The 57671-nt window shown below is 42.7% G+C and carries 42 protein-coding genes and 1 tRNA gene (1 of these 43 running past the window's edge); 26 read left to right on the top strand and 17 right to left on the bottom strand.

The window, feature by feature from the left end; genetic code table 11:
* The 7 genes in view from EAG18_RS09825 to EAG18_RS09795 are tightly spaced (at most 14 nt apart) and all read right to left on the bottom strand, a layout consistent with a single transcriptional unit that may run on beyond the window.
* Positions 1-2278: the 5' portion of a poly-gamma-glutamate synthase PgsB gene (locus tag EAG18_RS09825; RefSeq protein WP_125252209.1), read on the bottom strand. The gene continues 1787 nt to the left of window position 1, outside the view; 2278 of the gene's 4065 nt are visible here — the first part of the coding sequence; the start codon lies at positions 2276-2278; its stop codon lies off the left edge, out of view.
* Positions 2268-6491: a hypothetical protein gene (locus tag EAG18_RS09820; RefSeq protein ID WP_125252208.1), complete on the bottom strand. Its 4224-nt coding sequence runs from the start codon at positions 6489-6491 to the stop codon at positions 2268-2270. The genes EAG18_RS09825 and EAG18_RS09820 overlap by 11 nt, the downstream gene beginning before the upstream one ends.
* Positions 6470-7219 (bottom strand): hypothetical protein, encoded by a 750-nt coding sequence (locus EAG18_RS09815; protein ID WP_125252207.1) that lies wholly within the window; start codon positions 7217-7219, stop codon positions 6470-6472. Before EAG18_RS09815 ends, EAG18_RS09820 begins: the two co-directional genes overlap by 22 nt.
* Entirely contained in the window at positions 7206-9461 is a 2256-nt protein-coding gene (locus EAG18_RS09810) for a hypothetical protein (protein WP_125252206.1), read from the bottom strand. The genes EAG18_RS09815 and EAG18_RS09810 overlap by 14 nt, the downstream gene beginning before the upstream one ends.
* The gene (locus tag EAG18_RS09805) at positions 9448-12552 is read right to left on the bottom strand and encodes a poly-gamma-glutamate biosynthesis protein PgsC/CapC (RefSeq protein ID WP_125252205.1); all 3105 of its coding nucleotides are present in this window, start codon (positions 12550-12552) and stop codon (positions 9448-9450) included. The genes EAG18_RS09810 and EAG18_RS09805 overlap by 14 nt, the downstream gene beginning before the upstream one ends.
* Positions 12552-14531, bottom strand: coding sequence for a hypothetical protein (locus tag EAG18_RS09800; protein ID WP_125252204.1), 1980 nt, complete (start codon positions 14529-14531; stop codon positions 12552-12554). The genes EAG18_RS09805 and EAG18_RS09800 overlap by 1 nt, the downstream gene beginning before the upstream one ends.
* 14 nt (positions 14532-14545) lie before the next feature.
* Positions 14546-16750: a CapA family protein gene (locus tag EAG18_RS09795; RefSeq protein ID WP_125252203.1), complete on the bottom strand. Its 2205-nt coding sequence runs from the start codon at positions 16748-16750 to the stop codon at positions 14546-14548.
* 288 nt (positions 16751-17038) lie between these two features.
* On the opposite strand from EAG18_RS09795, the gene tyrR reads away from it, so the two are divergent.
* Complete coding sequence (gene tyrR, locus EAG18_RS09790) at positions 17039-18595, top strand: transcriptional regulator TyrR (RefSeq protein WP_125252202.1); 1557 nt, start codon at positions 17039-17041, stop codon at positions 18593-18595.
* A gap of 51 nt (positions 18596-18646) precedes the next feature.
* Here tyrR and EAG18_RS09785 read toward each other — a convergent pair whose 3' ends face one another.
* The gene (locus tag EAG18_RS09785; RefSeq protein ID WP_176032960.1) at positions 18647-19138 is read right to left on the bottom strand and encodes a hypothetical protein; all 492 of its coding nucleotides are present in this window, start codon (positions 19136-19138) and stop codon (positions 18647-18649) included.
* A 247-nt stretch (positions 19139-19385) separates the two neighbouring features.
* On the opposite strand from EAG18_RS09785, the gene EAG18_RS09780 reads away from it, so the two are divergent.
* Complete coding sequence (locus EAG18_RS09780; RefSeq protein WP_125252200.1) at positions 19386-19919, top strand: acyl-CoA thioesterase; 534 nt, start codon at positions 19386-19388, stop codon at positions 19917-19919.
* A gap of 84 nt (positions 19920-20003) precedes the next feature.
* Here EAG18_RS09780 and EAG18_RS09775 read toward each other — a convergent pair whose 3' ends face one another.
* Positions 20004-20654, bottom strand: coding sequence for an OmpW family outer membrane protein (locus EAG18_RS09775; RefSeq protein ID WP_125252199.1), 651 nt, complete (start codon positions 20652-20654; stop codon positions 20004-20006).
* A 260-nt stretch (positions 20655-20914) separates the two neighbouring features.
* On the opposite strand from EAG18_RS09775, the gene dapE reads away from it, so the two are divergent.
* The 3 genes from dapE (at position 20915) to EAG18_RS09760 (ending at position 23606) form a co-directional block, all read left to right on the top strand.
* Positions 20915-22096 (top strand): succinyl-diaminopimelate desuccinylase, encoded by a 1182-nt coding sequence (dapE, locus tag EAG18_RS09770; RefSeq protein WP_125252198.1) that lies wholly within the window; start codon positions 20915-20917, stop codon positions 22094-22096.
* Between the two features lie 152 nt (positions 22097-22248).
* Positions 22249-22695, top strand: a complete 447-nt coding sequence (locus EAG18_RS09765; RefSeq protein WP_125252197.1) for an Hsp20 family protein — start codon at positions 22249-22251, stop codon at positions 22693-22695.
* 242 nt (positions 22696-22937) lie between these two features.
* Positions 22938-23606 carry a hypothetical protein gene (locus tag EAG18_RS09760; protein ID WP_125252196.1) on the top strand — a complete coding sequence of 223 codons (669 nt, stop codon included), beginning with the start codon at positions 22938-22940 and terminating at the stop codon, positions 23604-23606.
* A 52-nt stretch (positions 23607-23658) separates the two neighbouring features.
* Here EAG18_RS09760 and EAG18_RS09755 read toward each other — a convergent pair whose 3' ends face one another.
* From EAG18_RS09755 to EAG18_RS09745, 3 genes are all read right to left on the bottom strand, one after another.
* Positions 23659-24174 (bottom strand): hypothetical protein, encoded by a 516-nt coding sequence (locus EAG18_RS09755; RefSeq protein WP_125252195.1) that lies wholly within the window; start codon positions 24172-24174, stop codon positions 23659-23661.
* Positions 24171-25223 (bottom strand): peptidyl-prolyl cis-trans isomerase, encoded by a 1053-nt coding sequence (locus EAG18_RS09750; RefSeq protein ID WP_275557256.1) that lies wholly within the window; start codon positions 25221-25223, stop codon positions 24171-24173. The genes EAG18_RS09755 and EAG18_RS09750 overlap by 4 nt, the downstream gene beginning before the upstream one ends.
* Before the next feature lie 125 nt (positions 25224-25348).
* Positions 25349-26359, bottom strand: coding sequence for a phospholipase (locus tag EAG18_RS09745; protein WP_125252193.1), 1011 nt, complete (start codon positions 26357-26359; stop codon positions 25349-25351).
* A gap of 206 nt (positions 26360-26565) precedes the next feature.
* Here EAG18_RS09745 and EAG18_RS09740 point away from each other — a divergent pair, with 206 nt between their 5' ends.
* Both EAG18_RS09740 and EAG18_RS09735 read left to right on the top strand, forming a co-directional pair.
* Entirely contained in the window at positions 26566-27381 is an 816-nt protein-coding gene (locus EAG18_RS09740) for a MipA/OmpV family protein (protein ID WP_125252192.1), read from the top strand.
* On the top strand, positions 27371-27769 hold the full coding sequence (locus tag EAG18_RS09735) for a DUF3019 domain-containing protein (protein WP_125252191.1): 399 nt from the start codon (positions 27371-27373) through the stop codon (positions 27767-27769). Before EAG18_RS09740 ends, EAG18_RS09735 begins: the two co-directional genes overlap by 11 nt.
* Positions 27770-27894: 125 nt before the next feature.
* Here EAG18_RS09735 and EAG18_RS09730 read toward each other — a convergent pair whose 3' ends face one another.
* The 5 genes from EAG18_RS09730 to EAG18_RS09710 form a co-directional block, all read right to left on the bottom strand.
* Positions 27895-29457, bottom strand: coding sequence for a cryptochrome/photolyase family protein (locus tag EAG18_RS09730; protein ID WP_125252190.1), 1563 nt, complete (start codon positions 29455-29457; stop codon positions 27895-27897).
* Between the two features lie 2 nt (positions 29458-29459).
* On the bottom strand, positions 29460-30761 hold the full coding sequence (locus tag EAG18_RS09725) for a DASH family cryptochrome (RefSeq protein WP_125252189.1): 1302 nt from the start codon (positions 30759-30761) through the stop codon (positions 29460-29462).
* Between the two features lie 237 nt (positions 30762-30998).
* The gene (locus EAG18_RS09720; RefSeq protein ID WP_125252188.1) at positions 30999-31508 is read right to left on the bottom strand and encodes a hypothetical protein; all 510 of its coding nucleotides are present in this window, start codon (positions 31506-31508) and stop codon (positions 30999-31001) included.
* 125 nt (positions 31509-31633) lie between these two features.
* Positions 31634-32104: a hypothetical protein gene (locus EAG18_RS09715; RefSeq protein ID WP_125252187.1), complete on the bottom strand. Its 471-nt coding sequence runs from the start codon at positions 32102-32104 to the stop codon at positions 31634-31636.
* Positions 32105-32558: 454 nt separating this feature from the next.
* A complete protein-coding gene (locus EAG18_RS09710) occupies positions 32559-33338 on the bottom strand; it encodes a delta-class carbonic anhydrase (RefSeq protein ID WP_125252186.1) in 780 nt (259 codons plus the stop codon).
* Positions 33339-33696: 358 nt separating this feature from the next.
* Between EAG18_RS09710 and EAG18_RS09705 the strand changes: the two genes are divergently transcribed.
* From EAG18_RS09705 to EAG18_RS09615, 19 genes are all read left to right on the top strand, one after another.
* Positions 33697-33773 (top strand) — tRNA-Met (locus EAG18_RS09705).
* Between the two features lie 268 nt (positions 33774-34041).
* Positions 34042-34497, top strand: a complete 456-nt coding sequence (rimP, locus tag EAG18_RS09700; protein WP_099642059.1) for a ribosome maturation factor RimP — start codon at positions 34042-34044, stop codon at positions 34495-34497.
* Positions 34498-34536: 39 nt separating this feature from the next.
* Positions 34537-36036: a transcription termination factor NusA gene (gene nusA / locus EAG18_RS09695; RefSeq protein WP_125252185.1), complete on the top strand. Its 1500-nt coding sequence runs from the start codon at positions 34537-34539 to the stop codon at positions 36034-36036.
* A gap of 25 nt (positions 36037-36061) precedes the next feature.
* Entirely contained in the window at positions 36062-38746 is a 2685-nt protein-coding gene (gene infB, locus EAG18_RS09690; protein ID WP_125252184.1) for a translation initiation factor IF-2, read from the top strand.
* Between the two features lie 82 nt (positions 38747-38828).
* The gene (rbfA, locus tag EAG18_RS09685) at positions 38829-39233 is read left to right on the top strand and encodes a 30S ribosome-binding factor RbfA (RefSeq protein WP_125252183.1); all 405 of its coding nucleotides are present in this window, start codon (positions 38829-38831) and stop codon (positions 39231-39233) included.
* A complete protein-coding gene (gene truB, locus EAG18_RS09680) occupies positions 39233-40177 on the top strand; it encodes a tRNA pseudouridine(55) synthase TruB (RefSeq protein ID WP_125252182.1) in 945 nt (314 codons plus the stop codon). Before rbfA ends, truB begins: the two co-directional genes overlap by 1 nt.
* A 108-nt stretch (positions 40178-40285) precedes the next feature.
* Positions 40286-40555 carry a 30S ribosomal protein S15 gene (rpsO, locus tag EAG18_RS09675; protein WP_125252181.1) on the top strand — a complete coding sequence of 90 codons (270 nt, stop codon included), beginning with the start codon at positions 40286-40288 and terminating at the stop codon, positions 40553-40555.
* Between the two features lie 225 nt (positions 40556-40780).
* Positions 40781-42907 carry a polyribonucleotide nucleotidyltransferase gene (gene pnp, locus EAG18_RS09670; RefSeq protein WP_125252180.1) on the top strand — a complete coding sequence of 709 codons (2127 nt, stop codon included), beginning with the start codon at positions 40781-40783 and terminating at the stop codon, positions 42905-42907.
* Between the two features lie 611 nt (positions 42908-43518).
* On the top strand, positions 43519-44406 hold the full coding sequence (nlpI, locus tag EAG18_RS09665; RefSeq protein ID WP_125252179.1) for a lipoprotein NlpI: 888 nt from the start codon (positions 43519-43521) through the stop codon (positions 44404-44406).
* On the top strand, positions 44384-45511 hold the full coding sequence (locus tag EAG18_RS09660) for a hypothetical protein (RefSeq protein WP_125252178.1): 1128 nt from the start codon (positions 44384-44386) through the stop codon (positions 45509-45511). The genes nlpI and EAG18_RS09660 overlap by 23 nt, the downstream gene beginning before the upstream one ends.
* A 203-nt stretch (positions 45512-45714) precedes the next feature.
* Positions 45715-48507, top strand: coding sequence for a monovalent cation/H+ antiporter subunit A (locus EAG18_RS09655; RefSeq protein WP_125252177.1), 2793 nt, complete (start codon positions 45715-45717; stop codon positions 48505-48507).
* Entirely contained in the window at positions 48507-48848 is a 342-nt protein-coding gene (locus tag EAG18_RS09650; protein WP_125252176.1) for a Na+/H+ antiporter subunit C, read from the top strand. Before EAG18_RS09655 ends, EAG18_RS09650 begins: the two co-directional genes overlap by 1 nt.
* A complete protein-coding gene (locus tag EAG18_RS09645; protein ID WP_125252175.1) occupies positions 48845-50359 on the top strand; it encodes a monovalent cation/H+ antiporter subunit D in 1515 nt (504 codons plus the stop codon). Before EAG18_RS09650 ends, EAG18_RS09645 begins: the two co-directional genes overlap by 4 nt.
* A complete protein-coding gene (locus tag EAG18_RS09640) occupies positions 50360-50896 on the top strand; it encodes a Na+/H+ antiporter subunit E (RefSeq protein WP_125252174.1) in 537 nt (178 codons plus the stop codon).
* The gene (locus EAG18_RS09635) at positions 50890-51159 is read left to right on the top strand and encodes a K+/H+ antiporter subunit F (protein WP_010370838.1); all 270 of its coding nucleotides are present in this window, start codon (positions 50890-50892) and stop codon (positions 51157-51159) included. The genes EAG18_RS09640 and EAG18_RS09635 overlap by 7 nt, the downstream gene beginning before the upstream one ends.
* 13 nt (positions 51160-51172) lie before the next feature.
* Complete coding sequence (locus tag EAG18_RS09630; protein WP_125252173.1) at positions 51173-51499, top strand: Na+/H+ antiporter subunit G; 327 nt, start codon at positions 51173-51175, stop codon at positions 51497-51499.
* A gap of 455 nt (positions 51500-51954) precedes the next feature.
* On the top strand, positions 51955-54069 hold the full coding sequence (locus EAG18_RS09625) for a methyl-accepting chemotaxis protein (protein WP_125252172.1): 2115 nt from the start codon (positions 51955-51957) through the stop codon (positions 54067-54069).
* A gap of 101 nt (positions 54070-54170) precedes the next feature.
* Entirely contained in the window at positions 54171-56093 is a 1923-nt protein-coding gene (locus tag EAG18_RS09620) for a DNA topoisomerase III (RefSeq protein WP_125252171.1), read from the top strand.
* Between the two features lie 77 nt (positions 56094-56170).
* Positions 56171-57028: a tetratricopeptide repeat protein gene (locus EAG18_RS09615; RefSeq protein ID WP_125252170.1), complete on the top strand. Its 858-nt coding sequence runs from the start codon at positions 56171-56173 to the stop codon at positions 57026-57028.
* Positions 57029-57671: the final 643 nt, after the last annotated feature.

The raw sequence follows: 57671 nt of genomic DNA, 5'->3' as shown, positions 1-57671 counted from the left end.
CAACTTTAAGCGCCATACTGCTAAAAAGTGCCGATTTAAGGCGTTCTGTACCTGATTTTCCTCGAGTACCCCAGCCACCGATTGATACCGGAATATGTCTTCTATTACGCTTGATTTTTTGGCTTGCGACAATGTGTCGCGTCCAAAAATAGCTGATAAATGCCAGCACAAAAAATACCAGTTGAGAGATGCTATTTTGGTAAATGGCATCCATGTATTCTTTGAAACTACTCCATATTGTCAGAAAAACAGAGGTGATATTGGTTCGATTGTAGAGACGGTGAATATCTTTAGGAACTGGAAACTGTGTCTCAGCTATATCTCCATAGCCAGTAAATTGCATGGTAAATCCCAATTGCTCGAGTGTTTCGAGGTACTTCTGCTGTTCAAGCTCATTGCCTTTACGCAGTTGATCAAATTCAGAAAACTGCCATGAAATGACCCAATAAGCTTTGAGACGTTGCCATAGTGTTGGCGGCGGTAACACCGATAGAATGCCATCTGGCGTGTAAGTTTTAGCGGCCTGTTTGTGATGATCGTTAATCAGTACGCTGAGCATAAAGTCTAACAGTGGTAAGTGAGGGCGACTCGATTGCTCTGTGATATTAAACAAAAGCTCTCCAGGCACTTTGGTTTCACTGATTTCAGCAGTGGTACAACTGGGTACATGAACATAGACACTGGGGTTTTTGGCCTTGGTATGTGAGTGGCTTTGCCTTTTATCTGTGCTTGGGTGTCTGATCTCATGAAGAATACGCCACAATCGACGCACCTGCTTATAACCCTGTTGGATCCGCCATCCGGTTTTTGTGCGGTTGGCGTTGAGACTCTGGCCATGCTGAGCGAGATAAGAAAGCGCCCGACCTAATTCATCCTGGGAGCAGGTAATTAATGTATCGCTTTGCTCATTCGCTTCAAGAGAAGCGTTGAGCTGAGCAACTAGCGCCTGATGGTAAAAGCTACTCAATTGCTCCCTAGCTCTTGTGATATACCGACACACTGCGATATTTTCTTCAGAGGCTAAACAAGCGTTGAGCGTGTCTATAAAGCGCTTAAAGCAAGCTTGTGGTTCTGACTCACCAAGCTGCATATTCAGCATGATCCTCGCACTTTGCTCAAGAGCCAAACGCTTTAAGGGTAATGGTTGCTTACTCATTAACGTTCGCTGCCACCAGTCAAATGAAAAATCATCCTGACAGAACCTATCAGCAGACAGCTGCTTGATTAGTGTAAATCGCACTGCGTTTTCAGTTTCTTGCTCGAACCGCTCCTTCAATAGTGACTTTGCAAACGTGTGAGGGTAAAACTCCACATACTCAATAGTGACCTGACGCACTCGAGGTAATACGTGTTTGCTCAGTGCTGTGAGAATCTTAAGGTCTTGCTCAGTGAGGGTGCTCTGGCTCACAAGTATTTTTGCAAAGGTACTTACTATGTAGAGTAATTCAGCATCGATTTTTGACGGAGAGTCGACTTCGTTGGCTTCGGCTAACATTGACCACATATATGCACGGCTAAATGTTGGGCGCTGATGAATGAGTAGTTCAAGAATGTCAACGACGGCTTGATATGGCATGTTGTCAGCTTCAAGAAACTCAATGAGCTTGGCTATCAGCTCACCATCTAGTTCAGGGTCGCCCTCTAGTTTGTTGAGCGTCGCGACCATATTTACCAACGCTCGGATTAAGCCGTGGCGAATATGCTGACTTTGGCTGTTGGCTAATAAGGTTAAACAAAATGGTTGCAAATCTAATCGCTGCCAAGCGCTTTCTAGGTTTGTCTGGTGCGTTTGTAGATAACGGTTTGTCAGCGTTCCAAGCTTGGCGATTAGAAACTTAATTTGTTGCCCCATTGTCGCTACTTGATGCTCATAACGAGCCACGACAGCACCTTCATCAAACCAACGTGAAAATGCTTTTTTATCTTGTGCTAGCATTGACTTAGTGGCACCTAGCTCTTTGGCATACGCTAAAATGTGGAGGGCTTTTTCCGCTGCAAATTCGGATTTAGCGATCCTTTGTACAAAGCTGGTATGGGAGACATCTAGCTGCAATATTTGCTCGTGTAGTGTCTCAATCTTATGCCTCAAAAAGGCAATGGATTGCAGGACGAGCCAATCGGTTTCATCTTCGCTTTCGGGACGATTATAGAGTAGCTCCCATGCACATAACTCATCAATTAAAGCATTATACTTATGTTGGTACAAATTAAGCCAAAACTGTTCAGTTTCGGCAAAAAATAAGGACTCTAATTGATTTTTTAACACATTACTGGTCATGTAAATCTTGCTCTAATAAATGGCCTAGCTGCAACGACTCAAAGACGATTTCATCATGCGCGTATGGCGCGAACCCTGTTTGTTGTAGATTGCCCAAATGGACTTGAAAACCAATTTGGTGAGTGTTGTTAAACCAATCTTGTGTCCATGTAAGGCTGAGCCAGCCTGCGGTATGTGTGCTAAAGTCAAAACCCGTTTGCCAACCTACCTGGGTCAAGTACTGCCAAGTCGGGTTTGGACGGTGTTGATCCGCAAATACGTATCTTGATGTCAGACCTAAACGGAAAATATGGCCTTCATGATATTGATTCCAATTAATTGAAAGTAACATATTATCAAAGGTTTGCCAGTCTTGATTAGATGTCAAAGTCGCACTGGAGTCAATATAACTATCGACCCAAGGTTGATAGCGTAGCCCTGCATGTGCTTGCCAACCGTGCCGGTGGTTGTTGCGGTAGAAGGTATACATATCAGGGCTAATTTGCGCATCGGCTATAAACTCATCTTTGTTGATACTGGTGTAAGTATAGAAAGGCTGCCACCACCAAATGCTTCTAAATCCCGAGTTATAGCGATGTATTTGTCCCAGTTTGCTAGATAAACGAGATGTGAGGTGACTGTCGCTTAACGCTGTGGAGTTTTGCCAGCGATTACGTAATTGAACCTCAGCAAACCAATTAGTGTACTGCGATAGCCAGTCATATTTGCCATTGATTGAAAATGTATCTTGATGATGATTATCTAAGGTATAAAACGTGTCTAGTCGATACCAATTATTTTCCTCTTTAAGCCTCAGCGAAAGGCCGAGATCTAAGGTGATGCGGTTGGGGGTTGGCTCTGTTGTTTGGACGATGTCATCACTATCAAATACTAAAAATCCGGCGATACCCATTTGGCTTTCATCCATTTCGAGGCGAGGATTTTGGTATGGCGTAAGCATCGCGTTAAGATCAGGGCGCACTTGTGTATTGAGATGTACCTCCGGTGTTGGAGTTAAGTTTACGCGTGATAGTGTGGGACTTAAAGACCAAACTGACATCCGCACGAGTGCAGCGGCACCTGTCGCGGTGAGGCTTACTTGCCCCGCAGGGTGGAAGTAATTGGCCTCTTTTCTCGTTCCATTTTCCATGCTTTCGATTTTTATTAAGCTATCTTGCGAAAGCGTTGCAGTGACAGGTGTCTGTTTATCTGAGCGATAAAAAATTTGGCGAGTATCTAATTCAATATCATGCCAGCGGCCTTCACTGTAATACTGGGGAGTGATCCCGACCATCTGCCCAGAGATTGGGTTTAGCCAGCGTAATTGTATGTGACTCGCTCTGGCTTCATCCGGTTTAATACCATGAGTAAAAGTCTCACCGGCCTGTAACGTTAAAACCGTGCCAGAGCCATGGCCAATAAGTTCAACTTGGGCGGGCGGTGTACTGACTTGCATCGCATCGGAAAAGCGCAATGTGATGCGAGTTTGCAAGTGTTGATACTGTGTAAAGTCAATGGTCAGTAGCTCATTTGCACGAAGCTGTAACCCTGAAAGCGGGGTTTGTGTGAGATGGGCTGTGATTTGATCTGCATAACTTTTTGCTAAGTCGGCTTCAGTGCTAACTTTTTGAGTCCCAAGGTAACTTGTATATTGCTGGACTGGACGCCACTGCCCATAGCGCAGCAGGCGAGCATATAATGCTTGATGCGTGATATTGTCAGTTAAGCTTGTGTGTAAGCGCTGTAGCGCTGAGTGATATTGCTCATTGTTCAGCGTTTGTTGGCTTAAATGGTATAGGGCGTTTACCGCGACTTCTATTACTGAAAATTCAGCACTGACAATGGATTGAGCATCACTGATAAGTTTCACGGCTTGGTTATCGACAGGGGGTGCTGCCGCCAATGGTGGTGTTATCTGAATATCAAGGAAAAGTTCACTATTGCTAAATAAGTGGATACTTTCTCCCGCCGCTAAGTTTATCTGCTGTCGTGTGGCAATAGACAAGCGAGTATTGTCAGACTGTAACTGCATATTAGCAGGAATATCGGCATAGACAGGCAGTAGATTTATTGCTTTATCCTGCTGGTAATATAGCCATTGCGTATTTTTATATTGTTGCCCCTGAAATGCTGTGCGTGCGCTTACTTTCAAAGTAAGGGGGGTATTTGCTGTTAACTGTACCGCTTCACCTCGATCTACACGATATAATTGCGTTGGTTTGTCTATGGTATGGGCAAGGTGCTGACCATGATGGCTTAAACTATATTGCGGTGAACTAATCTGATTAGATTGAAGTGTAGCGAGTAGCTGAACTTGATGTTGTGCCAATGACATTGTCTGACTCATCCACAGCGCTTCTTGATGCGCGCCAGATTGTATCAAGTAATCTAATTCAATGTTGTCACATTGATACTCAGTGATATAGGGGCTATACCCCGCACATAGCCCAGCTGCTTGTATATAATCTGTTGCTTCCACGTAGTGTGTCAGTAATGTATTGGCAGCATATTTCTTTAGCATGTCTGAATTGCTCAGTAGCAGTGACTTTAATAGTAACTCAGCATTTCCAGTGCGCGCCAATTGGCTCAACACATCAATATTAAGCTGCCATGCGAGCAGGGTAACTTGTTCGTTATAGCCATTAAGAAAGGGTTTAACTTTAGCCAATGTCTGTATCGGTAATGTGCTCGCCTGCATGCGCAGCTCAATAAGTGATTTGGTCGCATGAAACTGTGCAGCGCTAGTTAGCCCTAGATTTAGCGTTGGTGGTCTCAGAGTTGTCAAAGAGAGATTGTAACTGTTAGCTCTATTGTTCCTGTTATGCGTCAATAATCGACTGATAAACTCACTACTACGTAAGCCTTCTTGAGTCATCGCGTTAAACTTAGGAAATGGTTGTAGTCTATTTACCGCAAGTGCAACGTCACGCTTTAGTATGCTTCCTTGAACGGTTATGAATGTTGAAGCCGGATGGATAGGGAGCGTTAAGCGTTGAAAATGCGCACTTGGTGAAAGGTGTAGTCTGTACTGGTCATGCTCTGTGTGTAATAGCAACTGCTGCTGCTGCGTTGCACGAACAAAGACGGTGACGGCATTGTCGATGATAGGGATGTCATCAAGATGATAAGTGAGCGTACTTGAGGATTGCGTATAGGCAATATGTTGACTTCCAGTGACCAATTTAACATCATCGGTTACGCTACGACTACCCAACGTGACGGCGACGTTCGCTGCTTGGGTGATGAGTTTGTTTGGACTACTTGGGGAGACAAAGCTGAGTGAAGAGGTAATACCCCTCATGGCTTGCTTTCTCGCAATTGTTAGCACTGAGTCAGTAGCTGCTGTCTCAACATCGGTTCGGTCATTGCTAAAATACAAGCGCTGAAGTTGACTATCTAATTGTTGGCTCCAGTACGGATTAAAAAGAGTCTCTAGTTGTTTTTGCCCAGCATTGTCATCAAATATCCCACGGTGCATTTGCACTACATTGAGGTAGACAGGTACAGAGCTTGTTATAGTTAAGTAGCTGCCTTGTGGTACTGCGATATAGTCTTGGTTAACTAGTCCTGCTTTTGGTTGTAAGTACTCAGCTGCATGTAGATCTGAAACAGAAATACGACTAATCACTTTACCATTTACCTTCACAGTCACGATACCGTTTTGGATTACTTCATGGAGATCCTTTCGCACTGTTATTTTTAACTTTTTAGCTTGCGTAAAAAAGACTGTGGTCTTGTCGGTTGGTGCAAGGTGATACCACCTCTGCGTACTCTGAGCGATTTTCAATACCTTAGTATCTAGACCTGGCAATGCTAAGGCGCGCCTAAAGGGATCGCGATGACGATGTACATTACCTTGCCAAAGAGCCAATGATTGTGCTTGCTGGCCATGATAAGTCACCTCAATTAAACGATGTTGCCGAGCACTGCCAAGTTGACATCGCTGTTCCACACACAACCACTGTGTTTTATCAATTTGACGCAGAAGCTTTGGTGTTTCGCCTATCCTAAATTGAAAGTTGTCAAGCGCCGCAGGCTTGATCACGAGCCAAGCATGGGCGGGCAGGGCTAGCCATTGACTTTGCTGTGGCTCAAAATGACGCTGAGCACTTGCTTGAAGGTGTGCCATACGTTGCAAGTCTATCCACTGTACACCAGTTTGCACAGCAACTTCTTCTGCGAAGGTGAGCTTGGCAAAGAGCAGTAAAGTGATTAGATAAGTGATCGCACGCATGAATTAAATTGCTCTAGCTGTTGATTATTTTTAGTTAATTGCTTTCTTACTTGATAGCTTAGTTCAATATGGATAAAGCTATATTTGGGCAGATCTAGTTGATGTAAAATATTTTTTGTACCACCGAGCTCTTTAACCTCTTGCGGATATACCATCACGCGATAACCTTCTTTGGCTAAACAGGTCTTTAAGTTCCACAGCGCGGCATTATTTTGTTTTCCTTGGCTGAGTATAATGTCACTGCTTCGACCGGCATCAGTTTTACGTTTCTTTTTACTAAATCCATGAATTTGAAATATCTTTGCGTCTTTGGAGGCTAACATGAAAGCAACAATAGCGGCACTGTGTAAGTTATTGTGCTGTTTTGCATAATCCATTGATTGTTGAGTGTCATCACGGTCGTATCTATGTTTGGTATTCGCCAGTAGCAATTGGCACGTGCTTTCAAATAGAGACTGCCCGATGACTAGAGTATGTTTATCATGAAAACGGTGTGGTACAGATACAACACATGGCAGACGTTGTGGTGCGTAATAGAGTTCACCGTGCTGCTCACCGCTTTGCTTTGGCATTAAGTGAAACTGTTCACGTGACTGCACCAGCTGCCACCCATTGAGCGCTTTAGGTTGAATAAGCCACTGCTGCATCGTTGTACTATTTGGTACGGCCGCGCTTGCAGGTAAAATATATAAAAAACAGATCAAAAAATAAATGTTAATGTGTTTCATGCTGCCACCAATTTAGTGTTGAGTTTGGATGGAGGTGCGCCTCTATTACACTTATCCAGACATCATCAGAGAAGGAGAGTGCCAGTGTGTGCGGCTCCTTTATATCATTGAACAAAGGTAAAGTTATACTTGGGTACTCTACTAATTCACTATATTCGGGATTAAAAAACAATCTGCTTGCATCATTACCTGAATGTAAAACATAGTGTTTATTGGTAATAGTGTACTCAGTGCTAGGTATAGAAAGTTTGGTGCTATCTAGTGTGGTTTTCACTCTAATTTCTTCTCTAAAACCAGTACTAAAGACTTTGATGATAAAAGCCGAAGGTCGAGTATCAACATCACCAATAGCAAGCCTTAGCGGGTCTGACTTATCGACCTTATACACTCTTACCTTGCGTAGTGTGCGAGGAGATCCTTTATTGATGTAGAGTGCTTGTATTGAGCTTTCTTGCCGTTCAAGCTTTAGCGTTTGTAAAGGCGCTTCAAATAGCTTAGGTTTACTTGTTTGTTTCACAATGACGCTGGTGGGGTAGCCGGTTGTATCCGCCAGAGTATAGAGCTCTGAGTGTGTTACTGCTCGATATTCAAATTCTTTATTAGGTACATCGGTGTCAAAGTACGCTTGCTGTATTGGCACCAAGACAATATCCGAAACCGGCAAAATATGGTCTAGATTTTTTGTCGCGTATTGTGGCAAGGGGCTTGGGATCTCGGGAGGTGCTTCAAATAAACGCACCGCGGTGATCTGCTCGTGAGAATGAAAGAGGTAATGATTGTCTGCTTTTTGACTAAACCACGCATCAACCCCTTGATAAGCCGTGTCGGTCGGATTGCAAATGGTTTCGCAGCGATGTCTTACATAATTGAAGCTAGGGCTACGAGTTTGTAATTTCACCATGGCATTGTCTGCTTCTACCCTAATTTTATTCACTTTGTTAGGAAGAGTTAAATAGCGCTTCTCTTCTTGTGTGATAGGTAAGCGCTCTGTTGACTGCGTGATCAGTCGGTCGTATAAAGACAGGGCTGCCGCTGCGTTAAATGCGTATTTTCCCACCTCTTTGTCATTATGTAACAGGTAAAGAGTGATCTGTGTCCCCGCTGGGGCACGCCAGTCAAGAGCAATCTCACTGTTTGGGGTGACATAATAGTACACTGGTAAATCAGCTCGCAGGTCATAATAATAGCTGTGTAGCAAAGGTGTTGGGTCGACGTCATTACTAAATACACGTACATTAGTTGGCGCATTGGCACTGATTGTTACCAGCCCTGTGGGCAAATTGCTGAGCTTTAATTTACCTGATGTGGTGAGTGTTGGGTGGAGCTGGCTGGGCGCGCTTATTTGTCTTAAGTCATGCCACTCTAATTCAAGTTTTGCGTCTTCAAAGTTGTCTACTGTGTATGCTTCCCCTTCAAAAACCCGAAAGCTCAATTTCATCTTTTCGGATACGTGTAAGTTATCTAGATTCTGCTGTGCAGAGAAATCATGGTTGAGTACGTTGTAGGGGAGCGACTCATAGAGCAAGTCTGCACGAAAGTCGATATTCGGCACCCCTTGTGGAGCTAGCTTTTGCCAATCCAGCATAACGGAATTATACCTTTCTTCATTGGTTAGCGCATTTTCACCAATGGTATGGTAATTAGTCATGCGTTCTCGCCACTCTGTTGGCCTTTTCAACCATGCCTTTGCAGGATCAGTTATGCTATTGCTAGTTTGGGCATGGACGCGAACCACCACGCCCTTTAGTTGTGGATCCTCTGGAATTAATTTGAGCGTAACGCGACTGGCTTGCTGTAACTCTTCCTTATTGAGGTAAAAAGATTGCCCTGATGATACCGCCAAGGCTTCTCTATTTTCTATGAGCTGTTTAATTTGTTGCTCTGCATCATTTGCAGCGACCTTAGCTGCATGATGGTAAACCCCATGATAAACCAAGGAATTTCGGGCATCCAACAAGCGATATTCGATAGCATAATTTACCGGTGTATCATCACTTGGGGAGGACTCAAATATACCATTTGATAGCACTCTTACCGACATAGTACGAGAAGGTGAAAAGGAAAATGTCAGTGGTGCATCAGTATTTAGCCAGTGCACATTAGAGCGGATATTAAATAGCGTTGAGGTGTTTGTTGGCTCCGCGGATTTTAGCCACACATAAACATTAAACCCTTGCCACATGGCTGCAAACAGAAGCGCGATTAAAATCAAAAGACGTAAGGCAAGGTTAATCCAATACATAACGTCCCTCTTGTACTGCTGCGCTATAACGGATGATATCTATGACTTTGTTTCGCCTTGGAAAGTAGAGCGCCAATATCAATCCATCTCGTGTAAACATAATGCCAAGCTCAGTGTTTCGCTGCGCAATAAAAGCATGTAGTTGGCAGGTATTTTGTCGAGCACATAATGCACTGAGAGCCGGTAAGTGCTGCGAATGCGTGTATTGTTTTGTGGCACTTTGCAAGGCGTCGATAAATAAGGCGTCTGGGTCATGCCAATCTGTCGGAGAAAGTGTCAGCAAATCAACCTTTTTGAGAGTTGGAGAATGTGATATTGCCAACAAGCGCTGTGCTAACGCATCGTCAGAGACGGCAAAATTTGACTTAAAGTCTGATGCTAACCACAGTGCAGCAAGTTCGCTGTTGGGGGCAAACAGTTGATAGCCAGATTGAGGAGTGGTTCCCAGCTCTAGCCCTCTTGTGGCGCGTTGACCCATGACAGTTTGTGTGTTCACGCCCAGCTTTTTGAGTGCGCGTTTTAACTGGCTGAGTGTTTCATTGTGAATGGGATTAGGTGTTGTAAATTGAAAAGCCAATGCTGAGGGTCTAATGCTTGATGGCGCGCTATGACTACGGATCTGTAAATTTAACAATGGTTTTTCATAGAAGTAGCGTTGGGCACTTTGGTAAACTACGTTGAATAACGAACGGATATTATCAGCGGCCATCACATTTGCCTCTACACTGGTATATGGATGAGCGCCCGCGATAGCAAGTAGCTTTGCCTGCGTGGAAATAAATAGTTGAGTAGAAAAGCCAAGCGTATTGCTCTCGAATAAGGGTCTTGGCACTGCAATTGTCAGAGCGGGTTTTGCGAGCACAGCAATAAAATAAATTCCTTGTCCTAATTCATAAGCTTGGTTATTTTCAAGTGGTGAAATAACGACAAATTGCCCTTGTGCACTGTCAATCAGCGCCAGTTGGTATTGGAGTAAATTTGCAATGCGGTTAATTTGGCTAAGCCTAACTTTAAAAGTGTTAGGTGTGGCTACGATATCTGGATTTTGTGTGATGGCAAACAATGGCCTCAACACTTCGTATTCCCAAAGTGCAGCACTGGTATCACTAAGAGGACTGAACGCTCCACTGCCTTTGGCGCTAATATGAGGTGAGAATTCATCGATGAGTGTATGGATGGGAGTATCTATAGTCTTAATCTCATCCTCCGTTATACCAGCATTTTGCATTCCATAAGCGCTAAGCAATGTTGAATAGCTATCCGAGCTAAGATAGGCCTCAATCATTGCGCCTTGGAACTGCTTATGTGGCAGAACCGTGGTCGCAGCAGTACCAAAATAGCTTTGCTGGATCCCCAATAGCGAGGCCAATTCTGATTGTTGAACCGAGGCTGGTACGGTATTGAAAATCCACATTTGTTTACTATCTTTTAACTTGTGGCTGTGCATCATCTGACTAACCTGACGGTTAATTTCTCTCAGTTGAATGACTTCAGACGATGACATGGCAATAAAAAAGTCGTGGAAAAATTCACTTTGTTTGCTTTGGTTATCACTGTTTTGTATAGACTTGGCATTACCAAATGCCATGCCGCTACTTTGCCAATAAGAAAACAAAAGATGTGCAGCTTCGCTTGCTAAGCGTTCAGTTGTGGGGTAAGGAACGCTGATTATATGATTTTTCTTAGCTGCTAGGTTAATGATAAACAAACCTCTTTTATAATTCTCCTGGGTGTCTTTTATTACCAATAACGCTGCGGTTTGTTGTAGTGAAAAACCCGCCTGTTGTAACAAAGCCGCCGCTTTTACAAAAGATGACTCGCTATTTTCTTTGAGTAGTATAATGGCCTGTTTAAATTGATTTCTCTGTTGCTCAGTGACGTACTGACTGACATTGATGTCGGTGGCACTTTGAGTATAAAGCTGACTCTTGTAGTCACTGACTACTTGATTCAAAGAAATATCTTCTATCTGTGAGACCACCGCGGAGCGTTCACTTTTTACAAATAAGCTTGGGATCACCATAATGGCAAAGCCGATACAAATCGCAATTAAACCGCCGACAATGGATGTTTGAAATGTTGCCCGCAACACCAAACCTAAGGCATTTTTTTGGTAGATTTTCAGCGCAAGCAAGGTCGATAACATATAACCAAAAGCAAAAGTATCTGTTACTTTGATGCTAGGAAAGTAAGCGACAACGGCATAATTTAAAAAAAGTTTGTAGAAAAAACCAAGGTTGAAAAAGAGTAGCATCAACCTTGCGCCCTCAATATTAGCATGCTTTAAGCGCGTGAAATTTAAAATGAAATAACCAAGCGTCAGTATAATCGCTGTTTCGGCAAAAGAAGTGAGTAGTTTTGTTGGTTGCATGAGCTGTAGAGCCAATAAAGCTGGCAGCATAATGCCATTAAATTCCCAGCCATACTTTAGGTTAGCACGCGAAGCGATAAAGGCTGTGATCACCAATATAATATAGGCTTTAGGCGCGGCGATAATAGAAGCAGCAACAGCTTCATACATTACTGCTAGGTTTGCGATACTAAAGTTAGTGAAGGTCATAAGACCAAAGCGGATGACTACATAAGTGACTACAAGCTGGATTGCGGTTACTTTGATGCCATATCTAAACCCGCCATTCCACATAACGTTTGCTGTCAATGCGATAATGATAAGGCCTAGGCTGTATAGCTGAGCTGCATAGTCAAAGGTAATATCCCACTGCAAAAAGTAGCTTGCGACTTGAGGCCAAAAAAGCACATCCATACTGACACGTACGAGAATGCTAAGGAGTACAATGGCAAAAAACCTATCTCTGCCAAACATTTCTGCGTAGCCAAAGCGCTCAACTAGGGTTTTGGCAAAAAACCGCATTAACCCATATACTACAATGGCTTCAATAATAATTACCCAAGCAGAAGTAGGGCTGACGATAAATAACGGCACCAAATAGCCCGGCACTACGAGTCCCGTTAATGGAAAGCCAAACCTAAGATTAAAAAAGGCAACCACTGCTATGCCTATCCACACACAGGTGATAACCGATTGACCGAGTCCACCAGCGCTTGGAAATAGAGCGAGTGACCAGTCCACTACTGTTCACCCCACTTAAGAAACTGTACTTGGTCGTCTGATGAAAATTGTCGCGATAGTTGGGTTACAAACTCAGTACGATCATCGACTTGCTGAAGCAACTCCCCTAAGTCAATAAATTCAAATAAAACCCCACTGGTTTCGAAGGGAGCGCTTGTATTAAGCCCTGTAGAGCCTTTAACAAGGGTACGGATACAGAGTAGGTATGTATGATTATCGAGATAAATGGGCAGCACCACCTTGCCGCGCTGCAAAGTTAAATAGCGTAATTTCCCTTTTGCCACTTCGTTATCCATTGAGGTACAAAAGCACAATAGATCAAGTGCAGACATATCAAAAACTGATAGTCCATGACGCCTAGCAAATTGCTCTAAAGACTCGTTTACCTGCACTATCTGACCAAACAAATTATATAAAATGCTGGCGCTTTGTAGCTGGTTAAAGACATGCTCAAGCGAAGTCAATTTTTGATCCATCTCGCTCACTGCATCTTTGATTTTATGACTCAATGGTGCTTTAAGTGAAAACGTTAAGGCGCGAGCCAGCATACCTTTTTGATTTTTACGTTCGGTCGTAAATACTTTATAGTGAAAAAGCAGCTCACCAATTTGATGAGCAAACAGGTTCACATTTTTAATAAAGGCTTGTTCGTCAAAGTGTTTTTGAGGTATTACCGTTAACGCCCAAAACCCTCTAATATCTCCTGCATACATTAAAGGGGCGATATATTGTTGTTCATTTTCAGCCAGATCTTTAAAGAATACCCGGGTAATTTTAATCGTACCAGACGCCTTTATTGCATCGGAATAGGGAACTCGCTCGTAATCACGTCGCATCTCGACAATGTCACTTAGCTGACAATTAAGTGCACGTACCTCCGAAACACGGTGATCTCCTTCAAGGCGGGTAAGAAAGATACTTTTATCTAAATTTAGTTGCTGGTTTACAAGCTGAATGATGCCATCCCAAGGTTCTGGGTGTTCAAGAAAGTGACGCGGCAGGTAGCGCCCTAACATCCGCTGCTGGATCAACGTGATAATTGATTGCAGGTTTTCTTCTTCCGACCATTTCAATGAAATGAAAACCCACAATAGAGTTGACCATATTAGCGTGATTAGTTCGCCTATTGGTAATAAGACTGCATACCAATAGTGGGCAGCGAACCCCAAGATCAGTAGCAGCCCACTCATACAGGCTGCGATTAGCACATTGATTAGCGTTGTATTTCTTTGATACCAAACTAGAAGTAGTAATGTGGCTATGAATACAAAAGTGATAACAATGCTTTTGTCTAACGGTTTTATAAAACTATTAGCAGCGAAGTTGTTGGCGATGAAAGCTTGCAGGTAAACTGGAGGAAGTGCCTTATCAGTAAAAGTGCGAGGAGCGTTAAGTAAAGCAAACGGAGAGTATTGCGCAATTAAGACAACTTTATCAGTAACTTGAGAAGCAAACACATCACCATTTAATACTCGTTCAGCGGTAAACTTTGGCAGGGAATAATAAGATAAAGAGTAATCTATGATTTTGTTTTGGTAGGTTCCATGCTCAGGAAAAAGCACGTCCCATAGTACATCACACGGCTGTGGTGGAGGGATAATACTGACCGCGCTGCCATACCAGTTTTGAGTCTCTGGTAAGCATAGGTTTGGGTTATTAAGAGGATAGTAAACAGCATCATGCTTACTGCCTGTGTCTTGTGCTAAAGCTACATCGGAGTACACCACAATACCTTTCGGGTCATATGCAGACAAAGTATTGATTAGTGACTCATGTTGCTGCTGTAAGTTTTTTGCCTCAATGACAACAATCTCTGTGGCTTGTGTTTTATTAAATTTGGAAAACCATTGTAATCCAAACAGATTGATCTGCTTGTAGACGCCAGTAAATGAAAGCAATGCTAAAAATGCAAATAAACCAAGAAATAGCCAAAACTCGCGCTGGCGTCTTACAAAGCTTATTTGGCTGAAAATAGACATGTATAATTACTCTTTTACTGCTGACTAAAAGTAAGCACCAATTCGGTTGGAGACGGGGTCGTTATTTTAATAAACTCTAATCCATGAATACCCCCGCTTTGCCATTGATTATTGGTAAGAGAAAGTGAGCGTTGCCAAGAGATCATCGCGACATCATCTAAAAAGAGTGCACTTTCGCCACTTGTAGGTGGCGTCATAGACAACCCAAATTGCACGCCTCTTGCCGGCAAGTTTTCATCGCCTAATGTAACTGAATCATCAGGAAGCGTTATGTCTTGTTGAAATACCTGCCAGTCGTAAGTGCCAGCAGGTAATAATTCAGGAGTGGACTCAGAAAATAGTAGGCTGTCCTCAGATGTCAAAATACGAATATCGGCATTAAATCTCCCTGCATTATTGCCCTTTGCATAGCCGTATAAAGTAAGTTCATGATAGGCCTGAGCTGTGCTTGGAGCAGGGGTAATGGGCATAGTACGAATAGTATGTTTGAAAGGAACTCGTGTTGCTGTCTCATCGAATTGTGTTCGCTGTAAACACAAGCCTTGAACACCACGATATTTTCCAACTAGACAAGGATAAGTATCGTCAGACTCGATAAGCCATCGTGATACTTCGCCTGTTTCAGCGTCGTTATCCCAATCTTCAAAGTCACCGAAAAAGAGTAAATCACGACCAAGAGTTAGCTGTGCCTGAGATTGATTTAGTGCGATGCGACTTACATATTCTGAGCTTTGCGCATATTGGCGCAAGTCAATAATGTGCTCACCTGCAGCTACAGAAATAACACGTTGCTGAGTGGTTTCTACTATTGATGGGGTATCAAAGTTCACTTCCGCAAAGCCTGAATGCAATGAGATACCAACGTCAGGAGAAGAAAACTCTGCAATACGCTTGAGTAGCGCATTTGCAAGATCGCCACTAACTAGCTTGGGAGTATAGTCTTCTAAATACACAGGATAGGCTTTTATTGCGTCTATTTTTGGTTCTCCTGCTGTTTCAAGTTCGACAATAGTGATTAGCCCTAAGAAGGTTTCAAGTCGGTTTTGCTCAAATACAAAGTTGCCTAACCCCAATATTGCAGGAACCCCGTTATATAAACCGAAGCCCTGAGCGACATGTGGATGGTGGGCTATCATTAAATTTGCACCACTGTTCGAGACTACATCGAAGCGATTTGCAATATAAGCGGTTGGGGCGTAGGAGTATTCATCTCCACCATGCAGCTGAGCAACAACAAAGCGACCGTCATTGCTTGCTTGGTTGACGCTTTCTCTTATGGCTGTGGTGTCGGTTAGATCAGCGGCTCCCCCTTTTTGATCTGAGGCTACGTAAGTGATGGTATGTTGATCGCCCGTGATAGAGGTGGCCGAGATAAAATCTATGGTCGTTTCCCCCAGCGTTAAGCTGTATGGCGCTAGGGCTGACTCGGTATCGTTTCCTGCGCCACTGTGGCTTAAGCCTGCTTGCTCAACATAGCGGATGGTATCGCTAAGTCCCTGTGCTTGATAGTCATACACGTGATTATTACCCAGTGCGACATAATCAATACCAAGATCGTTTAAAGCTACTAACGAGGCTGGTAAACTGAAAAATGCAAACTCTTTACTCGGGTGAACCGTTGTTGGATTTTGGAGAATGGGTGACTCAAGGTTTACCGAAGCAAAGTCGACACTGTTAAACAGCGCAGGCATATATTTCACTAGCGCTTGGGCATCAGCTCCGGCGCTTTGGGGTTGGATAAGTCCGTCGCTGGTGCTTGGCAACGAATTGCCCATCGTAATGAGTGAAGGGTTAAAGTAGCGACGGCCAAACATTGTGTCACCCGCGAATAAAAGCGTTTTTAAAGAATCTGAAGACGGCTTTAGCTGCAACTCTATGGTTTGTGGGTCACTATGTTGATTTGCAAAAGTAAATACCAAAGGTAAATAGTCTGGGTGCTGTATTGTCGCTACGTAGGCACCGAAAGGCAATGTGGCAAGATCAATTGTACCGTTTGCAGCAGAAGTAAATTGTAGGTTGTTAATGGTAAGCGTAGCGCCAGAGACAGCGTTACCGTCACGAGTTTGAATCTGAACACTTAGATTGGTCGCTTCATTGTCCCTGTCTTGTTGACTTTGGTCTTCGTTTTTATCTGTGTCAGAGGGACCCGTTTCATTGGGGTCTTCAACTGAACAAGCCGAAAGGGTGAGGAGTAACATCAGCGCAATTATCTTTTTCATTTTTATCGGCCTGCTTTCAAAAACGATACAATATCCAATTCTTTAGTATTGTATCTGTAACTGTTTAGCGGATGCAATCTTATGATGAAAATGTAAGCCACCAAATCAGGAGTTTAACAAATGTGGAAAAACACCTTATAAAACAAATTTTTCCTTACCGTACTAGTATAGGACAAGAATTTGATGCAGCCTCTAAAATTCTGTTCAATATTCTTTACGTTTTTCTAGTCGACTAGCTATTCTTAGAGTATGATCCCGTCAACCGTGTAAACCCGTTTTGAGGAACAAATGCGTCTAGAGATACATTGCGCTGACCGAATTGGTATCGCCCAAGAGATTCTCAACATCTTGGTAAGCTACCGTGTTGACTTAAAAGGTATAGAAGTCGATTCAGTAAATTGTCGGATGTATGTGAGTTTTCCACCGATAGAATTCGAACAGTTTCAAAAAATCATGCCAGAGATACGTTTGATTGATGGTGTAGAAGATGTTCGCACCACGGCATTTTTGCCTTCTGAGCGTGAACATAATGAATTAAATACACTGCTCAGTGCTTTGCCTGATGGTGTTATATCAATAGACGCAAAAGGTTGGGTTCGTCATTGTAATGATGCTGCTTGTCGCGACCTAAACATGGTTGAGACTGATGTTATCGGCGCAAATATTAACAATCTTTTGAAAGGTTTTAATTTTACCCGCTGGTTAGAAGGCAAAGAAGTGTTAGGACAAACGACCCGTGTAGAAGTAGGCGGCGAAGACTTTATTGCGGATATTTTGCCGATTTCTGTGCCTCAAGGGGGAGACGGTGACGTTTTAGCTGGAGCGGTGATCAATATTAAGTCACAGTCTAGACTTGGTCAGCAAGTGAGTGCATTTCGTCGTTATGGCCAAGAGAGTTTTGCCACTATCCACAATCACAGTACAGCAATGCGCAGAGTGGTGCGTGAAGCGAGAAAAATGGCTCAACTAGAGGCACCAATTCTCATTACTGGAGAAACAGGAACAGGTAAAGAGCTCTTGGCACGAGCATGCCACTATGCTTCAAATCGTTCATTAAAGCCTTTTATTGCACTATCTTGTGCTTCATTACCTGATGATGTAGCGGAGTCAGAGCTATTTGGTTACGCCGGTTATGAAGAAAATGCGGCACCAAAGCGTGGGGTACTAGAGCAAGCAGATGGTGGTACCGTATTTCTTGATGAAGTCGGTGAGATGTCTACACAATTGCAGACTAAGCTTTTGCGCTTTTTGCAAGACGGTACTTTCCGTAAGGTCGGCGACGAAAATGAAGTAAAAGTGAATGTGCGAATTATCGCTGCAACCCAAAAAGATTTACCAGCAATGGTGCAAGAAGGTGCATTCAGAGAAGATCTCTACTACCGAATTAATGTGCTAACGCTAGAGATTGCACCGCTTAGAGATCGCAAGGCTGATATTGCTCCGCTGGCTGAGCACTTTGTGCAAAAATACGCGCAGCAAAATGGTCATCCAGCGCCTACTTTTGCTAGAGAGTGTATCGAGTTTCTAGAGCAATACCCATGGCCTGGTAATGTTAGGCAATTAGAAAACGCAATCTATCGCGCGGTTTCGCTATTAGATGATAAAGAGCTGCGTACAGAACACTTGAATTTACCTACCTTTACTCATGACTTGGGCTATTTAGAATCAGACTTTGAAGGGACGCTTGATCAGGCCGTTAAGCGCTTTGAAGCGACATTATTACGCAAGCTATATCCAGCTTATCCGAGCTCAAGGCAGTTGGCGAAGCGATTGGGTTTGAGCCATACTGCTGTTGCGAATAAGCTGCGTGAATACGGGATCAATAGAAAAACGGTAAAAGTGTAATATTAGTAGCTGCACGCACACAGCGAGTATAAGGGCTACAGGGAGTAGCCTTTATGATTTTGTGCCCATGTCTTTGTTAACGCCATCAACTTTAATACCTTCTATCCCATCTTCATCAAAAGTGAGCGTGATACTTACGTTATCTCTGGCAAAAAAGTAATCAATGCCATTTACTGTGAGTATATAGTTGCCTTTTACGGTACCACTAAATTCCTTTTTCGTTAATGCAATATGATGGTCAGCAATTTGCCACGTAAATTCAGAGATAAACCCCTGATTAAACTCTTGGATCCACACTTTTGCGTCGTCTTTACTCAGCGTGATTGCAACTGAGTAAGACTCCGGAAGTTCCGACATATCATATTGGTTTGCACCAATACGAAACTTTTCGGCTTGTTTATTCCAAGCAAAACCAAACGTAAATGCTTTATCTGCACCGGTAGGGTAAGTTAATGTACCTTCGCCTTTAAAGTCGAAGTCGGCGTAGCAAAAGCTGGAAAAAGTAAAGATTACAGCGCTGACAATGAGGGAAAATATGTTCATGGGCTTCACACCTATTTTGTTTTTTACCTGAGGGCTGAAAAATAAATGGGCTAACTCATCGTATTGAAAGCATGCCTTACTTTTACAAAGCTCAGGTTAGTTAATCTAGTTTACTTGGATGGTTATCGCAAGATGGAGACAGTTCACATCGAGGACATTAATGCAGCGTATGGTAACAAAATAATCTCTTTAGAATATGAATTGCTATGCTAGAATCGAAAAATTATTTACTGGTAAGACCATTGTTATGAATTTATATTTTCGTTTACTGTTACTGTTTTGGAAAATAAGAAAAAACCAACAACACGCTAACTCTATTCTTGACCCGATAGACATTACATACCGCGCGCTACCTAGTGATTGTGATATTAATATGCACCTCACGAATTCAAGGTACTTAGCCTTTATGGATTTAGCTCGGACCTGGATGACTGAGCGAGTAGGTTTATTCGCTGCGGTGATGAAGCGTCGTTGGTTTCCAATCGTGAATGCTACCGCGATCACTTACATTCGTGATATTAAGCCGCTACAAAAGTTCACCATCACAACGAAAGTGGTTGGTTGGGATCATAAGTACTTTTATATCGAGCAAAGGTTCCACTCGTCCCGTGGTTTACATGCTATTGCTTATGTCCGTGGTGTATTCAAACGCAAAGGTGGAATAGTTACCATTGAAGAAATGCTAGAAATTGCAGGATTTAAAGGCGAAGCACCAATTTTATCGCCGGAGATTATGCACTGGAAAGCTATGCTAGAGGCGAAAAAGAGCAGTAATTTGTAACGGTGAACAAAAAGATAAAGGCCACAATAGTGGCCTTGGGGATTGAGAAAGTAACAGTAATTTATTGTCTATACCGCAAAGGTATTAGAATTTGTATTTGACACCAAACATTGCAACAACAGGGTCAATCTCTACATCTGAAGTCAGTGCTTTTGCACCATTTGCATATACAGTTGCGTCAGTATCAATGTCCATTTTAGATATCATACCGTGTAGACCCCACTTTTCATTCAAGTCGTAGTTAAAGCCAACTTGTAACGCAATACCGAACGAACTGTCTAGATCTACTTCTACATCATTTGTACCCAAAGTTGCTTTTAATGCTGCACTTGGCTCTTCGTCAAAAAATACGGTGTAGTTTAAACCTGCGCCGATAAATGGACGGAACTTAGCCGTTGCATCAAAAAAGTGATACTGAGCGATTAATGTTGGTGGTAAATGCTTTATATCAGCTATCTCTGCACCTGCTAGGCCGCCTGCACCATCTACTGTATGAGAGAACGGTGTAGCTGCGATTAATTCAAAAACGATGTTATCGTTATAATGGTAATCAAGTGTGATACCTAGCTGTGTATTTGAATCAGCAACTAAGCCAAGCGCATTGTTTTCGTTGATTGCAGAAGCTGTGTTGTCAGGGTTTACATTAATTGCACCAACGTTAACACTGAAATTTGCCTGTGCAAATGGAGCAGCAACTAGCAATGTAGATAAAAGTGCAGCAGTTAAAGTTTTCATATTCTTCTCCTAACCCTATGTGAGGACATTTTTCAAACTGTGAAACAGTGTGTGTTTTCAATGAGGTCATCATAAAAGGCTTCAAAAAATGAAAAACTGTTCTAGATCAATTTTTAAATTGGATACGTTCAGAAATTTTTGAAAGTTTGATTTAGATTAAGTTTTGATGATGTCATGGCTCTGCATTAAAACTGCAATACTATGGTCAAAGTTAACGCTTTTAATACGAGTACGATTTTACAGTGTAGTCGCTTCTATATATGTCACTAGCACCTCAGTATCTCAATACTCGCACATCTTATGCCATAGAGATCTTAACCCGTTTGATCCAAGCGCCTTCGGTAACACCTTGTGATGCAGGCACCATCGCATTTATGTCAGAACAGCTTGCAGGGCTGGGTTTTACCACTGAGCAGTTTGAAGTACAGGGAGTGAAAAATTTAATTGCGAGCTATCACTTTTCTGACGGCCCTATTTTGGCCTTTTCTGGTCATGTGGATGTTGTGCCTGCGGACAATCGAGGTTGGATTGTACCGCCGTTTAGTGCGCAAATTGTCGATGGTGTAATGTATGGTCGTGGCGCTGCGGATATGAAAGCGGGTATTGCCTCAATGCTTTCTGCCACACGTGAATTACTTAATTTTCGCCATAAACTCCATGGCACCTTTTACTGGTTACTTACCTCTGATGAAGAAGGGGAGGCTGAGTTTGGCTCAAAACTTATCGCCGATCGTCTAGTAGAAAAAGGTATCGAATTAGATGCGTGTTTAGTTGGTGAACCAACAGCTCATATGGCCGTTGGTGATACGATTAAAAATGGTCGTCGTGGTGCAATATCTGGACGAGTTCAGATTAAGGGCAAGGCGGGACATGTGGCATATCCAGAGCAAACTATCAACGCTGCACACATAGCAGGGCAGCTCGTAAGTCAGCTATCATTACTACCTTGGTGGAAAGATGAGGCAGGTTCACAAACGACACTGCAGGTCACAGGGATCACGGTACCAAACATCGTTGATAATTTAGTGCCCTCAGAGTGTGAAATTACATTTAATATTCGCTACAGTCACGCCTATAAAAGCCAAGAGGTTATGCGATATATAGAAGAGTCACTAGCAAAGTCAGGTGCATCGTTGGCGTTGACATGGGAGCGTCCCTGTGAGTCCTTTTACACTGGAGCTAAGCAAACACAATGTTTTTTGACGTTGGTTGAACAAGCGATAAAAGACATGACAGGACAATACCCAGCATTGAGTACGGCGGGTGGCACCTCAGATGGTCGCTTTTTTGCAACAGCTAAAACACAAGTGATTGAATGTGGCGTGAAGAATGATTCCATTCATCAAGTTAATGAGCATGTATCACTCATGGATATTGATACCATTGAAAAAATATACCTTTCTGTTTTAAAAAGGTTTTTTATTAAAGATGAAGTTTTTTGAAAAATTTTCTTGAAAATAAATTTGCTGACCATAAATACAGTTATGAGGACGCCGTAAGGGTCTGAAAAATTAAATAACTATTTGTTTTATTTGTACTTATTGGTTCATTTTGAAGAGTAAGTACTATGTATGGCTTTAAGAGGATACAAATTATGCGTACAGTAGATTTATCACCACTTTACCGTTCATTTATCGGTTTTGACCATTTAGCTTCTATGATGGATGCCGCTGCAAGAACAGATAAGCAACCAAGTTATCCGCCATACAATATTGAAGCTCTAGGCAAAGATAAGTATCAAATTACCATGGCTGTTGCTGGCTTTACCGAGCAAGAGCTAACTCTGGAATCAGAAAATAACACCTTGACCGTAAAAGGTAAAAAGCAAGATGCTGACGAGTCGAAAGAACGTAAGTTTATTCATCAAGGAATAGCGCAGCGCGGATTTGAACGTAAGTTTCAGCTGGGAGATCATGTTAACGTGTTAGGTGCAGACCTAAGTCATGGTTTGCTGGTTATAGACCTTGAGCGAGTGGTGCCTGAAGCGTTGAAACCAAGAAAAATAGAAATTGCTTCGGGCAAGTTGCTAGAAAATAAGTAACTTTCGTAAACTTTCAAGTTTTCCAACCCGCCGCCGTAAGGCGGCTTTTTCTTTATGCGCTATGCCTTACAATGGCCAACATAGTGTTCTTACTAAATACCGAGTATGGTGAGTTCAGTACGTCCTACTCCCTGCTTAATTTGAAGAAGTAAACCTGACGCAACCGGTGTTCGACAAGATTTTCTTGCCTCAAAGTAGGTCTGCAAATTAGTATCAAAGTAAACACGATAGCGAGTAGCGATATGGAATTAAAAGATAAGCTTATTCTATTGCTAAAATCTGGTGGCTTGTCGCTTGGTATAACAACGATTTTTTACACGCTATTATTTGGCATGTCTGCACAGTTCCATCACCAGATCCCATTTTCACCTTTCTCGGGAGAGTCGGGTATCGATATGATGTTGGTTTATAGTTTTTTGATTTTTTTGTCGAGTAGCATCTTTAGCTATTTTTTCTTGAAAATACATAATGCTCGCAACCATATGCACGTTGATGGATTGGTGATCACCATAAAATATATGCACCTAGTGTTGTGGCTTGGTGTTATTGGTATCGCTACCTATACGTTGCTGCACATGAAGCAGCATACTTCTGTGTTGCAGCAAGCAAAAGACATAAGCACCACGCCGACACAATTGGAAAAACTAGTCTCTTATTTACCAGAACATGGTGATGTGATTGATATTGCGGTGGCGAGCAACTCGAATACCTCTGCGGCGACGTTAACCTATTTAAGTTTGAGACGAGACTTCAGTACCCATTTAGCATTGGCATCTAACCCGAGTACACCTAAAAAGGTGCTTGAAGAAATCATCGGATATTATCAAGATGGACAACAGGATGTGGTCATAAATGCCGTGTTGCGTAATCCAAATGTAGCGAATGGCAGCACTAAATTACGCGTGCATTGACAACGCGGTGAAGGGTAATCTATCAAAGGTCAGTAGGTTCTAGCGTCTAGCCTCAGTTATCACTTAGCTCTTTTCGTAGTGTATTTTGCATATGCTGAAGTGCGGAGATTTTGTCTCTTGCTTCTTGTAGTTGTGCTTGAGGTAACCCTGCTTGAACACCTCGAGTGAGTAATGCGTCGAGTTGTTCTACTTTGCTATCTACAGCAGCAATATATGCCTGTTTTAACTGTACCTCTTTATCATCCAAGTATGCTTGGTACGCTTCGGGGTTAGTTAAATCACCTTGGTATTGAAGCTCATTTTTGGTGGCATTGTTGATGGGCGGTAAATACTGTGGCGGATGAATAGGGGCTATGGTAAACGTATCATCTTTTTTACTCGATGTCGGCTGTGAGGTGTCTTTCTTTGCGCGTAGCTCTGTGGGAAATTCAGCAGGCAGCAGATCTGCCTGTATTTCTCTTGATAGGCTGGGCTGGGGGGGCTGCCAACTGTTGTTGGCATACTTCAGCGTAAATAGCGCGATGATTAAACCAAGAAAAATAGCAACAGCTACCTGCCAATATTTCATAATATCGTTCCGTTATTTGTTCGCTTCCATTGTTGATAATCTTGTTCAAACTTACTTTTAGCAAAGCTTTGTGTAAGCGCGAGCATGGCTTGATAGCGTACTGTCTCACTATTTATATCATAATATCCATAGACGGGAGAGGTGCTGAATAATACTAGCCACTGTCCGGTAGGGGTTCGGATACTGTGGGTCATTTGACCATGTTTATTGCTAAATGCTAATTGGGTTTCCCATTTAGGTTCACTTTGTCGTGTTAGCGGTTTGGGCACCGACTTCCACACCAAAGAAGGGCTAAACTTGTCGATTGCTTTTTGCCACGAATTTGCCTTGGTATAAGCACTAAATTGCTCTGCATCTCGTTTGCTTTTGAACTTGGCAGCGATAGCATCGACCTGTTGTATATACCTAAAACGATCTTTATGCTTAGCGTAATAACTAGCGACTGCTTGCATCGGGATTTCAGCGCGTAATGCCTCAACATATTCACTCGTTGCCCCATGCATTTCTTCTTTGACGCCAAGGTAAGCTAACATGCTTGGTCTTAACAGCTCACCTGCCACAACTTGCCGTAATTGTGATAAGTTGAGATTGTGTTGTTTTAGATAAGTACGGGCCTGACTGAATAGAGCTTGTTGATAGAGGCGTTGCTCCACAATGGCACGAAGCAACTTAATATCTCCTTGATGTAATTTAAACCGATTCTGCATAGATTGGCTGAACATGACTTGCTCAAGGGAGAACGCAGATGAGTTTGTCAGCTTAATCTGTTTCCATTTGAGTAATTGCTCAGTTGTATACTGGCCATCTGCGGGATAGGTTCCAAGCAGTGCTTTAATTTGTGAACTATCAATCGGCAATGGATTGGATTGCTTTTTTATTTTCTTTAACTCAGTGAACCAATCAAGTAACGCAGCTGCGAGAAATTTATCGATATGATACTCAGTGCTAAAGCCAACACTTGATTGACGGTCAAGTATGCTTGGGTTAAATCGCTTGGCCTGCCAGAGAAGGAATTGGTTTTCCAGCAATTGAGTTTCAGTTTGCTGCAAGGTGAATTCTCTACCTTGCTCCAAGTACAACTTATGGATCAWGGGCAGTAGTGTTGGCGGTAAAGTAGGTGATGCAAAGCTTGGTAAGCAAAAATTGCTTACCAGGAAAAGTAATACAAACCGCATTATCTCACGTCCATGGCGTGATTTAACAGGTGGACAACCATAGCGATTGCATGAGGGATGACCTGTTTTGCTGTATTCACACGATCATAATGATCCTTAGAGTTGAGCACTATGCCACCTTGTGAGTATGAAAAAGCACCGCCTTGGGTTAGTAATGGCCGGATATCAGTCGAATGAGTATCAACGGCACTAAAGCTTGTCATTGCTTGTTTTACCAAGCTAAAGTCATTTAGCGACTCTTGATCATAATAATCTTTTACCCAAGACTCCCAACCAGAGTGATTGAGATCTGAGGTTGTCCATGTGTGATGTGGTTGAAGTAAGTCGGTGGTATGAAAAACAAAACCTAATACTTGCGGATTACCGCTTTCTACATAGCTTTGATACCAATATTGACCTAAATTATCGATAGGTTGAAATGGCATCTCTTCAAAGTCATCATACATGCTATATGTTGAGTGACTGTCGATACGGTAGTTTTTTTCAGTAACTCCGTAACTGTTATATTCGCTGTCATCGGCATTAAACCAACCCGTTTCACCACCGTGACCATCATCTAGATAATCACCTTTTAACCAAGTCGCAGCCATGTTATCTATGGCTCCCCATACGGTCAGTTTTTGGTAGTTATAGCCACCAAAGTCATTGCCATGAGTATCGGCTCCCTGTGTGTGGTTTTGAAAGTGCCAATAACTTGTATACTTTACGATACTTTCTGCAGCTCCCCACAGCGGTGCTTGCACACAATCTCCCGTGATAGCACCGCAAAAAAATGTGTCTTCAAAATCATCTACATCGAATGCCGCTTGACCTAAAACATTGGCAAGTTGCGAGACCGACATCCCATTAGCTTGGGCATACGCTTGTAACTTTGCGTACCGAGTAGTTGTAGGGTTTTTTGCCATGTAGTTAACGGCATCAATCACAATACGTTTGTGTGTTTCTTGACTGAAAGCTGCGCTGTGGCCAGCCGTAAAGAGCAGTGCAGCAGATAGTAGATAGTGTTTCATAGTTCGCCTTTCATTTATTTTAATTAGTTCTTCATTTGCTCGAATAAGCAAAGTGGGCTATTTGACACAATCTATGTGAAATAAATATTAAAATAAAGTTAAATGTAGATTCTGTTAAAAAGTATATTAAGATGCTTGTTGGTCACAAATGGGTCAGGTATGATCTCGGGTAGAATTTAGGCACATGTGCACTAAACAAAGAAACTATGAAAAAACTACTAATAATAATTAGTTTACTCTTGCCACTTTATGGCGTTTGCGAGGAACCAAGCGATGATCTTGAGGATGAGTTCGCATGGCAGCTGAGTGTGGGCGCGTTTTACGTTGATATGACAATGCCTGAATTGATCGGAACAGATTCGACGTTCAAGCATGGCACCTTTCTCGTTGATGCCAAAATAGAGTATAAAAACTTTTATCTAAATACTCACTCTGGAGATTTTTTTGGTGGCTCTGATGTGGGCTATCAAATTATTAATACCGGTGAGTGGGGGATCGATGCCATTTACGGTAGTTATATGCTGCCGTTTTCCGAGCGAGGCTACCATGATAGCGATGACGTGGTTCCAGAGCTTAGAGGAATAAAAAAACGCGATCAAGATAACTCAATTGGTTTTTCCTATTATCGCCATGTTGGTGAGTTTTTAGCCGTTGCTGAAGTCGTTTACGATGTTTTTGGAGATACTGATGGTTGGGTATTTCACGTTGAGGCAACACGCAATTTTGAGTTAAGAAATTGGGATCTTTGGCTCAACTTTGGCGCTAACTATTACTCCAGCAATTTTCACAATTACTTCTATGGGGTCTCTGAGACTGAGATCAACCAATACCTTACGCCATACACTCCGGGCTCATCGACATCGGCGTTTATTCAGATGCAGCTCAATTACCCTATTGCAGAAGACTGGGTGTTTAGCTCCGGTGCTTCATGGTTGATTGGTTCGCAAGATACGCTAAATAGTCCATTAGTTCGTTCTCGTCATGCCAGAGTCTTCTTTACTGGGGTGAAATATGTTTTCTAAATTGATCACATGGATTGTGCTGTCTCTGAGTATGCTCTTGAGTTATCAATTGCAAGCGCAAGAGATAGAAACTGTGGGAATACTGCATGCTGTACCGAGCAAATGTGTTGCCCTAAACCAGGGGAGGACGTGCTATGCTGATGTTAAAGTGACAGTTAATGCGCCTAGTGAAGGTGACTACTGCATTAGAGAAAGCTTATCTAAAAAAATACTGCAATGTTGGGCTAAAGCTGACACCTTCAAGTATGAACTTGATTTTAGCTCCGATGAGAGCTTGAGTTATGAGCTGATCTCAAAGAAAAGTCGAGATGTGCTAGCTGTGACCACTATTGAGGTAAATTGGGTGCATAAAGTGAAAACGAAAAAGCGTCGTTGGCGTCTGTTCTAATCTTGTTATACGAGACCAAACGCTTTATTTATCGATGCTCTTTCGTTGTTTCTGTGGGTAGTCGTCAACCGACACGCTGAAGCTTTACGTGTGTCACTCCATAGCTGATTGTCAGCAATAAACCATTATAATGACTCTATGTTGTTCAAGCACCAATCTGCTCTGCGAAGAGTCGCTTGTTGCGTTTGTTCATCTTGTTTATACCAATTGCGGTATATCATGCCTATGCGATGGTTTTTGCCAAACTTATCTTCGTGTCTAACCATAAAATGCCAGTAAAGGCTATTGAGTGGGCAGGCATTATCGGTTGACTTCTGTTTGACGTCATAATGACAGTCACGGCAATAATCACTCATTTTGTGTATGTAGTTACCACTTGCGGCGTAGGGCTTAGTTGCAACAATACCATGGTCGGCAAATTGGGTCATACCGCGGGTATTTGGCATTTCTACCCATTCGATGGCATCGATATAAACCCCCAGGTACCAATCGTCTACTTGATTTGGGTCTATTCCAGTTAATAGACAAAAGTTACCTGTTACCATTAATCTTTGAATATGATGGGCATACGCATATTCAAGACTTTGGTTAATAGCTTCACTCAAGCAGCGCATTTTGGTTTTACCATGCCAAAAATACTCAGGGAGCTTGCGCTGTGCAAGTAGGTAGTTCTTATGGCTGTAGTCTGGCATGTTAAGCCAATATACTGCACGAATGTATTCTCTCCAGCCAAGGATCTGTCTTACAAACCCCTCAACTTGTGCAATATCAATGTTAGAGTTTTCTTGGTAGGCAGCAATTGCTGCGTCAATAACTTGTTTGGGACTAAGCATTTTAGCATTAATGGCAAATGAGAGCCGAGAGTGATAAAGCGTCCATTTGTGCTCACTATGACATGTCATGGCATCTTGGAACTGACCAAATAAAGGCAGCAAATGGTCGCAAAAAAAACTTAATAGTTCCCGGGCTTGTGTGCGAGTTGTTGGCCAAATTAATAGTGGCTGTGCTTTGCCTATGGTGTTGATTTGATGTCGTTTTAAGCGGTCGATAATGTCACTGACATTGTTTGCAAAGCATAGTGGCTCCGGGATTGAATCAAGGTCTGCTTTCTTTAATTTGTTACGGTTTTGGCTATCAAAATTCCATTGGCCACCGACAGGTTCATCTTCATCCATCAATACGTTAAAGCGCCGTCTTAGTTTCCGATAGAAAAACTCCATGGTCGTGTGTTTGGCTGGCTTTAGATAGGTATCCAACTCTTCAAACGGTACTAAAAAGTGTTCAGTGTCTACGGTGCGTAACTGCAAATTATCGAGAGAAAGCCCGCCGAGTTGCTTTAAGAGTCGATATTCATCAGGCCTTTGATACTCAAAGCTTTCTACCTGAAACTTTTTGCATAGATGAGTAACGAGCGCCGGCAAATCATCATATTGTTTAGTGTCATCGAGGGTTAAATGGAGAACGTGATAACCTGCTTTAGTGAGTGCTTTGGCAAAATTTTCCATTGCTTTAAAAAAAGCACACACTTTTTGAATGTGGTGGTTAGTATAGTCTGTTTCCTGTTGCAGTTCTGCAATCACATAAAGGTATTCGTTCTTATTCTCTTGTGAAAACCAGCTATGTTTGGCGTTTAGCTGATCGCCAAAGATAAGTCTTAGTCCTTGGTATTTACTGTTCAGTCCAGACATTATTACTCCTCCAACGGCCAATCTACATAATCTCGGGTATCTAATAGCTTATGAGATGTACCGCGCCAGCGCATTATATATTCACCGTTGGGGTCAAACATTGACTGCTGCTTTGCTAGATTAAAATGGCGACCGCCACGGGGATCGGCGCCAACTCCCGCAATATATTGCCAATTCCCCCAGTTTGCGGCAACGTCATAGTCGATAAGATTTTGTTCAAAAAAGGCCGCACCGTAGCGCCAATCCAGTTGCAGCTCGTTGACAAAATAACTTGCTGTGATTTGGCGAGCACGATTTGAGATCCATCCTGTCTCTCTGAGTTCGGTCATGATGGCGTTGATAAATGCACTGGGTGTTTTACTTTGACACCATTTTTGAAAACGCTCTGGATAAAAACTGGTTGTCGGTTTTTTATTTTTCACACCTGTAAATGCAAATAGCCGGTGTTGGTGTTTGAGTGCATACCACTGGAAGTATTCACGCCACAACAATTCAAACCAGATCCAATAGGTTGACTCATTCGCACCATATTGATGTTCAAACTGGTTAAGGGCGTGCTTAACCTGGCGAGGGCTCACTGCACCCGTTGCTAGGATGGGACTAAATTGTGTCGAAAACCCGTCGCCGCACAACGCATTTCTCGTTTCTTTGTATTGCTTGGCTGCGTCAGTTTGGAAATACTGTTTAAGCTTATCTTGCGCTTGCTTCTCTCCTGCATAAAAGTCCCCGCTGTAGTCTCCCGTTGCTGTGAACTTGACTAAAGTTGAAGTATTAGGTGGTTTTGGGGGTAACTGCGGGGCAGGTAACGGCTCGTTAGGCACTAACGCTTCAACGCGTTTTCTAAAAGGTGTAAAACTCGGTGGCAACTCATTGAGAGAAAATGGCAACATATCAGGCGTGAACAGAGTATGAGCGTACTCTGAAATGAATTTTACCTCAGGGCAGTGTGTTTGCAATCGTAGCCAGTATTTGTGTTCATCTGCTCCTGAGTGTACCGAGCGGCCAATATGTGTGACAGCACAGTTGCGGATAATTGCTACCAACCCCTGCAATTTATTTGCCTCAGGCACAATATAGAGCGCTTGATGACGAGCGTCTAATTCCTGTTGTAACGCAGCCACAGTCGCTTCTTCATAAGCACTAGCTGGAACGGATTTTGAACACTGTGCTTTGCTACTGCTCCAGATGTTGTTGTTGGGTAAATAAACACAAATAAGACGCTCAACCTGCGATGCTAGGGTAACAAGTGAGGGGTTATCTTTTAAACGACAATCATTATCAAAAACATAGAGTCCTATTTTCACACTTATTCTCGGTCGATAGTAGAACAATAAGACTCTATACGGAAAAGGGGATAAAGTTGGTCAGTTATGCCAATTAATTTTACTACTTACTCAATTTGAAGGGGAAATCTGACGCTAACTGCGCTAGAAATTCTCGTTTTAACTTGAGGTTTGTGTAAAGAATGTTCTAGCTCATTGCTGCTAAAGCATAACTTTTTTCTCAACTCATTAYAGAAAGCTTAATCAAACAAATTGGTATTATTTCTTGCAAGACTCAATTAAATACCGTAAGTGAGCGCCTACATCCTGCGTTTTAGTCTGACCTTGCTCTAACAAAGCACTTGCTTGCTGCTTAAGCTCAGATAAGTCGTATTGTTCAAGCAAGGTTTTTAAATATCTGACTGTGTCAGCACCTTGCTGTAATAGCTCCGGAAACTGTTCAATCGAGATTTCTTGATCACTTAAACGCGCAATTGAATTAAGTAAATCGCTCAGGTTGGCACTGTCTTGTAGCGCACCTTCGACTGAAATAAGTGCTCCCATTGGGTCAGCGTCGAGATTATTAGCCACACAAGCCGCAATACTGCCTGCTGCGGCTGATGCTTGCACTGATTCTAAGCCTTTGTCTCTTATTTGTTCAACCACTTCCTGTAATTCTTGGTGTTGAGATAAATAGTTCGCCTCAACTTTGGCTTTTGAGTCTTCAAACACATCGCATGCTGTCAGTGACAAGACCAAAGTAGATGCAAATATAGCCGCTCTTAGCATATCATTTTCCTATAAAAATATTTTAAGGAAGTCTAATAAGCTAACGTCAAGAAGTCACGCTTAGTTTGCGCAGTTCCACACTTGATTTTGAGCGCTTTATCATGCGCAACTCTGAATTAAGCGAGCTAATTTGCTTGCTGTTGAGCCTTTTTGAACTCTTGTAACTCTACTACATTGCTTCGTTTAAAAAGCTCAGATCGAAGCATATTTTCTACTAACAGCAGTGCCTTGTTCCAAGCATTTTTTGCTGCGCTGGTAAAATGCCGACCAAGATGACATTTCAGCGTGTTAATAAAGGTGAACAATAACGCTGAAATATCTCGCTCCGATGTTCCCATAAACAGCAACGTACTTTTTTGTTGCCTTAAGTAATGTAGTAAGTTTGATTGTTGTGGCAGTCGCATTACGCAACTTTGAACAAAATCAAATATTTGATGCTCCCAAATAATCAATTGACCGGCGTTGTTCGGGATCTGCATCCGCAGATCATAATGTTGGAGCTGATTATACCAAGACGTACAAAAGCCATGAAAGTTAGGCCGGATACTCGCAAGAGTCTGAGTTAACAGTTGATACTGGTATGGAGTAATGCTCATAGACGCCTCTTCAAATTGATGAAGAGCGGATCCTTTGCTCAAATTACATAACACCAATTGAGTATATTTCCTAACGAATTTAAAGTTTTAATGCGCTATTCGCTGCCTTGCGTATTCCTATTTAAAGTAACGGGTAGCAACGCCTTGTTTGGCTGGTAACGCAATTTCCAACTTGAAAACAGGTTATTTACTGCAATTGGTATTAAACCTTGAATTGAGTATAGTCGATTTTAGAAAATGCGAGACTTTTTGATATTTTTTTGTGAGATTTTTCTTACTTTTTCTGTGTTGAGATGAGAGAACCATATATTTGGACCACAGGTCATGTGAGCCAGTGTTGTACTAGCTCACATAAATAATCAAACAGGGCCTTTAGGGTTACCTAAAAGCGATCGGCTTTATTGTTTGCTCAGATTACTAGGCAAACCACTGAGCAACCTAAGTATACTATGCTCTATTGCTTGATGGGTGATAGCAGCTTAGGATCGGTGACTAATTTTCGAACCCCATGGGCATGATCTTCATCAAAAGCGTTGTCTTCACACCAACGTGCAAGGCTATTGATGTCAACTTTGGCACAACTTGGGCGTACGCTCCAGCTCACTTGTAATGGTGAACATTGCTGGTTGTTGTAGCTAGGGCCTGTGGTAGAGCCCAAAAATTCAACTGGAGTGCCGGTATTAGTTGGTAGTGCGCCAGCTTGATGGTAGCCATTAACTTGGCCTTGGTAATCTAATTTAGTAAAGTCCTGTGCATTCTTATCGTTAACGACTAAAAAGACTTGTGTCTCTACACGTAAGTCAGGGTTTGCACAACTATCATTAAGACAAGCCCCGAGGGTTGGCCCTGGTTTTACATCACATGAACTGTGCACCCAGTGTACTTCTATCGTATCCCCTGGTTTGACGTTGTTACATACTTTTCCTTCAACCGGTGCTAACTCTGCCGCACTAAGGCTGGTTGTTGCATTACATTGAAAGCCTCCGTATTTTGGGTCATTAGACGCTATCGAAAAATCTTTCGCTTTGTGTTCTGCATTTTTATGGAAATGAATATTGCAGAGGTTTAGCTCCTCTTTTGGCGGTGCTAAAGCGAAAACGCGTTTGTTATCACCTTTAACACTGTCTATATCTCTGGGGGTTTGCGGGCCTGCTGATTCACACTGAGCTGCAAATGCTTCTAGGCTCAAGATAGACAATGCAGCCAATGTGCTGGATTTTATGACCATTCTCATGGAGTTTTCCTTTATTTTATGATTTCACTGTCCCCAATTATGGATCAAATGTATCGTTTTTGTTATAAATAAATGTGTCAGAATAAAACTGGACGGATGAGTTGATAGGGTCGGAAAGGTCAATTGTGTAATGGATGTGGATAACAAGATGCGGCAGAGGCAGATAGTTCTAAATCAAGGTTGCTATCTAAGTGTACTGTCTCTATAATACGCAGCATATTTAAGCGATTGCACCGAGTCTTTCAATTTCCGGTATGATTGCCAGCGTTTTTGGGATACTTACAATTCCCAGAGCTAATATATAGGCGTTTTAAGTGCCACTTTTTTAAAATAGAAGTAAAACAATTTTATGTGTTGGCGCGGGATGGAGCAGCCTGGTAGCTCGTCGGGCTCATAACCCGAAGGTCGTCGGTTCAAATCCGGCTCCCGCAACCAAGTTAAAGATTGAGTTCTTTGATTTCGCGCATTCTTTGTAATGCGCGTTTTGCGTTTAAACATCTGCATTTTTGTAAGTAGGTGGTTAATGTGGCTGAGATAGCTCGCAAACCAAGCACGGCCTTTGGCCACACAGTTTGTTATTCGTGTGACGCCCCGCTTGGTTCGGGGCGTTGTTGTATCTGGCGCAAGGTGTATGCTGAGCCCATGATCAAGCAGCTATGATTTGGGGCTTTAAGCCCTTTTTTTGTTTGTATGGAGGAGTTCTGTGTCAAAACTCGAGCAAGATTTGACTGAAATGTTGGAGCCAGCAGTTGCTGCATGTGGCTTTGAATTACTCGGTCTTGAGTTTGTGCAAGCTGGTCGTCATTCTACACTTCGTGTGTATATCGATCATGAAAACGGCATTAACGTTGACGATTGTGCTGAGGTTAGCCGTCAAGTTAGTGCAATTTTAGATGTCGAAGACCCGATTACGAACGAATACAGTTTGGAAGTATCTTCTCCTGGTGTTGACAGACCATTATTCAAACAAGCTCACTATGAGGCAGCAGTGGGAGAAGAAGTACGCTTGCGTACAAAGCTTCCGCAAGAAGGTCGCCGTAATTTTAAAGGCGACTTAGTAGCAGTTAATGGCGATATGATCACGTTGAAAGTTGATAACCAAGATTTTATCTTGATGTTAAGCAACATTGAACGTGCCAATATCATCGCAAAATTCTAACTTTGAGTGCGAAGGAAAAGGGCAAGCGAGGCATTACCTATGGCAAAAGAAATATTGTTGGTGGCAGAAGCTGTTTCCAATGAAAAAGCAGTCCCAAGAGAAAAGATTTTTGAAGCATTAGAGTTCGCACTAGCGACAGCAACAAAAAAGAAGCACGACGGTGAAATCGAAGTGCGTGTTTCAATCGACCGAAAAACAGGTGAATACGATACTTTCCGTCGTTGGAGAGTCGTTGAACCTCAAGAAGATGGGTCTCTAGAGAACCCATATGCGGAAATTACGTTTGAAGCGGCGCAGGTCGACGAGCCTGAAATTCAGCTAGGTGACTTTGTTGAAGAGCAAATAGAGTCAATCAAGTTTGACCGTATTACAACTCAGATGGCAAAGCAGGTTATCGTACAAAAGGTACGTGAAGCTGAACGTGCACTTGTTGTTGATGCTTATAAAGATCAAAAAGGTGAACTTGTAACGGGTGTTGTGAAAAAAGCAACACGTGATGCAATTGTTATCGACCTAGGTAACAACGCAGAAGCGGTAATTTATCGCGAGGATATGTTACCACGCGAAAGTTTCCGCCCAGGCGACCGTGTACGCGGTCTATTATATGAAGTGAAGCCTGAAGCGCGTGGTGCGCAGTTATTTGTGACACGCTCTAAGCCAGAAATGTTGATGGAATTATTCCGCATTGAGGTTCCAGAAATTGGCGAGGAAATGATTGAACTCAGAGGTGCAGCTCGAGACCCTGGCTCTCGTGCTAAAATCGCTGTAAAATCAAACGACAAACGCATTGACCCAGTTGGAGCGTGTGTTGGTATGCGTGGTGCTCGTGTACAAGCCGTTTCTTCAGAGCTTGGTGGTGAACGTGTTGATATCGTGCTGTACGATGATAATCCTGCACAGTTTGTTATCAATGCAATGGCACCAGCTGAAGTTGCTTCAATCGTAATGGATGAAGATACACGCACCATGGAAATTGCTGTAGAAGCAGACAACTTAGCACAAGCAATTGGTCGTAATGGTCAAAACGTTCGTTTAGCAAGCCAGCTTACAGGCTGGGAACTAAACGTAATGACAGTGGAAGAGATGGAGCGCAAGAGCGCAGAAGAGTCAGATAAACTGGTTAATCTATTCACTGAAAATCTAGACATCGATGATGATTTTGCGGCGCTACTGATCAATGAAGGCTTCTCTTCACTAGAAGAAGTGGCTTATGTACCAGTCGCTGAGTTTTTAGAAATTGATGGTCTGGATGAAGATACCGTAGAAGAGCTACGTAGTCGTGCGAAAGATGCGCTGACCACAAAAGCGCTTCGCGATGAAGAAAGCTTAGAAAATGCAGAACCTGCAGAAGACCTACTAGCACTTGAAGGACTTGAGCGTCACACTGCTTTTGTTTTTGCTAGCAAAGGCATAGTTACACTTGAAGACCTTGCTGAGCAGGGGATTGATGACTTAGTTGAAATTTCTGAGTTATCTGAAGAGCAAGCTGGTGAGTTGATCATGGCTGCACGTAACATTTGCTGGTTCAGCGAAGAGTAATTTATTAACGGAGGTAACATCACGTATGGCAGAAGTGAGCATTAACAAACTAGCCGAGAGTATTGGTACAACTGTTGATAAATTACTACAACAGTTAAAAGATGCAGGGATCACCAAAGCCGAGGGCGACCAAGTTACTGAATCCGAAAAGGCGACGTTGCTTGATCACTTGAGCAAGCAACACGGTGGCACTGGTTCAACCGGTCCTGAGCGTATGACTCTACAGCGTAAGAGTAAAAGCACATTGAGTGTTAACTCGTCTGGTAAAGCAAAGTCTGTATCTGTAGAAGTCCGTAAGAAGCGCACTTACGTTAAAAAGAGCGCAATCGAGCAGCAAAAAGAGCAAGAACGCTTAGCTGCAGAGGAAGCTGCGCGCAAAGAAGCAGAGTTAATGGCTCAGCAACAAGCAGAGCAACAGGCCAAAGAAGAAGCGGAGCGCAACGCGCGCGAAGAAGCGGAACGCAAGGCCAACGAGGAAGCCGAGCGCAAAGCTAAAGAAGAGGCGAAGCGAAAAGCGGATGCTGAACGTCAAGCCAAAGATAAGCAGAGTAAAGAAGTGGATAGCGCGCAACAAATTAAAGAACGTCAAGAAGCTGAACGTCTACGTCAAGAAGCAGAAGCAGCAGCCCTGAAAAAGGCAGAAGAGGAAGCAAAACGTCAAGCAGAAGAAGCTCGTCGTTTAGCTGAGGAAAATGAAGCTCGTTGGAAAGCGGAAGAAGAGGAACGTCTTCGTCGCGAAGAAAGCGCAGATCACCACCTGACAACTTCAACTTACGCACGTGAAGCGGAAGATGAGTCTGATGCACGCGAAGAAAAGAGCGCACGTCGTAAGAAGAAGAAAAAGTCAGCAAAAGATGAAGCCGCTGAAGCAAATGCTAAAAAGCTCAAAGGCAAAAAAGGCCGCTTGAAAGCGCCTACATCATTGCAACACGGCTTCCAAAAGCCAGCTGCAGAAGTGAAGCAGGAAGTTCGTATCAGTGAAACAATCACGGTAGCAGAGCTTGCGTCTCGCATGGCAGTTAAAGGCGCTGAAGTTGTTAAAACAATGATGAAGATGGGTGACATGGTTACGATTAACCAAGTGATCGATCAAGAAACGGCGCAGCTAGTTGCTGAAGAAATGGGTCACAAAGTTGTTCTAGTAAAAGAGAATGAGCTAGAGGAAAAAGTACTAAGTGACCGTAACGAAGAAGGTTCTCTTGAACCTCGTGCGCCAGTAGTAACGGTGATGGGTCACGTTGACCACGGTAAAACGTCAACACTTGACTATATCCGTAAAGCGAAAGTTGCAGACGGTGAGGCAGGCGGTATCACGCAGCACATCGGTGCATACCACGTTGAGACAGACAGTGGCATGGTTACTTTCCTTGATACTCCTGGACACGCGGCGTTTACGTCAATGCGTGCTCGTGGTGCGAAAGCGACAGATATCGTTGTACTTGTTGTTGCAGCGGACGATGGTGTAATGCCTCAGACGAAAGAAGCGGTACAACACGCAAAAGCTGCGGAAGTACCTCTAATCGTTGCTGTAAACAAGATGGATAAAGAAGGTATTGACCCTGACCGCGTTAAGAATGAGCTAGCTCAGCTAGATGTTATCCCAGAAGACTGGGGTGGCGAAACTCAGTTTGTTCATATCTCAGCGAAAACAGGTCTTGGTATTGATGACTTACTTGAAGCTATCTTGATGCAGTCTGAGCTACTAGAGCTACAAGCATCTAAAGAAGGTATGGCATCGGGTGTGGTAATTGAATCTCGTCTTGATAAAGGTCGCGGTCCAGTTGCTTCAGTACTGGTTCAATCTGGTACCTTAAATCAAGGTGATATTGTACTGTGTGGTCTAGAGTATGGCCGCGTTCGTGCAATGCGCGACGAAAATGGTAAAGAAATCAAGACTGCTGGTCCTTCAATCCCTGTAGAGATTCTAGGCTTATCAGGTGTTCCTGCGGCTGGTGATGAAGCAACGGTAGTTCGTGATGAGCGTAAAGCACGTGAAGTAGCGCTATACCGTCAAGGTAAATTCCGTGAAGTGAAGCTTGCTCGTCAGCAAAAAGCGAAGCTAGAGAACATGTTCTCTAACATGACTGAAGGCGATGTATCTGAAGTTAATATCGTTCTTAAGGCAGACGTTCAGGGTTCAATTGAAGCAATCGCGGATTCATTGACTAAACTGTCTACAGATGAAGTGAAAGTGAAGATTGTAGGTTCTGGTGTTGGTGGTATTACTGAAACTGACGCAACCCTTGCAGCGGCTTCAAATGCTATTATCGTCGGCTTTAACGTGCGTGCAGATGCGTCTGCTCGTAAGGTCATTGAAGCTGAGAGCCTAGATCTACGTTACTACAGCGTTATCTACAGCCTAATCGAAGAAGTGAAACAAGCAATGACAGGTATGCTTGCACCTGAATTTAAGCAGGAGATCATTGGTCTTGCTGAAGTTCGTGATGTGTTCAAGTCACCTAAGATCGGTGCTGTTGCAGGTTGTATGGTAACTGAAGGTGTAGTTAAACGTAGCGCACCAATCCGTGTACTTCGTGATAACGTAGTTATTTATGAAGGTGAACTTGAGTCACTACGTCGCTTTAAAGATGACGTTTCTGAGGTTCGTAGCGGTATGGAATGTGGTATCGGTGTTAAGAACTACAACGACGTTAAAGTCGGTGACCAAATCGAAGTATTTGAAACTGTACAGGTAGAGCGTACGCTTTAATTGTAAGTTATTAAAATACTTGAGATGGGGGCACTAGCCCCCATTTGTGATCTCATAGATTTTGAAATTTTAAGTGGTGAAAATGAGAGAATTTTCTCGTACAGATCGCGTCGCACAGCAGATTCAAAAAGAAATTGCGGTGATATTACAACGCGAAATTAAAGATCCAAGACTGGGCATGGTAACAGTATCAGCTGTTGACGTATCCCGTGACCTGTCCTATGCAAAGGTATTTATTACTGTATTAAATACCAATGATGAAGACAAAACGAAACAAAGCGTTGCGATTTTGAATGAAGCAACTGGTTATATTCGTTCACTGTTAGGCAAGCGTATTCGTGCTCGTATCATGCCGGAACTGAAATTCGTTATCGATAACTCGTTAATGGAAGGTATGCGTATTTCTAACTTGGTTGACTCTGTGATCAGAGAAGACAACGCAAAGCGTGGTCCGGAGTCTGGAGATAAAGACCAAGAGGAAGAATAATGGCGCGTCGCACCAAAGGCCGTGTGATTGACGGCATCCTGTTATTAAATAAGCCGCAAGGCATTTCCTCCAATAAAGCGTTACAGCAAGCGAAGGGCATTTTCTTTGCACAAAAAGCGGGTCACACCGGCGCTTTGGATCCTTTGGCAACCGGTATGTTGCCAATTTGCTTTGGTGAAGCAACTAAGTTCACTCAGTTTTTACTAGATACCGATAAAACGTATGTAGTGAGAGCACAATTGGGTGAACGCACAACGACATCAGATTCTGATGGTGAGATTGTTGAAACGCGGCCAGTGGACATAACGCTTGAACAGCTAGAACGAGAAATTGCCAGTTTCTTGGGGGAATCTGACCAGTACCCTTCAATGTATTCGGCGCTCAAATATCAGGGCCAACCGCTATACAAATATGCCCGAGAAGGTATTGAAGTTCCGCGAAAATGCCGCAAGATTAATGTCTATCGCTTTACGTTAGATGAATACGACGAGCAAACTCAACAAATCCAAATGACAGTACATGTCTCTAAAGGCACTTATATTCGTACTATTGTTGATGATTTAGGAGAAAAGCTTGGGTGTGGTGCCCATGTGATTATGCTGCATCGCAGCGAGGTTGGTCATTATCCTAGTGATAAAATGATTACTTTAGTTGAGTTGGAAGCCTTACTTGAGAGAGCTAAAGCACAAGAGTTAGCACCTTCAACCTATTTGGATGAATTATTACTGCCAATGGATACGGCTTTGGTTGATCTGCCGGTTGTTGATATTACCGCTGAACAAGGTATTGCTTTTGGTCACGGACAAACGGTTACAGTCGCTAACTTACCTGATGGCATTGTAAAAGTAGTTGCCGATGGTAAATTTGTTGGCATTGGTGAGCGCAATCCACAAGGGTTATTGAAAGCAAAACGGGCGCTGTCTTCGGCTCAAACAGAATCATAGTAACATTCCCCTATGCAATGGAAGTTTATACTGATATAATCCGCCAGCTTCCGCTTTGGCTGAATTAGTGATCGGCTAAAGCATTACTAAACTTATTTTGGAGTTATTATGTCACTAAGCAATCAAGAAAAAGCAGAAATCGTAGCAAAGTTCGCACGTGCAGAAGGTGATACAGGTTCACCAGAAGTACAAGTTGCACTTCTAACTGCTGACATCAACAAGCTACAAGGTCACTTCGCTAACCACAAGCAAGATTTCCACTCACGTCGTGGTCTTCTACGTAAAGTTAGCCAGCGTCGTAACCTTCTTGATTACCTAAAAGGTAAGAACGTTGAGCGTTATGCTGCACTAATCAAAGAGCTTGGCCTACGTCGCTAATATTTTTGATTTCTTGTTGGAAATTTGTCCAACAGCAAAAAAGGGGCTAATTAGCCCCTTTTTTTGTGGCTGTTCTATCAGTATACTTACAGTCGTTTAAAAATACTTTTAAACAAGCGTCAATTGGTCTGCCAATTGTAGTGCTTAAATAAATTATGATGAGTTTATTTAAGACTGTGATTGGTCCCTGTTGACGTTGAAAAACAATTTAGTAAGGAAAATATTGTGCAAGCAATTATTAAAGAATTTCAACTAGGTCAACACACGGTGACACTAGAGACAGGTGCTATCGCGCGTCAAGCTGACGGAGCAGTACTTGCAAGCATTGGCGATACTTCAGTACTTGTTACTGTAGTTGGTAAAAGAGAAGCAGCACCGGGTCAAGACTTTTTCCCGCTGACTGTTAACTACCAAGAAAAAATGTATGCTGCGGGTCGTATCCCTGGCGGCTTTTTGAAGCGCGAAGGTCGTCCTTCAGACGGTGAGACATTAACTGCTCGTCTTATCGACCGTCCAATTCGTCCTCTATTCCCAGATGGCTTCGTAAACGAAGTTCAGGTTATCGCGACAGTGGTTTCTGTAAACCCTGAAATTCAACCAGATATCGTTGCGTTAATTGGTACGTCGGCAGCACTTGCTATCTCGGGTATTCCATTTAATGGTCCTCTAGGTGCAGCGCGCGTTGGTTTCATCGACGGTCAATATGTACTAAACCCAACTCTTAAAGAGCTAGAGACAAGTAAGCTTGACTTGGTTGTTGCTGGTACTGAAAACGCAGTATTAATGGTTGAATCAGAAGCTGAAGTACTGACTGAAGAAGAAATGCTTGGCGCTGTTGTATACGGTCACGAGCAATCACAAGCTATCATCAAAGCAATCGAAGAATTCCGCGCTGAAGCTGGTAAAGCTGCATGGGATTGGACTGCACCTGAAAAAGACCAAACACTTACCGAAAAAGTTGCGGCTATCGCTGAACAAAAAGTAGGTGATGCTTACCGTATTACTGACAAAGTTGCACGTAAAGAAGCACTTTCTGAAGCAAAAGCAGAAGTTATTGAAAAACTAGGCGCTGAAGTTGCTGAAGGCGAGTCACTAGATGAGCAAGTGGTAGGAAAAGAATTCAGCTCACTTGAGAAGAAAATTGTACGTAGCCGCATCATCGCTGGCGAAAAACGTATCGACGGTCGTGAACCAGACATGGTTCGTGCACTAGACGTAATGACAGGTGTACTGCCACGTACTCACGGCTCTGCAATTTTTACTCGTGGTGAAACTCAGGCACTTGTAACAGCAACTCTTGGTACTGAGCGTGACGCGCAGATGCTAGATGACCTAACAGGTACTCACAAGCATCACTTCATGCTGCACTATAATTTCCCTCCATTTTGTGTAGGTGAAACGGGTTTTGTAGGCTCTCCTAAGCGTCGCGAAATCGGCCACGGTAATCTAGCTAAGCGTGGTATTGCGGCAGTGATGCCAACTCTAGCTGAATTCCCATATTCAGTGCGTGTAGTATCTGAGATCACTGAATCAAACGGTTCATCTTCAATGGCATCAGTATGTGGTACTTCACTTGCGCTGATGAATGCAGGTGTTCCAGTTAAAGCGTCAGTTGCTGGTATCGCGATGGGTCTAGTAAAAGAAGGCGAAGATTTCGTTGTACTTTCTGACATCCTTGGTGACGAAGATCACTTAGGTGATATGGACTTTAAAGTAGCGGGTACAGCAAATGGTGTAACTGCACTACAAATGGATATCAAGATTGAAGGTATCACCAAAGAAATCATGCAAATCGCACTTCGCCAAGCGAAAGCGGCTCGACTACACATCCTAGGTGTGATGGATCAAGCGATTGCTGCGCCTTCAGAAGAGTTATCTGAATTTGCTCCACGTATCTACACGATGAAGATCCCAGCGAAGAAGATTGCTGAAGTTATCGGTAAAGGTGGTGCGACAATTCGTCAGCTTACTGAAGAAACAGACACAACGATTGAAATTGAAGACGACGGTACAATCAAGATCGCTGCAACGAATGGTAATAGCGCAAAAGCAGCTATCTCACGTATCGAAGCCCTTACAGCTGAACTTGAAGTAGGTACGCTTTACACTGGTAAAGTTATCCGTATCGTTGACTTTGGCGCATTCGTTAATGTACTTCCTGGCAAAGATGGCTTAGTACACATCTCACAGATCAGCACAGAGCGTGTAAATAACGTGTCTGATCACTTAACTGTAGGCCAAGAAGTAAGAGTTAAGGTATTAGAGGTAGACCGTCAAGGTCGTGTACGTTTAAGTATCAAAGAAGCACTAGAGTCTAACGCTGAGCAGCCAAAAGAAGAAGGCGCAGAGTAATTTAAACATTACTTTTTACGTAGATTAGAAGTGCAAAGGGGCTGAATGGCCCCTTTTTTTATGCGCAGATGATGTTAACAGCGTTAGAAATTTCTTATTTAGAACAACTAAATAGCAAAATTTTTGCCTACTGATTGACGAGATTTTCTCGCCTCAAGATAGACCACTTAATTAAGATCATAGGTATAATAACGAGTGCACCTTGCCGGTATAAGCGGTGGTAACGATGTTATCGACATGGCTCTTGCACCTCAAAATAGCTCACGTAATTAAGCAAATTAATATAAAATAATGAAACAAAACAGGCTTTACCTAGTCTATAGAGGTTACAGCTAAATCGTATAATAGGTAATATTGGTGATTTAGTAATGCTATTTTGCTTAATACTCGCTCATTTTGAGAGAGCTTACGCCAGCAGAGTAAAAGGAGCTTTTAGTGAGTAACTAGGTTGCAACGCTATTGCTTTTTTATGTGGTCATAGATACTTTGGCGTTGGCTGAGTTGGGAAGCGGTTTTATTGGCAATATTTTATCGCTTTAAAATATAAAATTTAATTAAGCAAACCGATATAGCGGCTCTAAACGGGCGAATGCCATTGAATGAGGAAGGAAATGAAGTTAGCGAATATAGTTGTGCCATTGATGCTATTAGGGCTGGTTGGATGTAAAAGCACACCACCAGAGGCCACTAAAAACATTGTAAATGTTCCGCTTGCAGTGCCACTTCAGGCAAATTTTCGAAATGAAATTGCCATTGCTCGATTCAACGAGCTACTGTTACAGCCTGATATGGCGGTAGAACAGCGTGCTCAGCTGCTTTATAACAGGGGTATGCTATACGATAGCATAGGGTTACAGACACTTGCGCGTATCGATTTTAACCGTGCGGTGCAACTTAAACCTGACTTGGCTGAGGTGTATAACTTTTTGGGTATTCACCAGACCTTAGAGCAAAACTATGGTCGTGCCTACGAAATGTTTGATGCGGTGTTGGAGCTTGATGAACAGCATGAGTACGCCTACCTGAATCGAGGTATTGCACTATATTATGGCGAAAGACCAGCATTAGCAGTACAAGACTTTAAGGCATTTTTAGCACGGGCGCCCAAAGACGCATATCGGATAATGTGGTTGTACTTGGCTCAGTCTCAAGTGGATCCCGAGCTTGCAAAACAAACATTGTCGGCGAATAGCGAGTCACTGGATCCAAATGAATGGTCTTCTCAACTCGTGGAGCTTTATCTAGGCACCTTGTCTGAGCCACAGTTTTTGGCGCAAATTGCTGAAGGTGTAAGTACACAAGAAGAATACGCACAACGTTTATGTGAGGCCTATTTTTATTYGGCAAAGCAAGCTCAGGCGACAGGAGATACCGCTTCAGCCATTAATTATTTCAAACTTGCGCTTGCGACTAATGTTTTTGAGTTTGTTGAGCATAAATATGCTCGTTTAGAGCTTGACTTGCTTGCTCGCTTAGATGAAGAACCAGACGCTAGTTAACTTTCTTCTATCAACAATTTTATTAGGGCTGCTTGTTTCTAGCAGCCCTAACTTTGCACACCTGTCGCCTGAGCAGCAATCTGGCCTCATTGTGGCGAATCCCACCAGCTACTTTCAGATTGCCTCAAGGTTCAAGCTCGCACCAGAACATGCAACGGATAAATTACTCAACACAATCGCGAGATTGCAGCAGCCTAATTGGGAATTTGAGCGTCTTAAAAGAATACTTGATGCTAGTCAAATGATTAAAGCGGAGCTTTTTCTGTTAGATGCTTGGGGGCGTTTTAGTCAAACACAACGACAGGCACTGCTGCACGACATCGTGAAGCAGGGAGCTTTTGACACATTACAAGCGCTGTCGACTCGTTACACATTGAGCGAGGAATTTACTACTTTGCTGCAAGTTTGGCGCGGTAAGCCAGTTAGCTCATTTTCACAAAGTGCACTTTTAGCGCCATTTCAACTAAGTTCTCAAATGCAATGGGGATCACAATCTTGCCAGTTTACGTTAGCACTTATTGCCAGTGATCTTGAGGGGCTGCATCATCTGCAGGTGCTAAAGCGTGCTTTCGAGCTAAGACCAGAGCCAAAGAGGGGAGTATATTGCCTATCAAGACCGATTTATGTTGCTGAAAAGTTAAATTGCGAGAAATACCGAGGCTTTGCGACATGTAAATTGCAAAATAGCGATACTTTTGCACATTATGACCATCTGGTATTAATGGCTCGTGATGGTTTAGCTAATGTACGTCATCACACGATGACTTTAACGCCTGATAGTACCTATAACACGTTTATTCATGAGCTGATGCACTTTAGCGGTTTTGAGGATGAATACCCTGTCGCCACTGAAAAGGCAAAATGGTTATGCGCCAATTCAGGCCATAAGGCACCAAATCTTTACGTTGGTGAACAAGCACCAAACAATTGGGTGCCCAGTCGCACGTGCGAGCATGGTAAATTGCCGTCATACAAGCCATCTAAAGTACATTCTTTACTTGAATATCAATCAATCAAATTAAATGAAACCTACCGTAAGAAATGGCTCTTAGTGCTGAATTCACAGCGTTCCAAAGATAACTTAGCGGTTAATTCTGCCGAATAATTTTGAATTTATTCTGAATAGTTTGTTAAGGTTGTCTAAAATAGCATCAGCTAGAAAGTGAAACCCTAGACAACTCAAACACTAATCAAGTATAACAGGGTTCATGTACGTGTGGTGAACGTGTACCGATTGCTCCAACTTGGAGGGCGCATCAGCATGTTAACCGAAACGAGCCATAACGACGCAAATAAAAGGTTTCATCTATGACTTTATTTTGGATACCCTTGCTATCCTTAATTGGCAGTTTTATCTCTGCATTCACGGGAAAGCTCTCTCGTAATCAGTCAACTGCTATAACCTTAGTAGCGCCAGCATTGGCACTTTTACTCGCTATTGACCATGCGCCTGCTGTTTTTGCAGGAGAAACTATTCGATCGACATTCGAATGGGTTCCGCTTCTCGATATCAACATTGCCTTCAGACTCGATGGCTTGGCACTGTTGTTTGTCTTTATGATCTTAGGTATTGGTATGCTGGTTATCTTTTATGCCAGATATTACCTAAGCGCCAACGACTCAATGCCCAAGCTGTATGCTTATCTGATGCTCTTTATGACAGCTATGCTTGGTATTGTAATGTCCAATAATGTGTTGCAGTTGTGGCTCTTTTGGGAGCTTACCAGTATTAGCTCATTTTTACTTATTAGCTATTGGTGGCATAAATCTGAAGCGCGTAAGGGTGCGAAGATGGCACTGGCGATTACTGGCGGCGGCGGATTAGCACTGCTTGCGGGCCTTATGCTCATCGGTGATATTGTTGGAAGCTATAACCTTGATGTTATCTTGTCCAGCAGAGAGCTTATTCAATCACATGCTTTGTATGAAGTTGCTTTGATCCTTGTGTTACTGGGTGCATTCACAAAATCAGCGCAGTTTCCATTTCACTTTTGGTTGCCACACGCGATGGCTGCGCCAACACCTGTCAGTGCCTATTTACATTCTGCAACTATGGTAAAAGCAGGTATATTCTTACTAGCACGCTTTTATCCTGCGCTAGCGGGTACAGAGCTGTGGTTTATTCTCGTAGGCTTAACTGGCTTAGCAACGCTGCTCGTTGGTGCCTATATTGCGTTATTTAAACATGATCTAAAAGGCCTTCTGGCGTTTTCAACGATTAGCCACCTGGGCTTAATCACTTTGTTGCTCGGCTTAGACACTGAGCTTGCAACAGTTGCGGCGGTATTCCACATCATTAATCACGCGACATTTAAAGCATCGCTATTTATGGCTACCGGAATCATCGATCACGAGACTGGTACTCGTGATATGCGTAAGCTCAATGGTATGTGGCGATTTATGCCATATACTGCGACGTTGGCGATGGTTGCGGCATCGGCTATGGCGGGAGTTCCTTTATTGAATGGCTTCCTATCCAAAGAGATGTTCTTTGCTGAAACGCTACATCAGCAATTGCTTGGTTCAATGTCTTGGTTGATACCTATCTTGGCGACAGTTGCGGGTGCGTTTTCGGTGGCATATTCAGCACGGTTTATTCACGATGTTTTCTTTAACGGTGAACCTATTGACTTACCAAAAGAGCCACATGAAGCGCCAAGGTATATGCGTTTTCCTATCGAAATACTTGTGGCATTGTGCTTGATTGTTGGTATGTTCCCAAATTTTGTTGTGGACGGAATGTTGAAAACGGCATCAAGTGCTGTACTTGGCGAAGCCGCGCCTGTGTTTGAGATTGCAATCTGGCATGGTTTTAATCTGCCTTTATTAATGAGTGGCTTAGCTGTTTGCGGTGGCTTATTCATTTACACACAACGTAAATACCTATTTCAATTCCAAGCTTCACTGCCACCGATGAATGCCAAAAAAGTCTTTGAGCGCACCATGTATAACATCGTTTCATGGAGCCGTGCACGCATCAACGCAATTGAAAATGGCTCACTTCAGCGTTACTTAATGCTGATGTTCATTGTAGTGCTAGTAAGTGCTGGTTGGCCATTATTTGAAATGTCGCAGCTGGTTGGAAATATGGAGCCAACGCCCATTGATGTTCACAATGCGATTGGTGCAGGGTTATTAATGATTGGTGCGATAGGAACCGTGATTTGGCACCGTACTCGTATGGTCGCACTATTAATGATTTCTGTCGTTGGTTTAATGGTATCGGTTGCCTTTACGCGTTTCTCAGCTCCTGATCTAGCCTTAACTCAGTTAACAGTAGAGGTCGTAACTATAATTCTACTAATGCTGGCGTTATTCTTCTTACCACAAAGGACGCCAAAAGAGTCTAGCTCTATTCGGGTGTTACGTGATTTAGGGATAGCTTCAGCCATTGGTGTGATCATCGGGAGCATTAGTTATGCGTTGATCACAAGGCCTCTGGATAGTATTTCAGAGTTCTTTATCGCAAACGCGAAAGTAGGCGGTGGCGGTACGAATGTTGTTAACGTCATCTTAGTGGACTTCCGTGGTTTTGATACGCTGGGCGAAATTACAGTACTAGGTATCGCGGCACTTGGCATTTATAAATTGCTTATTAATCTTCCACTATTTATGCCTGGTAGCGATAGTGAGGGTAGGCCTTGGGCTAAAGAGAAGTATCCTTTATTGCTAGCAAGTATCTCACAAAGCCTATTGCCGCTTGCGTTACTTGTGTCGGTTTATATTTTCTTGCGTGGTCACAACCTGCCTGGTGGTGGATTTATCGCAGGGCTTGTTACCGCAATAGCCTTTATTTTGCAGTACATTGCACATGGCTCAAATTGGATAGCTGAGCGCTTTGATGTGAATTATCGAAAGATTATCGCAACGGGTATCGCTATTTCACTCGCAACTGGTGTGGGGAGTTGGTTCTTTGACCGCCCATTCTTAACATCTTGGTTTGATTATTTTGATATACCTCTGGTTGGTAAAACTGAACTTGCCAGCGCGATTGCGTTTGACCTCGGTGTTTACATAACAGTGGTTGGTGCAACATTAATGATTTTGGCAAGCCTAGGAAAAGTAACGGCAAATGCGCCTAAAGAAGAGGTGAATATATAATGGAATTGCTATACGCATCGTGCGTAGGCCTGTTAGTTGCCTGCGGCGTATTTTTAATTTTAAGAGCAAGAACATTCCCTGTGGTACTGGGCTTAACGATGTTGTCCTATGCCGTGAATTTATTCTTGTTTGCATCAGGCCGGTTAACATTAAATAAGGCAGCTGTGCTTGGTTACAGTAGCGATTATGCAGATCCATTGCCACAAGCTTTAGTGCTTACGGCTATCGTTATCGGTTTTGCGATGACTGCGTTTGTAGTGATTTTAGCTATCCGTGGGCGTTCTGATTTGGGGAATGACCACGTCAATGGCATTGTTCCTGAGAAAAAGGGTAAAGCATGATCCAACATTTGACCTCTTTACCGGTATTATTGCCAATGCTAGCAGGGGTGATCCTGCTTATGCCTCCTTGTGGAAAAAATGTAGACATTAGACGTAAAGTTTCCGTAATTATGTCATTGGTTACATTTGCAGTATGCGTGTCGCTTTTACTGCATGTGGATCAGACTGGAATTCAAGTTTATGCAATAGGCAACTGGCAAGCCCCATTTGGCATCGTGTTAGTTGCAGATCAGCTCTCGGCTTTGTTGGTAAGTTTAACAGCGCTGCTTTGTTTCGTTTGCTCACTATATAGCTGTGCTGGAGATGATGAAAAGGGCAGCTTCTTCCATCCATTGCTGCATTTTTTAGTGATGGGCGTAAATGGTGCGTTTTTAACTGGTGACGCATTCAATTTATTCGTATTTTTTGAAATTTTGTTGATTGCTTCCTATGCCTTGCTGATGCATGGAGGCGACAAGCACAATACGCGCGCCTCGTTACAATATGTTATTCTAAATTTAGTTGGCTCTTCGGTATTTTTGATTGCCTTAGGTATTTTGTATGGTGTGCTGGGCACGCTTAACATGGCTGATATGGCATATAAAATCACTTTCTTGCAGGGCGATGATGTATATCTTGCAAAAATTGGCGGCCTTCTGCTACTTGTCGTATTTGCTCTCAAAGGTGCATTGTTACCGCTACATCTCTGGTTACCTAATACTTATGCCACGGCATTGCCGGTTGTTGCAGCACTGTTCGCCATAATGACAAAAGTGGGCGTATATTCGATGATGCGCGTTTATACCTTAGTATTTGGAGACCAAGCTGGTGAGTTAAGCCACATGGCGCAAGAGTGGCTTTGGTGGCTTGCATTAGCAACGATAATCATGGGTGGAATAGGTGTACTTGCAAGTCAAGATTTACGTAAATTGTCAGCCAATTTGGTAGTAGTGTCTGTCGGCACTTTGGTGGCATTAGTGGCGGTACAATCAGTAAATAGTAGCGCCGCCGCAATTTACTATCTGGTGCACTCAACCTTAGTGTCAGCAGCACTCTTTTTGATCGCCGATTTAATTGGCAAACAAAGAGGGAAAGTCGGAGATAGAATAACCGCTGGTCGTCCTGTATCTCAACCCATGTTGCTCGGTATCTTCTTTGCTATCGCAGCAATTACTGTTATCGGTATGCCACCATTATCAGGCTTCATCGGCAAAGTATGGATCTTAAAATCAACGCTTGAATCGAGTCACACTTACTGGTTCTGGGGAGTGTACTTGTTGGTCAGTTTGGCCGTCTTGGTCAGTGTCTCTAAAGCTGGTAGTACAGTGTTTTGGCATCATACAGGTAAAGCGGATACACATTCTGCTGACAACGCGCATCCAGCGCAAATAGTCGCAGTGCTTGTACTTATCACTTGTGCTCCATTAATGGTCATTTTTGCTGGGTCGTTGACTGACTATGCACTCTCAGCAGCAAATTCTTTGCATGACTTTTCTAGCATGACAAATGCAGTGTTAAAAGGAGCGAAATAAATGCGATTAGAAGCTCGATTTAAATGGCTACCTACGCCGTTTCGCAGTTTGCTACTGTTTTTGGTGTGGCTATTGCTGAATAACAGTGTTTCAGCTGGACACATTATTTTGGGCACCATACTGGCGATAGTTATCCCGCTAATCACCTATCGCTTCAGAACAAAACAACCGTTAATAATAAGACCTTGGCGTGCAGTTACTCATTTGCTGCTGGTTTTATACGACATTATCACTGCAAATGTAGAAGTAGCGATAAAAATCTTAGGACCAACAAAAAAGTTACAGCCAGGCTTTGTATTAGTACCGCTTGACATTGACCAAGCGATGCCCATCACTATTTTAGCCAGCACGGTATCGTTAACGCCTGGTACCGTAAGCGCAGAAGTATATCCATGGCCTGAGTCGCTGGGAGATAAACAGCATTCAGAACGTAAGTACCTGTTGATACATGTACTTGATCTTAAAGATGAGCAGTTACTGATTGACACCATAAAATCGCGCTATGAAAAGCCTCTAAAGGAGATCTTTGAATGTTAGAAACGGTAATTCTCATTGTCTTCGCTATGATAGGTGTATCTCTATTACTGAACCTTTGGCGGTTAGTTGTCGGGCCATCTATTCCCGATAGGATCTTGGCGCTTGATACAATGTATATCAATACAATTGCATTGATTATTTTATACGGCATGAGTATGGGGACCGCACTTTACTTTGAAGCGGCCTTGCTGATTGCAATGTTGGGTTTTGTGAGCACAGTAGCTGTATGTAAATACTTGTTACGTGGCGACATTATTGAATAGGAGCGGCAACAGAATGTCAGAGTGGATTATTTCTATATTATTGTTACTTGGAGGTTCCTTTGTTCTGGTCGGTTCAATTGGACTGGTGAAGATGCCTGACTTTTTTATGCGCCTTCATGGCCCGACAAAAGCAACAACGTTAGGAATGRCATGCTTACTAACCTCTGCAATGGTATATTTTAGTACAACATCGGATGGTATTAGTGTGAAAGAAATTCTAATTTCTATATTCTTGCTACTTACTGCCCCTATTTCAGGCTATATGTTGATAAAGTCGGCCATTCATCACAGATTACCTAGTAATGAAAAAACAACGGGTAAGGATAAAATAAAAAAGTAGTGCTTAGGCACTACTTTTAGCATCCACCAGCTTCTATTAATGGCGTTTAGACCAAGAGACTGCTTGAAAAGTAGCCTCTTGGTCTAAATACCATGGCGAGCATATTAAAATAAATTATCTTCTCTCCTTTGGCGTTGCGCTAAACTTTAGCAGTTTCAAATGTATCTTCTATTTACTAGTCAATACGTTACTTTCAAATAAGTAGTATTTCTAGCTGCATAATTCTCGGTGCGTTATTAAATTTTTTGCTACAGTTAAACAAGACTTCATACTTGCCGATAAGAATACGTATGGGTAACTTGTGGTTCAGGTAAAAATGTTCAATTCATTGCTTTTACAAAACGGGCGACTAGAAAGCTTTGATTGTGCGGCGCTCAAGTTAACTATTTTTATCAAGTTAAGAAGAATGTATGGTGCAATTCGTTTGCATGTAAACGCTAAAAATTGGGAATGTTATGAAACAAGCTTCAATTAAAAACAAACTCTTATTTTTTGTAACAGTATTAGTAACGAGTTTAGTTGTTATATTAGTGGCAACGATGTGGTTTCATCTAGCGGAGGAAAATGCAAAGCAGAGCAAAGGAGTTCAACAAGCAATATACGATGAAATTTCTCAAGGGTTGGTAGCAAAAGCCAACCAATATGGTCAAAGGGTCTCAGGGTTTGTTAATGRAGCCTATAGAGTACCCTATACTTTGGCTGGGATATTGTCCCATACTTCCAAGGAACATCCACTGAGTCGAGAGCAAGTTCAAGAAGTGGTATTTGGTGCACTTGAGCAAAATAGGTTCGTCTCTTCCATGTACGCACAATTTGAGCCGAACGGTTATGACGGTGATGATACTCGCTTTACGGAAGGCGCTTCACATTCAGTCGTTAAATCCGGAACATTGGAGCTTTATTTTACACAAGAATCTACAGGGCCTGTGCAACAAAAAGTTGAGTCTGCTGAAGAAAAATACCGTGACAAAATCAACGAATTTGGCTTGCGTGAAGCTGAGTGGTATCTCTGCGCAAAAGATAAAGTGGCGCCGTGTATCATGGAGCCATATTTATATGAAATATCAGCGGGTAACGAGATGTTAATGACCTCGCTTACAGTCCCTGTTGTTGTTAATCGTCAATTTAAAGGCCTGGTCGGCGTAGATGTAAATTTGCCTATTTTCCAGACGCTGGTTGACGAGCTATCTGAGTCGCTTTATTCGGGAGCAGCTAAAGTAACCTTGCTGAGTGATTTAGGTCTTGTGGTCGGATCCAGTCATTATGACAAGCTTGCACGCCCACTGGCCGAGTCAACAACTACCGAGCGTGCTGACGTTTTACAGTCGCTACACAAAGGATCTGGTATTGAAGATTTAGAGAATGACTTGGTTGTATCCGTGCCAATCAATATCAAGTTACCCAATACAACCTGGTCTTTGGTCATTGAATTACCGAAAGCGATAGCACTCGAGTCTGCTACTACTTTGCAAAGTCAATTAGAGGAGTCAGCTAACTCTGTAGGACGCTGGATGCTGACAATTGGAGTGGTGATCGCAGCAATAGGGATCGCGATTGCATTTGTATTGGTTAACACGATTATTGGTCCTTTGACTCATATTCAAAAACGGGTAGAGAACTTAGCATCTAGCGAGGGAGATCTAACGCACGAATTAGAAGTAAGCCATCATGCAGAGCTTATCGCATTAGCTCAAGGCTTTAATCGCTTTACCGAAAAGCTCAGAAATATGATTGATGATCTTAAAGGGCTTGCGGAGTCTTCTTATGAACAGTCTCATCGCACTACAGAAGCTGCTATTAATATCAAAAATAAAGTTGCGAATCAGCATTTAGAAATCGACAGCGTTGTAACCGCGATTAACGAATTAAGTGCGACAGCCTCAGAGGTCGCAAGGGCGTCCGAGAAGGCGGCAGCCAGTACTAACCAAGCGGCAGACCAAGTTCAACAAAGCGAGCAAAGCATTATTAAAACGACTGAAACCGTACAATCAATGGCGGATCAAGTTATTGATGCAAAACAAGCTGTGGTTAAAGTATCGGAACGTAGCGATGATATTTCAAAAATACTCGAAGTGATCAGAGCAATCGCTGAACAAACTAACTTGCTTGCTTTGAATGCGGCAATTGAAGCCGCGAGAGCAGGAGAGCAGGGGCGTGGCTTTGCGGTTGTTGCTGATGAAGTTAGAGCTTTGGCATCGAAAACTCAAGCGTCAACAGACGATATAAGTAAGCTTATAGATAACTTGCAAAGCGAAGTTGCAAATTCCGGTCGAATAATTGAAAGCTCTGTAAAATTAGGCGAAGACGCAGTGAGTTACTGCCAAGAGTCAGCGCGGTTAATGAGCACACTAGTAGGAGAGCTTACCAGCATTTCTAACGAAGTAACTCAGATAGCGACAGCAGCAGAGGAGCAAAGTATGGTTACGGAGGAAATTAACACAAATACCACAGGGATCTCAGATGCGGCGGCAGAGCTATCTCAATTTGCGGATGAAGTAGAGCTAGCTGCAAGTTCTATGACACAAATAGTTGAGCAAAAGCATAAGCAGTTGAACTTGTTGAGAACTTAAGTAAAGGCAATCGTGGAAGGTTGTAGCAGTCACTTGATAGTTATGGCCTTTCTCGAAAAAATTGATTATATTAACTGTATCTATATACAGTTAATATAATCATGAAACTATATATCGCTGAAAAACCTTCTTTAGGCAGAGCAATTGCAGATGTTTTGCCAAAACCTCACAAAAAACAAGATGGATACATAGAGCTTGCCAACGGTGATGTGGTTTCTTGGTGTATTGGCCACTTACTTGAGCAAGCTGAGCCTGAAGATTATGACGCTAAGTATAAAAAGTGGCAGTTTCATGATCTACCAATCATGCCAGCGCAATGGCAGTTTARAGCAAAAGCTAAAACAAAAAAGCAGCTTACTACATTAAAACGATTACTCACAAAAGCTGACGAAATATATCATGCAGGAGATCCCGATAGAGAAGGGCAGCTGCTTGTAGACGAAGTATTTCAATACGTATCGCTGCCAGAGCAAAAAAGAGCAACGATTCAACGCTTGTTGATCAGTGACTTGAATCCACAAGCCGTGAAAAAGGCACTGGCCTCAACACGTTCCAACCAAGAATTTATCCCTTTAAGTGTGTCTGCGCTTGCAAGAGCTCGAGCCGATTGGCTCTTTGGTATGAATCTAACCAGAGCATTTACGCTGGCTGGGCAAAAAGCGGGTGTGAATACTGTTTTGTCGGTTGGCAGAGTGCAAACTCCGGTACTCGGCTTGGTTGTTAGAAGGGATCTCGAAATTGAGAGCTTTGTATCTAAACCCTTTTATGAAGTGATTGCACACATCAATAAACCGGATTGGGGAATTTTTGAAGCTAAGTGGGTGCCAAGTGAAGCATGTAAGCCTTATATGGATGAAGATGGGCGTGTCTTGGTAAAAGCTTTGGCCGAAAATGTCGCTGCTCGGATCAATAAAAAGCAAGCAACGGTAAAGCAAGTTGAAACAAAACCCAAAAAGATAAATCCACCATTACCCTACAACCTTTCTTCTTTACAGATTGATGCAAATAAACGCTACGGTTTATCTGCTCAGCAAGTGCTGGATATTTGTCAAACACTCTATGAGAAACATAAACTGATCACATACCCCAGATCAGATAACCGTTATCTACCAAAAGAGCACTTTGCTGAAAGAGAGCAAGTGGTTTGCGCGGCAGAACATAATCAGGGGTTGGAAAGCAAATACGTTAAGTTAGCAGACATGAGCCAAAAAGGAGCGTGCTGGAATGATAAAAAAGTCGAAGCGCATCACGCGATCATTCCAACAACTAAAAAGCTTCGCAGTGCGCAACTTGGTTATCAAGAACTGCAAGTTTATCAACTTATCTCGGTACAATACTTAGCGCAATTCTTTCACCCATATCGCTACAATGAAACTCAGGTTGAATTAGAGATCGGTGGAGGCCAATTCAAAGCACAAGCCAAGCAAGTAATAGATAAAGGTTTTAAAGTTCTATATAAAAAACCAGAAACAGAGAAGGAAAGTCTTTTACCAGAGTTGCAAATAGGGGAGCAGCTACTATGTGACAAAGGAGAGGTGAAAGAGAAGCAAACTCAGCCGCCAAAACATTACACTGAAGCAAGTCTACTTGGTGCAATGACAGGCATTGCACGGTTTGTATCTGATCAATCAATTAAAAAGGTATTGAAAGATACGGATGGACTTGGAACAGAAGCAACTCGAGCTGGGATTATTGAGTTATTATTTAAAAGGCAGTTTCTGCGACGAGACGGTAAAACGATATACTCTACGGCGCTTGGCAAAGCATTTATTCAAACTTTACCAGAGTCGCTCTCATTACCAGATAGGACTGCGCTTTGGGAATCATTGCTTGGAAAGATTGCCAACAAAGAAACCTCCTATAACCAATTTATGCAGCCACTTCGTGACGAGCTGAGTGTTTTTATTGATAGTGCTCAGTCTATAAATATAACTGCGCTAAAAGAAGTACCGACAATGGCATTGAAAAAGCGCGGAGGAAAAAAGAGGAAATTTACTCGAAAGAGAAAGCCAAGCTCTACATAATTGTTTATGCTCGTAGTTGTAAATTCAGATATTGCCACTATATCAACCATATTAATTATTTATACAGATAACAGAGCATGAGCAATAAAATCCAACTTACCCCTGAAAATATTCAGCAAGTAATAACAGACCCAAACCCTGAGAAAGTGCTACTGTTGACATTTTATAGTGGCCAAAATCCCGAATGTGTTCAGCAGGACCAAATATTAGAGGGGATTGCTGCGACATATAGTGAGCATATCACGATTGGTGTTATTGATTGTGATGTTCAGCAAGCTCTAGCCTCTCAGCTTGCTCAACAAATTGGCTTACAAGCTTTACCTACCATCGTGGTTTTAAAAGGTGGAGCACCGGTCGATATGTTACCAGGTGTAAAAACTGAAGAAGAAATAAAAGAAGCGTTGTCGGCTCACTTACCATCGCCTGAACTAATATTACTAGACCAAGCTAAGCAATTTTTAGCAGAAGATGATCTAAACAATGCCTTTGTGTATGCAAAAAAAGCGTATGACATCGATAGTAGAAATACTCGAGTCAAATTGGTGTTTTCCGATATCTGCATACAAATTAAAAAATTTGATGAAGCGCAGGCTCTGTTAGATTCCATTAATGACGAAGAACGAGACCCTTATTACCACAATTTAGTTGCCAAACTAGCGCAAGCTACCGCAGCACAGGATTCACCAGAGGTAAGACGCCTAGAGCAAGCATTGGTGGCTGAACCAGAATCTTTGGACTTACGTTGCCAGTTAGCTCAAGCTCAGCTAGATGTAGGTAAAACAGAAGAGGCATTGGCAAGTTTACTGGTGGTACTTAAGAAAGACATGAACTTTGGTGAAGCAAAAAAGGGGTTTTTAGATATTATCGCTTCACTTCCAGATGGCGATAGTGTTGCTTCACAGTACCGTCGAAAGCTATATAGCCTCCTGTACTAAAAAGCGAAGCTAACCGAGTCTTGAGATACAGCTGAAAAATTATTCAGTTGTATCTTGCATCCTAGCAAATTTGATCAATACTTATGATCCCTCTAAAGAAATGGATGACAGTTTTATGAAGGAAACATTTCATTAGTATGGATTTTAATGGGTTTTGAGTGTTTTTTGCTCGAACAAACGTTTTTTTGCAATTTTCTTTAAAAAAGGGTTGCACTTAAATCGGATCTCCCTATAATGCGCATCCACCGACACGGGGAGCAACGCTGAAAAGCAACGAGCCAACGAGTCGGGAGTCAAATAAAACTTGAGTTTGAATGCTTCGAAAGAAAATCAAAATTAAGTGTTGACAAAAAGTGGGGAATGCTTAGAATGCACAACCCTCAGCGCTAAYGGCGCAGCGATGATGAGTCATCGTGCCGGGTAACCGGAAATGTTCTTTAACAATATGAAGCAATCATCTGTGTGGGCACTCGTACAGATTGAGTTCTAACAGCAGAGTCTAGTTCTCTAGATGACGCAAACAAATTTAGAGTCTCAATTGAACTGAGTGACCAACAGAATAAACATAGTTTATTCAGCACAGTCAATTCGATACCGAAAGGTATCAAAATCAGAATTCAATGAGCATGAAACACTTAGGTTT

It is taken from the genome of Pseudoalteromonas sp. J010 (assembly GCF_003934235.1).
Taxonomy (GTDB): Bacteria; Pseudomonadota; Gammaproteobacteria; order Enterobacterales; family Alteromonadaceae; genus Pseudoalteromonas; species Pseudoalteromonas peptidolytica.
Note: the sequence above shows the minus strand (reverse complement) of the source record. Positions and strands in the feature narration are given on the sequence as shown.

Coding starts and splice junctions, on each gene's coding strand:
- EAG18_RS09820 (WP_125252208.1), bottom strand. CDS start 6,491: ATGCGTGCGATCACTTATCTAATCACTTTACTGCTCTTTGCCAAGCTC.
- EAG18_RS09815 (WP_125252207.1), bottom strand. CDS start 7,219: ATGAAACACATTAACATTTATTTTTTGATCTGTTTTTTATATATTTTA.
- EAG18_RS09810 (WP_125252206.1), bottom strand. CDS start 9,461: ATGTATTGGATTAACCTTGCCTTACGTCTTTTGATTTTAATCGCGCTT.
- EAG18_RS09800 (WP_125252204.1), bottom strand. CDS start 14,531: ATGTCTATTTTCAGCCAAATAAGCTTTGTAAGACGCCAGCGCGAGTTT.
- EAG18_RS09795 (WP_125252203.1), bottom strand. CDS start 16,750: ATGAAAAAGATAATTGCGCTGATGTTACTCCTCACCCTTTCGGCTTGT.
- tyrR (WP_125252202.1), top strand. CDS start 17,039: ATGCGTCTAGAGATACATTGCGCTGACCGAATTGGTATCGCCCAAGAG.
- EAG18_RS09785 (WP_176032960.1), bottom strand. CDS start 19,138: ATGAACATATTTTCCCTCATTGTCAGCGCTGTAATCTTTACTTTTTCC.
- EAG18_RS09780 (WP_125252200.1), top strand. CDS start 19,386: ATGAATTTATATTTTCGTTTACTGTTACTGTTTTGGAAAATAAGAAAA.
- EAG18_RS09775 (WP_125252199.1), bottom strand. CDS start 20,654: ATGAAAACTTTAACTGCTGCACTTTTATCTACATTGCTAGTTGCTGCT.
- dapE (WP_125252198.1), top strand. CDS start 20,915: ATGTCACTAGCACCTCAGTATCTCAATACTCGCACATCTTATGCCATA.
- EAG18_RS09765 (WP_125252197.1), top strand. CDS start 22,249: ATGCGTACAGTAGATTTATCACCACTTTACCGTTCATTTATCGGTTTT.
- EAG18_RS09760 (WP_125252196.1), top strand. CDS start 22,938: ATGGAATTAAAAGATAAGCTTATTCTATTGCTAAAATCTGGTGGCTTG.
- EAG18_RS09755 (WP_125252195.1), bottom strand. CDS start 24,174: ATGAAATATTGGCAGGTAGCTGTTGCTATTTTTCTTGGTTTAATCATC.
- EAG18_RS09745 (WP_125252193.1), bottom strand. CDS start 26,359: ATGAAACACTATCTACTATCTGCTGCACTGCTCTTTACGGCTGGCCAC.
- EAG18_RS09740 (WP_125252192.1), top strand. CDS start 26,566: ATGAAAAAACTACTAATAATAATTAGTTTACTCTTGCCACTTTATGGC.
- EAG18_RS09735 (WP_125252191.1), top strand. CDS start 27,371: ATGTTTTCTAAATTGATCACATGGATTGTGCTGTCTCTGAGTATGCTC.
- EAG18_RS09730 (WP_125252190.1), bottom strand. CDS start 29,457: ATGTCTGGACTGAACAGTAAATACCAAGGACTAAGACTTATCTTTGGC.
- EAG18_RS09720 (WP_125252188.1), bottom strand. CDS start 31,508: ATGCTAAGAGCGGCTATATTTGCATCTACTTTGGTCTTGTCACTGACA.
- EAG18_RS09715 (WP_125252187.1), bottom strand. CDS start 32,104: ATGAGCATTACTCCATACCAGTATCAACTGTTAACTCAGACTCTTGCG.
- EAG18_RS09710 (WP_125252186.1), bottom strand. CDS start 33,338: ATGAGAATGGTCATAAAATCCAGCACATTGGCTGCATTGTCTATCTTG.
- nusA (WP_125252185.1), top strand. CDS start 34,537: ATGGCAAAAGAAATATTGTTGGTGGCAGAAGCTGTTTCCAATGAAAAA.
- infB (WP_125252184.1), top strand. CDS start 36,062: ATGGCAGAAGTGAGCATTAACAAACTAGCCGAGAGTATTGGTACAACT.
- rbfA (WP_125252183.1), top strand. CDS start 38,829: ATGAGAGAATTTTCTCGTACAGATCGCGTCGCACAGCAGATTCAAAAA.
- truB (WP_125252182.1), top strand. CDS start 39,233: ATGGCGCGTCGCACCAAAGGCCGTGTGATTGACGGCATCCTGTTATTA.
- rpsO (WP_125252181.1), top strand. CDS start 40,286: ATGTCACTAAGCAATCAAGAAAAAGCAGAAATCGTAGCAAAGTTCGCA.
- EAG18_RS09660 (WP_125252178.1), top strand. CDS start 44,384: ATGAAGAACCAGACGCTAGTTAACTTTCTTCTATCAACAATTTTATTA.
- EAG18_RS09655 (WP_125252177.1), top strand. CDS start 45,715: ATGACTTTATTTTGGATACCCTTGCTATCCTTAATTGGCAGTTTTATC.
- EAG18_RS09650 (WP_125252176.1), top strand. CDS start 48,507: ATGGAATTGCTATACGCATCGTGCGTAGGCCTGTTAGTTGCCTGCGGC.
- EAG18_RS09645 (WP_125252175.1), top strand. CDS start 48,845: ATGATCCAACATTTGACCTCTTTACCGGTATTATTGCCAATGCTAGCA.
- EAG18_RS09640 (WP_125252174.1), top strand. CDS start 50,360: ATGCGATTAGAAGCTCGATTTAAATGGCTACCTACGCCGTTTCGCAGT.
- EAG18_RS09635 (WP_010370838.1), top strand. CDS start 50,890: ATGTTAGAAACGGTAATTCTCATTGTCTTCGCTATGATAGGTGTATCT.
- EAG18_RS09615 (WP_125252170.1), top strand. CDS start 56,171: ATGAGCAATAAAATCCAACTTACCCCTGAAAATATTCAGCAAGTAATA.